Source organism: Streptomyces venezuelae (assembly GCF_008642275.1).
GTDB lineage: Bacteria > Actinomycetota > Actinomycetes > Streptomycetales > Streptomycetaceae > Streptomyces > Streptomyces venezuelae_E.
In genome coordinates, this window is the sequence record NZ_CP029189.1 from 1 (window position 1) to 57671 (window position 57671).

Here is a 57671-nt window from a genome sequence, read left to right on the forward strand (position 1 = left end):
GGCGTGTGCGAGACCGCCCTGACCCGAACCGATCCCGGCCGCCGGCCCCGGTGACGATCCCGGCGCGGGCTGCGGCTCTCGGCCGCGCCCCGCGTTCCGGCCGCCGCTCCGGATGCACGAGCGGCTGCGCGCGCCCGCCCCCTCCGGCCGAGCGCGGGGTCCGCATGCCCACCCCCCGAAGGCGACGCCCCGCCGCCCTGCGAGTTCCCGGACTGTTCACCCCCAGGTGGCCCCCGCCTTCCCGGAGCCGCCAGGCGCGGCCGGTCATATGGCGACCAAGAGGTCTGGACCATTGAAGTCGCGCCAATCCGTGGCGCATTGACTCCGGTGCCACACTCTCGCAACAAGTGGTCTATACCTTTACCACTAAGGTGGGCCACCTGAAACGGGTACATGCACAGCCGTGGGGGGCTTTATGACCTTATCTCATCTTCCGCAGCCACCATCGGACGCGGAGCTCTACTGGTACTTCGGACCGCAGCGCCGCTGGGTCCTTGTCGGTACCTCGCTCGCCTTCGTCTTCACCGCGGCGACCATGTTCACCTTCGCCCTGCGGACGCCGGCCCTTTGGGCGTTCCTCGCCGTCCTCGGGCTCAACCTCGTCGCCCTCGCCCTCTCCTCCGTCAACAGCCTGCGCCAGCGCCGCCTGACCCGGCAGTCGCACGAGGTGCTCGTCCACGCCTGGCGGCCCGCCGCCCTGCCGGGGGTCGATCTGTACCTGCCCACCTGCGGCGAACCCCTCGACGTCCTGGCCAACGCCTACCGTGCCGTCGCCGCCGTCGACTGGCCGGGAGCGCTGACCGTCTGGGTCCTGGACGACGCCGACCGGCCCGAGGTCGCCGCGCTGGCCGCCTCGTACGGCTACGAGTACGTCGTGCGGCCCGACCGGGGGCATCTGAAGAAGGCCGGCAACCTCAACCACGCACTGACCCTGAGCGGCGCCGAGTTCGTCGCGATCCTGGACGCGGACTTCGCTCCACGGCCGGACTTCCTGCGCCATCTCGTGCCGTACCTGGCCGACCCGGCCGTCGGCATCGTGCAGAGCCCCCAGTGCTTCGACACCGACGAGTCCATGGGATGGATCCAGCGGGCCGCCGGATCCGCGCAGGAGTGGTTCTTCCGCTGGATCCAGCCGTCCCGGGACGCGAGCGACGCCGCCATCTGCTGCGGCAGCAACGCCGTGTACCGGCGCAGCGCGATCGACCTGGCGGGCGGCTTCGCCCGGCTCGACCACAGCGAGGACCTGTACACCGGGCTCGCCCTCCACGAGCAGGGGTTCCGCACCCTGTACGTGCCGGTGCTGGTCGCCAAGGGCACCTCGCCCGACCGGGTCACCTCCTTCGTCAACCAGCAGTACCGGTGGGCGATGGGCAACCTCCACCTGCTCGGTACGCCCGTGCTGCGGCGGATGCGCGCGCCCTGGCGGATGCGGCTGTGCTTCTACGAGGGCATCGTCGGCTATCTGACCACCGCCGTGAACACCTTCGCGGCGCCGCTGCCGCCGCTGGTGATGATGTTCTGGTTCCCGGACCAGATCCGGCCCTGGCACGTCCTGCCCCTGCTGGCCCCGCTGTGGCTGTGGCACGTGCTGCTGCCGCGCATCAGCCGCACCCGCTGGCGGGTGGAGGTCATCCGGGTCAACGTCCTGACCAGCGTGGCCGCCGCGACCGCGTTCGTGCACACGCTGCGGGGGCGCAGCGCCGCCTGGGTTCCCACCGGCGCACGCGGCACGGGGACTCCGGGCGGGATGGCCCGCCGGGTGGTGACCGTCTCGCTCGTCTGGCTCGTCGTGTCCAACGGCGCCGCGGCCGCCGGACTCGCCCTGGCCGTGGCCCGCAACGGGTGGGAGCCCAACTGGGGACTGCTCCTCTACCTCCTGGTGCAGTGCCAGATCAACGTTCCGCTGATCCGGGACCTTGTGGCCGAACTGCATCCGGCCGCGGGGCCGGTGCGCGCCCGGGTGCGGGCCGTGCTGCGCCCGCGCGGTGGTGTGCTGCCGCGCCGCTGGCCCGAGACCGTCGCCGCTTCCGCGGTCCTCCTGCTGACCGGCCTGCTGGCGTCGGGGTGGGTAGACCCGATGCTTCCCTGGCTGAGCTGAAAGGCACCGTCCGCATGTCCTTCCTCGTCACACCCGTGCGGCAGCGGCTTCGCAGGGGCTCCGCCCCGGGGGCCGCAGATGTGCCGTCCGGTTCCCGCTCCGGCAACGAGTCCGGGCCGAGCCCGCACCGGTCCGCCTTCCGTCCCGACATCGAGGGCCTGCGCGCGGTCGCCGTCGTCGCCGTGCTCGCCTTCCACGCCGGTGTTCCCGGCGCGAGCGGCGGTTTCGTCGGCGTGGACGTCTTCTTCGTCATCTCCGGCTACCTGATCACCGGCCTGCTGGTCCGTGAGGCGATCACCACCGGCCGGATCCGGCTCGGTGACTTCTTCTCGCGCCGGGCCCGGCGGCTGCTGCCCTCCGCCGCCGTGGTGCTCGCCACGGTGGCCGTCGCCGGGGCCTGGCTGACCGTACCGCTGGCCCGCCGGGACATGGAGTACGACGTCGTCGCTGCCGCCCTGTCCTTCGCCAACTGGCGGTTCGTGTCGCAGCGGACCGACTATCTCGCCGCCGGGCACGACCAGAGCCCGCTGCTGCACTTCTGGTCCCTCGCCGTCGAGGAGCAGTTCTACCTGTTCTGGGCCCCACTGCTGGCGGTCCTGGTGCTGTGCGCGGCACGCGCGGTCCGCCGGGGCCGGGCCGTGCGGCTCGTCGTGGTGCTGGCGGCCGTCCCGCTCGTGTCGGCCTCGTTCGCGCTGGCGGTGTACTGGACCGGGCACTCCGTGTCGCTCGCGTACCTCGCAACCCCCTCGCGGGTCTGGCAGTTCGGCACCGGCGCGCTGCTCGCCCTGCTTCCCTGGCACCTGATGCGCGGTCCGCGGCCCCTGCGGGTGCTGTGCGGCTGGGCCGGGGCGGTGGCGATCGGCTGGTGCGTCGCGTCGTACGACGCCGGGACCCCCTACCCCGGATACGCGGCGCTCGTACCGACGCTGGGCACCGCTGCCGTGATCCTCTCCGCGACACCCGGCCGGGGCGAGCGGCACACCCCGGGCACCTGGGACGTGGGGCGGCTGCTGGCGGGGCGGGGAGCCCGGGCCGTCGGGCGGCTCTCCTACAACCTGTACCTGTGGCACTGGCCGGTGCTCGTCCTCGCCGAGGCGCGGCTCGGCGCGCTCGGCTGGCCCGCGAAGACCGCGCTGACGCTGGCGGCCGCGCTGCCCGCCCTGGCCACCATGCGCTGGGTCGAGCAGCCGCTGCGCCGCAGCCGTACGGTCTCCGAACTCCCCCGCCGCGGCCTGTCGGTGGGTGTGTCGGCGATCGTGCTGCCGGTGGTCCTCGCGCTGGTGGTGGGGACGACGACGCTGCGCGTGCTGGGCCCGGCCGGCCCGGTCGACACGCAGGGGCTGCCCCCGGGCGCCGCCTCGGGCCCCGGCCTCCTCGCCCGTACGACCGGTACGCCGCTCGTCGACGGACCGGTGGTGCCGAGTCCCGCGCAGGCACGGGGCGACTTCCCGCCGGACGGTGCCTGCGAGGTCTCCCCGGCCGAGACCCGCAGCCCGGAGTGCCTGTTCGGCGCGGTGGACAGCCCGGACCGGATCGTGCTGCTCGGGGACTCGCACGCCGGGCAGTGGTTCTCGCCGTTGCTGGCGCTCGCTTCGCAACGGGGCTGGGCCCTGCAGGAGCTGGTGAAGCAGGGCTGCCCGCTGCCCGAACTGGCGGTGGACAGCCCGCAGCTCGGGCGCGCCTACCGGGAGTGCGACGCCTGGCGGGCGGACTCCCTGGAGCGGCTGCGGCAGCAGCCGAAGCCGCGCCTCGTCGTGATCGCCTCGCTCAACCGCTACACCGAGGACACGGGGCTGCTGGCCCGGGCCTGGGAGAAGACGCTGATCCCGCTGCGGGCCCTGGGGGCACCGATCGTCTACGTCGAGGACACGCCCGTTCCCGGGACGGACATCCCGGCCTGCGTGTCCGGCAGCCCCGGAGCTCCGGCCGACTGCGCGTTCAGCCGCGCCGGCTCACTGCTGCCGGATCCGCTGGCGCAGCGGATCGCGTCCGGTGCGCTGCCCGGCGTACGGAGCGTCGGTGTGAACCAGGTCCTGTGCCCGGGCGCCGGGCCGACCTGCCCGGCCGTGCTCGACCGGATCCTGCTCTACCGGGACGACGCGCACCTGACCAACGCGGCGGCCGTGGTCCTGACCGCCCGGCTGGAGCGGCTGCTCACCGAGGCCGGGCTGCTGCCCGCCGTGGGTGGCGCGGCGGCCTCCGAAGCGAGCACACCGGGGGCGGACGGGTGGACGCGGCTGCTGCGTGACGACTTCGACGGTCCGGCGGGGGCTCCACCGTCCTCCGCCACCTGGCTCCACGACATCGGCACCTGCTATCCGGGCTGCCCCGCGCCGCAGTGGGGCACCGGCGAGATCGAGACGATGACCGACTCGGCCGACAACGTCCGCCTCGACGGGAAGGGCGCGCTGGAGATCGTGCCCACCCGCAAGGACGGGCAGTGGAGTTCGGGGCGGATCGAGACGCGGCGCTCCGACTTCGCGCCGCCGCCCGGCGGGGTCCTGCGGATCGAGGCGGCGATCGCCCTGCCGGACGTGACCGGGGATCGGGCGGCCGGATACTGGCCGGCCTTCTGGACCCTGGGGGCACCGCTGCGCGACGGGTACACGGGGTGGCCGGGTGTCGGGGAACTCGACGTCATGGAGTCCGTGAACGGGCGGGACACCGTCTTCGCCACGATGCACTGCGGCGTCCCGGACGGCGGTCCGTGCCGGGAGCCCGCCGGCCTGAGCTCGGGTCCGCAGCCGTGCGCAGGCTGCCGTACGGGGTTCCACGCGTACGCCGTCGAGCTGGACCTCGCGCCCGGGGCGCAGGAGGTGCGCTGGTATCTGGACGGGCGTGTGTACCACCGGGTGACCGCCGACCGGATGGACCCCGGGACGTGGAGGTCGGCCGTGGACCACGGGCTGTTCCTGATCCTCGACGTGGCGGTCGGTGGCGATCTGCCGCTCTCCGACGGCGCGGGAGCGGGTCCGGCCACCGAACCGGGCCATGCGATGCGGGTGGACCACGTCACCGTCTCGGCCCGGGGCCGGAACACGTAGCGGCACGGAAGCGGGGCGCGCTCCACGGGGTCACCCGGAGCACGCCCGGCATCCGTCCGGATCGGGTCCGCCGCGCGATCAGAACGCGAAGACCGCGTTCCCGTCGACGGTCGCGGACATCACGCAGGCGTTGGAGAAGGTGTGCTTCCACTCGACGCGGCTGCCCTTCCACACCCCGTCGGCGGTGACGGTGACCGGGGCGTAGTGCATCGGGCAGGCGCGGTCCGGGTTCGGCGAGGCCAGCAGGCGGTCCAGCGCTCCGTCCGTGGAGTTGAGGGCGGCGCAGGCGCCGCGCGGGTCCGGGTGGGTGCCCAGGGCGGTCGGGGCGCAGCTGAGGGTGGAGGCCCGGACGACGGTGGAGGTGGCGGCGTCGTCGCCCTGCGCGAGGGTGAAGACGAGGGCCGACGGGGCGTACAGGCTGGAGGGCTGGGCGGCTGCCATGCCGGTGGTGCCCGCCAGGCAGAGGAGCGTGGCGGCGGAGGCAGCTGCGATACGGTGACGCACGACGAAACTCTCTTTCGATTCAAAGGTTGAACGCGATATTTGGTTTCGATATCGCGCCGTTGCATGCCCAGACTGTCTGACGCGAAGACAAGTCGCACACTGATGACCCCTTTACGGACAGAGCATCCGCATATCGGCGACCGAATGGTCGTTCGGGCAGCTCAGAGGGGGCGTCAGCGCCCGGCCGCCGCACCCCGGCGCCGGCCGCCCCGTCCGCGACGTGCGACCCGACCCCTCCCTGACCTGCTGCCGGTCGCGGGCGGTTCACCGGACGGTCACTCAGCTTGACCGGATATGCGCACTCGAACCGCGAGCCCGCCGCATCCGGCCCCAACTCCACGACATCTCAGTAAACTTAGGTAAGCCTTGCCTAAACATGACTTACGATGCCGGTATGAAGAAGATCATCCGCGTACTGACGGCGGTGGCGACCGGACTGGTCCTCGCCGCGTCCGGCACGCTCGCCACGCCGGCCGTGGCCGACTCCGCCCCGGCCGGCACGTCCAGACTCGAACTCCCCAGGCCCACGGGTGACTTCGCCGTGGGCCGCGACACCCTCCACCTGGTGGACCGGGAGCGCAAGGACCCGTGGGTGCCCACGGCCGACCGGGAATTACTCCTGTCGCTCTACTACCCGGCGCTGCCGCACACCGGAACTCCCGCTCCCTACATGAGCGCTCCCGAGGCCAGGGCCCTGCTGACCGACCGGGGGCAGCTCGGCGAGTACGTCACCCCCGAACGCGTCGCGGCCACCCGGACGAACGCACGGACGGGCGCACTGCCCCGGCCCGCCGCGAACGGCCGTCCGCTGATCGTGCTCTCCCCCGGCTTCACCCTGCCCCGCTCCTCGCTGACCACCCTGGCGGAGGACCTCGCCAGCCGCGGGTACGTCGTCGCGGCGGTGGACCACGCGTACGAGTCGGACGGCACCGTCTTCCCCGGCGGCCGGCTGCTCCCGTGCAAGGCGTGCGAGCAGGTGTTCCCCGACGGGTCACTGCACCGGGTCTCCGACGGCCGGGCCCGTGACGTCCCGTTCGTCCTGGACCGGCTGACCGGCCCGCACCCGGCGTGGCGCTACTCCTGGCTGATCGACTCCCGGCACATCGGCATGGCCGGGCACTCGATCGGCGGTGCGGCCGCATCGGCCACCATGGCCGTGGACCCCCGCGTGGACGCCGGGGTCAACATGGACGGCACCTTCTTCACCCCCGTACCCCAGGCCGGTCTCGGCGGACGGCCGTTCCTGATGCTCGCCGGCGACCCCGCCCTGCTGCCGCCCGACTTCCCCGACACCTCCTGGGAGGACACCTGGCCCCGGCTGGACGGCTGGAAGCGCTGGCTGACCGTCACGGGGGCCGGGCATCCGGGCTTCACGGACTGGCCCGTGCTGGGCGACCAGGCCGGGTACCCGCACACGGAGACACCGCTGTCCGGCACCCGCTCCCACCAGATCACGCGGGCGTACGTCGGCGACTTCTTCGACCTGCACCTGCGCGGGAAGCCGGCGCCGCGCCTGAACGGTCCGACGGCGGCCGACCCGGAGGTCGTGTTCCACCGCAGCTGACGCCGTGTACGGGGGCCCGCCGGCCCCGGCGGGCCCCCGCGGCCGCCTCCGTCCTGGCCTCGACCGGGTATCGCGCACCCGAGGTGCTGACCGACCGGAGCAACGCGCTCGGCTCGGCCCACCGGGCCGTCGTCTTCGACGCGTTGACGGCCCGGCTGCGCGCCGTGCGGTAGCGAGGGTGCCGCGGGGCACCTCGTCGGCGCCGGCCGACGGCGTGAAGGCAGGTCGGTCCCCGGCCAGACGGTCGGGCCTACGTACCGCTCGGCGCGGCGGCCGGGAACCGCGCTCCGAACCACTGCTCGGCGCCGAACTCCTCGAACCGCTCCACCTCGGCGAACCCCAGCTTCAGCGCGAGGCGCATCGCACGGTCGTTGGCGGCCTGGGTGCACAGGACCACCGGCTCGCCCGGCTGCGCCCCGGCGAACCAGTCGAGTGCCGCCGCGCACGCCTCGGCGGCGTACCCGTGTCCCCATGCCTGCGGGAGGAACATGCAGCCGAGTTCGGTCTCTTGGGCCTCCGGGCGGATGTGCCCCCGGCGCTCGGCGGCGCGCCGGTCGAGCGTGATCATGCCGATCATCGCTCCGTCGAGATCGATCACGAAGAAGCCGGGGCGCCGCCCGGGCACCTCGGGCCCGGTTCGTTCGAGGTCGGCACGCGGTCGGGGGCCACCGACGTAGGTGCCCACCTCCGGCGATGCGAACAGCTCGATGAACGTCGCCCGGTCCCGGGCCTCGGACTGGCGGAGCACGAGCCGTTCGGTCCTGATCGGGGCCGGGGGCCAGGTGACAACACTGTGTTCGATCATGACATCCAACCTACCCGGGAACCGTCCGGGCGGTCCGGGCGCCGACCGGTGCGCGCGTCGGCCGGCGGATGCGGTTCGCCGTTCAACTACCCTGCGGACCGGCCAGGTTGGCCCGGAGGCGGGCACACCCCGGGAATCCCACGACTGCGGCCGCATATCTCCCCCTGCACTCCACAATTAGGTTAGGCTTACCTAAGAGTGGGGGTGCGGGGATGCAGGACAAAGCGCGAGACCAAGCGCAGCAGGACGAATGGGCCGACGAAGTGCTGGCCTGGATGAGCTCCCAGGAGGAGATGGACCGGGCGCTGCGGGACGCACTGCGCCGCACGCCCAGCCAGCGGGAGGAGACGATCGCCCGGATGGCGGACGCCCTTCGCGGCGCGGCCCAGGGACTGACCATCCCCGGGTGCGCGGCGGCGGCCGGAGTTCCCGAGCGCATCCTGAACGAGTGGATGGAGATCGACGCCAGCTTCGCCACGGCGCTGCGTGCGGCGCACGCACTGGCCGAGGCGCACGGACTGAGACCGGGGGCGACACCCAGCCCGGCCGCGTTGCAGCTGATGCTGAACGCGATCCGCAAAGGGGCCGCCTGGCCGGCCGCGGCGACCCTCGTGGGCATCTCCGTGCGTGGGTTCAACCGCCTGCGCGCCGAGGCTCCGCCCGTGGGGGCCCTGATCGCGGCCGCCCAGCGGGCGCGCTCGATCCAGGCGGGTGCGGCGCGGCGGCGCAGACCTCCCAAGCAGGCGAGCCGCCGGGTCGGGTACCGGATCGTCCAGCTCGACGACCCGCTCCTGTCCCCGGACAGCCGGCCGGACGAAGCCGCGGACGGGGCGAACGGCCGTTCCGCGCACAGCGACTGAGCACCCGATCACACCGAGACCGAATCCGAAGGGCGCCGCCTGCCCCACCTAGGTATTACTTAGGTTAGGCTAAGCTAAGTAACGAATGAGGGGCTGGGCATCCTCCGCCCCTCGTCGAGCTCCGCGCGCCCGTTCACCACCGGCGCTCCGCGCAGCGCCGGTGACAAGGAGATCCAGCCGTGGGCCCTGTGACCATAGACCCTTATCCGATGCCCACCCAGGACCTCGTGCCGCGCTCCGTGGCGCCGTGGTCCGTCGACCCCGACCGGGCCGCTCTGCTGATACACAACATGCAGAACCACCTGCTCCGGCCCTTTTCCCGCGACCGCCCACCCCTCGTGGACCTGATCGGCAACATCGCCGGCCTGCGCAGGTGCGCGCGCAGGCTCGGACTCCCGGTCGTCTTCAGCACCGTACCGGCGGGTGAGCGCCCCGAACAGCGGGGCCTCGCCGCCGAGATGGGGACCGAGCCGGCAGCGGACCGCGACGTGTCGGTCACCGAGGAACTGACCCCGCGCCGGGGGGAGCACGTGATCGCCAACGCGCGGCACAACGCCTTCCTCCGCAGCCACCTGGAGCGCATCCTGCGCACCTCGGGCCGGGACCAGCTGATCCTGTGCGGCGTGTTCGCCCACTCCGGCGTACTGCTCACCGCCGCGGACGCGTTCATGAACGACATCCAGCCGTTCGTCGTCGCCGACGCGGTGGCGGACACCTCCGCGGAGGAGCACGCGCTCGCCCTGCGCTGGACGGCCGCACGAGGCGCCGTCGTACACACCACCACGACCCTCATCGACGAACTGGAAGCCTGAATGACGACCGCACACCCCACCCCATGAGCGGACGGACCGCGCCGCGGGCGCGCACGCTCATCGAGGCACTGCCGTGGCTGGAGCGGTTCCAAGGGCGCACGGTCGTGGTCAAGTTCGGCGGCAACGCCATGGTGAACGAGGAGCTGAAGGCGGCCTTCGCCCAGGACGTGGTCTCCCTGCGCTACGCGGGGCTGCGACCGGTCGTCGTGCACGGGGGCGGCCCGCAGATCAGCGCGATGCTCGAACAGCTCGCGCTGGAGGTCCGGTTCGCGGCGGGGCTGCGGGTGACGACCCCCGCGGTGATGAACGTCGTCCGCATGGTGCTGGCCGGCCAGGTCCAGCGGGACATCGTCAACCTGATCAACCGTCACGGCGCCTTCGCCGTGGGGATGACCGGTGAGGACGCCCGCACCCTGTCCGCCGTCCGGCGGCCGGCCCTGGTGGACGGCGCCGAGGTGGACATCGGCCTGGTGGGCGAGATCGTGCACGTCGACCCCGAGACCGTACGGGGGCTGCTGGAGCGCGGCCGCATCCCGGTGATCTCCCCCATCGCCCGGGGGGCCGGGGACGACGACGTCTACAACATCAACGCGGACCTCGCGGCCGCCGCCCTCGCCGAGGCCCTGGACGCCGAGAAGCTCGTGATGCTCACCGACGTCGCGGGCCTCTACGCGGACTGGCCGCACAGCACGGAGATCATCGACCGGCTCACGGCCACCGAACTGGCCCACATGCTCCCGTCGATGGCGGGAGGCATGGTGCCCAAGATGGAGGGCTGCCTGCGTGCGGTGCGCTCCGGTGTGCGGATGGCACACGTCCTGGACGGCAGGGTCCCGCACGCCCTGGTCCTGGAGGTCTTCGCCGACGAGCACACCGGCACCACGGTGGTGCCCGACGGCCCGCCCGACGGGGAGCACCTCCTCCACTGAACCGGGAGGGCCGGCCTGCCACGGCCCTCCCCCCTCCGCACCCCGGCGCCGACAGGCTCCGGGGCCGTCCGTGTGCCCAACTCCGGCCGTCGCAGAACCGGTTGCGGCCGTACGAAACGGTCGCCGGTCCAACTTGACAGCTTCCGGCCTGTCAGAGATGTTAGGCCAGCCTTACCTAACCAAATAGGGTAGGACCGAGGAAGGATGGGCATGTCCGCACCGCACGCGAGCTCCACACCCGGGGACGCTCTCCCGGACATCAGGGACCTGGTGGGCATCGGCTTCGGGCCGGCCAACCTGGCCCTGGCGATAGCGATCCGGGAGCACAACGGCCGACGCGCCGCCGGCGAGACGATCCAGGCCTCGTTCATCGAGCGCCAGGACGACTTCGGATGGCACCAGGGCATGCTCCTCGAAGGGGCCACCATGCAGGTCTCCTTCCTGAAGGACCTGGTGACGATGCGCAATCCCGGGAGCTCCTTCAGCTTCCTGCACTACCTGCAGGACCGGGACCGGCTGGCCGACTTCATCAACCAGAAGTCCTTCTTCCCCACCCGCCTGGAGTTCCACGACTACTTCCGCTGGTGCGCCGCCTCGTTCAGCGGGCTGGTCGACTACGCGACCGAGGCCGTCGAGGTGCGCCCGGCGGGTCCGGCCGGCGCCGCGGACCACCTGGACGTCATCACCCGGCCCGCGTCCGGCGGCGGACCCCTGCGCGCCACCCGCACCCGCAACCTCGTGCTCGGGACCGGGCTGCGCCCCCGCGTCCCGGACGGGATCACCCTCGGCCCGCACATCTGGCACAACCGCGACCTGCTGCACCGCGCAACGGAACTGACGGTCCGTCCGCACCGCCGGTTCGCCGTCGTGGGCGCCGGGCAGTCCGCCGCCGAGACCGCCGACCATCTGCACCGGACCTTCCCGGACGCCGAGGTCTGCGCCGTGTTCACCCGGTACGGGTACAGCCCGGCCGACGACAGCCCGTTCGCCAACCGGATCTTCGACCCGGCTGCCGTCGACGAGTTCTTCGGCGCCCCGGAGGAAGTGAAGCGGCAGCTCATCGGCTACCACGCCAACACCAACTACGCGGTGGTGGACGGCGATCTGATCGAACAGCTCTACCGGACCGTCTACCAGGAGAAGGTCGCCGGCACCGAACGGCTGCGCGTCATGAACGCGACCGCCCTGACCACCGTGGAGGAACTCCCGGACGGCGCGCGGGCCGTGGTGCGCTCCCTGACCACGGGAGAGTCCCTCACCCTCGACTGCGACGCGGTGGTGCTGGCCACCGGGTACCGTCCCACCGAGCCGGCGGAGCTGCTCGGCGACCTGGCCGGGGAGTGCCTCACGGACGGGCAGGGCAGGCTGCGCGTGGGCCGCGACCACCGGGTGGAGACCACCGACCGCGTCCGGGCCGGCATCTACGTCCAGGGCGCCGCCGCCGAGCACACCCACGGCATCACCGCCTCGCTGCTGTCCACGCTGGCCGTGCGTTCCGGCGAGATCTGCGACTCCCTGCTGCTGCGCGTCGCCGAGCGCGAGGTGCGGGCCCGGCTTGCGACCAGGGCGGCGACCGTCGCCGAGGGCGTCCCCGCCCACCGGGGCTGAGCGGCCGTGCCGCGCACCGAACCCCCGGCACCCGCCGGGCCGCCCGGACTCACCGCGGCGCAGGCGCACATCCTGGCGGCGCAGAGCGCGGATCCCTCGTACGCCGGGCACAACGTAGGCCAGTACATCGAGCTCTTCGGCCCGATCGACACGGCCGCGCTCGACGAGGCCGTGCGGCGCACCCTCGACGAGGCGCCCTGGCTGCGCCCGCGGCCGACGACCCGGGACGGCGGCCTGCCGCGCCTGGACACCTCCGCGGCGGCCGACCCGGTGGGCGCCGCCGTCGATCTGGTGCGCGGCCAGCTCGCCTGCCCGCCCCGGCCCGAGCTGCTCACCGCCCCGGGGGGTACCGGCCTCGCACCCGGCCTGGCCGGCGCCCTGCTCGTCACCGCCGGTCCCGAACACCACCTGCTGGTGCAGTACTTCCACCTGCTGGCCGTCGACGGGTACGGGGTGGCGCTGCTCGGCCGGCGGATCGCCGAGGTCTACACGGCCCTGGTGCGCGGCCGCCCGCCCGGCCCCACCCCCTTCGCGCCGGTCTCCGTACTGGCCGACGCGGACCGCGCCTACACCGGCTCGCCGGCGCAGGCCGCGGACCAGGAGTACTGGACCCGGCGGTACGCCGACCGCCCCGCGCCCGTGTCCCCCGCCGGCCGGGCGGCACCGGCCCAGGACACCACGCGGCGGCACACCGTGCACCTCGGCGCGGCGGACGGCGCGGCCCTGCGCGCCACCGCCCGCTCCGCGCACGTCACCTGGGCCGAGGCCGTGCTCGCCGCGACGGCGGTACGGGTGACCGCGCACACCGGCGCGCGCGAGGCGGTCCTCGCCGTGTACGTGACGGCGCGGACCGGCCCGGGGACGCTGCGGGTGCCCGGTACAGCGGTGAACGTCCTGCCGGTGCGGCTGCCGGTCCGGGGGGCGGACACCTTCCGGTCGCGGCTGCGCGCGGCGGCCGGCGAGCTGGCCCTGCTCCGCCGTCACCAGCGGCTGCGCGGCGAGGAACTGGCGCGCGAGGTGTGGCCGGAGTACGGCGGCGGCCGGGTCCCCGGGCCACTGGTCAACCTGCGCCCGTTCGACACGGAGCTGGACTTCGCCGGCATCCGCGGCCGGGTCGTCAGCCTCGCCTCCGGGCCGGTCGACGACCTGTCGGTGTCCGCCGCACCGGGCTCGGACGGGCGGCTGCGCCTGGACTTCGACGTGAACCCGGCGCTCTACGAGGCGGCCGAACCGGCCCGGTTCGCGGGCCTGTTCACGGAGCACCTGGCGGCGCTCTGCCGCGCCCCCGACGTGCCGGTCGCCTCCCTGCCGGCCGCCCCCTCCCACCCCTGACCCCATCCCCGAACCGACCGTCCCGGTCATCACCCCAAGGAGAGACACCATGGCCACCAACCCCTTCGAGGACGACGACGCCCGCTACTTCGTGCTCGTGAACCATGAGAACCAGCACTCGCTCTGGCCCGCCTTCGCGGAGGTGCCCGCGGGCTGGACCGTCGTGCACGGCGAGGACAGCCGGGAGGGCTGCGCCGCGTACACGGAGGCGCACTGGACCGACATGCGGCCCGCCAGCCTGGTCGCCAGGAGCTGATCCAGGGGGCCGTCCGGCCCCCTGCGGTCCCACGCGCGGGGCCGGACCGGAGACGTGCTCCGGTCCGGCCCCGGTCGTGTGGGGACCGTACGGTTCACAGCCTCCGGGAGAGCACCTCGGAGCCGCGTGCGGGGTCCAGCGCCCCCGCCCAGGCCGCCGGCACCCGTCCCGGACCGGCAGGCAGGAAGCCGTGCCGGCGGAAGAACGCCGCGCCACTCGTGGTCGCTGTGAAGACCTCCCGTACGAGGCGGCTTCCGGCGTCGGCGAGCGCCGCGCGCAGCAGGGCCGCGCCCAGCCCCTGGCCCTGGTTCCCCGGAGCCACACAGAAGTTGTAGAGCACGGCGGCGCCCTCCCCCTCGTCGCTCAGGGCGAGAGCGCCCAGGACCGTGCCGCGGCCGCGACCGGTCGCGAGGAGGAACTCCCCGGCGTGCGCCAGGTAGTGGTCGATGCTGCGCGGACGCAGGGCACCGGAGCGGGTGAAGGGCAGTGAGAGGGCGTGCAGGGCGGGGGCGTCGTGCAGACGCGCCCGTCGGACCAGCGGCGGGAGGCCGTCCGTGCCGTGCAGCGGGGGGCGGGGGGTGGCGGCAGTCATCACGAACTTAGGTTAGCCTTCCCTAAGTTGAGCTGCAATTCCGCCTCGCGTCCCAACGCATCACACGCAGAGGCCAGTTCATCCAAGCGGCAGCCACATGTTCACCACACCCGGCTTGACGTGCACCTTCGCATTTAGTTAGGTAAGCCTTACCTAATGGAATGCTGGATGCCGCCGCCTCCCCCGACCCCCCGAGGAGAGAGTCACTCCATGTCCACCGCCCCGTCCTTCACGCTCGACCGGCTGGTCCGCGATGTAGCCGACGTGCTCTACACGGAGCCCTCCGACGTCTCCCTGGAGGAGGACCTGCTGGACCAGGGTCTCGACTCCATCCGGCTGATGTCGCTCGTCGAGAAGTGGCGGGCCGAAGGCGCCCGCGTCAGCTTCGTGGACCTCGCCGAACGGCCCACCCTGCGCCAGTGGGCCGAGCTGCTCACGACCGCCCCCTGATCCCCGCCCCTCCCCACACCTGCCCGCCCCGGAGCCTGCCGTGCCTCTGCGTGACTTCGTCATAGACATCGAACCCCTGCGCACCAGCAGGGACTTCCGCGCCATCTTCATCGCCCGCGTGGTGTCCCTGTTCGGCCTCGGCATGGCGACGGTGGCCCTGTCCGCCCAGGTGTACGGACTGACGCGCTCGACCTTCGACGTCGCCGTCGCCAGCATGATCATGAGCGTCACCGTGCTGCTCGGCTCGCTCTGGGGCGGTGTCATGGCCGACCGGACCGACCGCCGGCGCCTGATCGTGTGTGCCCGCGGCGCCGCCGCCCTCGCGTTCGCCGGCCTCGCCGTGAACGCGATGCTGCCCGACCCCACCCTGTGGGGCATCTACGTGTGCGTCGCCTGGGACGGCCTGGCCACCGGTGTCAGCGTGACGGCCCTGATGGCAGTCGCCCCGACGCTCGTCCGCCCCGACCAGCTCCCGGCCGCGGGCGCACTCATCTCACTGACCGGTGAGATCGGCTCCGTCAGCGCGCCCTTCCTGGGCGGTGTGCTCCTGGCGCTGTGGGGGCCCGGCCCCGTCTTCGCCTTCACCGCCGTCACCACGGCCGTCACCACGCTCCTGATCTCCCGGATCCGGCCCCTGCCGCCGGTCAAGGACGACGAGGACGACGAGGAGTACGGCGCCGACAGCGGGTCCCTGCTGGTCGCCTTCAAGTACGCGGTGCGCAACCGCGTCGTCGGCGGACTGCTCGCACTCGGCGGCGTGATGGCCCTCTTCAACCTCCCGGTCGTCCTCTTCCCGGAGATGGTCGACCGGCAGTTCCACGGCGGCGAGGTCATGCTCGGCCTCCTCTACACCGCCCCCGCGGTCGGCGCCGTCGCCGTCTCCGCCACGAGCGGCTGGCTGACCCGGGCCGCCCGGCCCGGCCGGCTGCTGATCGTCGCGGCGTTCACGGGCGGTCTGTCCGCCATCGGCTTCGGCCTCAGTGGCAGCATCTGGGTCGCCTTCGCGATGCTCGCCGTCGGCGGCGCCGCCGGAACGGTGTACGAGATCCTCGAATACGCCCTCGTCCAGCACAGCACCCCGGACCGGCTGCGCGGCCGCATCGTCAGCGTCATCACCACCCAGGGCACGACCGGAGGCGTCGTCGGCGACGTCGAGATCGCGGCCCTCGCCCGCTGGTTCAGCCCCGGTGGCGCGGCCGTCGTCAACGGCGCGATCTGCGCCGTCGCCGCCCTCGCCGTGGCGATCGCCGTACCGGGCCTGCGCAGGGCCACCCTCCCCCGCGAGGAGCGGGACGAGGAGGGCGGGCCCGACGACGGGCCCGGGCCCGGCCCCGCCGCCGCGGGCCTGCAGCCCGCCGCCCCCTCCGCCTGACGGGTCTGCCGGGTCTCCCCCGCCCGCAGGCCCCCGTATCCCGTCGACCTCCCCCGGCCGGTCCCGCCACCGGCAAGGGACCCGCAGCGAATCTGGAGCACGATGTCCATGACCGAGCGTCCCTCCCAGCGCCTCCCCCTCACCGGGGCCCAGACCGGTGTCTGGTACGGCCAGCGGCTCGATCCCGACTCCCCGGTCTACAACGTGGGCCAGTACGTGGAGATCGACGGCCCGCTCGACGCCGGTCTGTTCGTCACGGCCCTGCGGCGGACGGTCGCCGAGAGCCCGGCGCTCACGGCGCGCTTCGCGGAGGGCCCCGACGGCGAGCCCTACCAGGTCACCTGGAGCGGTCCCGCCGCCGGCCCGCTGGTCGCCGTACTGGACCACACCGAGCAGGACGACCCGTACGGCACCGCGCTGTCCCTCATGCGCGCCGACATGGCGCGCCCCGTGGACCCGGTCCGGGACTCCCTGTACGTGTTCACGCTCCACAAGGTCGGGCCGGACCGCACCCTGTGGTACCAGCGGGCCCATCACATCGTGCTGGACGCCTTCGGGTTCTCCCTGCTCTCGCGGCGCACCGCCGAGCTCTACACCGCTCTCGCCGGGGGCGAGGAACCGGCGTCCGACCCGTTCGGCGACCTTGAGGTGATCCTCGCCGAGGAGCACGCCTACCGCGCGTCGCCGCGGTTCGCCGAGGACCGCGCCTACTGGCTGGAGCGGCTCGCGGACCACCCCGAGCCGGAGCCGCTGAGCGGTGCCCGCTTCCCCGCGGCGCACGCGTTCCTGCGCGACGGCGCCACCCTGACCCGGGAGGAGACGGCGGGTCTCCTCGCCATCGCCCGCGCCGCCAAGGCCAGTTGGGCCGACGTGCTGACGGCCGCGTTCGCCGCCTACCTGCACCGGGCCACCGGGAGCCGGGACGTGCTGCTCTCCGTGCCCGCCATGGCGCGGCTGGGCTCGGCGGCGCTCAAGGTGCCGTCCATGGTCGTCAACGTGCTGCCGCTGCGCGTCGCCGTGCGCCCGCAGACCCCTCTCGCCGAGCTGGTCGCCGCGGTCGCGGCCGACGTCCGCGACCTGCGCCGCCACCAGCGCTACCGCGCCGAGGACATCCGCCGCGACCTCGGACTGTCGGGCCGCGAACAGGGCCTGCTGGGTCCGATGGTCAACATCAAGGCCTTCGACAACTCCCTGGACTTCGCCGGATCGCCCGGGTCCGTGCACAACGTCGCCGCCGGCCCGGTGGACGACCTCACCCTCGGCGTCTACCACGACGCCGCCGAGGGCCGGATCCGATTCGAACTCGACGCCAACCCGCAGGCGTACGACGCCGGGACGCTGGCCGCGCGCCGCGCCGAGTTCGCGCACTTCCTCCGCGAGGCCGCCGCGGCCGGGCCCGAGGCACCCGTCGGGCGCCCGGACCTGCTCGCGCCCGCCGCCCGCGACGCCCTGCTGCTCGCCTGGAACGACACCGACCACCCGGTCCCGGCCGGCACCGTCGTCGACGCCTTCGAACACGCCGCCCGGCTGCACCCGGGGGTGCCCGCCGTGATCGCGGGCGCCGACACCCTCGACTACGCCGCCCTGGAGGAGCGCGCCAACCGGCTCGCCCGGCTGCTCATCGGCCGCGGCGCCGGCCCGGAGAGCGTGGTCGGCCTCGCCCTGCCCCGCAGCGCCGACCTCGTGGTGGCCCTGCTCGGCGTGCTGAAGGCGGGCGCCGCCTATCTGCCGCTCGACCTCGACTACCCCGCCGACCGGCTGGAGTTCATGGTCGAGGACGCCCGCCCGCTGTGCGTCCTGACCACCCTGGACCGCGCGGCCACCGCCCCGGTCGTCGACGGGGTCGAGACCGTCGTCCTCGACGCCCCGGACACCCTCACCGAGCTCGCCGACTCCGCCTCCGACGCGCCCGCGGACGCGGACCGCACCGCGCCGCTGACCGGCGGCCACCCCGCGTACGTGATCTACACCTCCGGGTCCACGGGCCGCCCGAAGGGGGTCGTCGTCCCGCACGCCGCCCTGGCGAACTTCCTGCGCATGCAGGCCCACGAGCTCGAACTGGCCCCCGCCCAGCGGCTCGTCGCGGTCACCACCATCTCCTTCGACATCGCCGCCCTGGAGATCCACACGCCGCTGATCAGCGGCGCCACGGTGGTGCTGGCCGACCGCGACACCGTACGGGACCCGGCCGCACTCGCCACCCTCGTCGACGCGCACCGCCCCTCGGTCATGCAGGCCACGCCGTCGCTGTGGCACGCCCTGCTGGAGGACGGCCGCCCGGCCTCGCTCGGCGGCACCCGGGTGCTCGTCGGCGGGGAGGCGCTGCCCGCCGCCCTCGCGGAGCGGCTCGCGCGCACCGCCCGTACGGTCACCAACGTGTACGGCCCCACCGAGGCCACCGTCTGGGCGACCTCCCGCCGGCTCGACCCCGGGCACACCGGGGTCCCCGACATCGGGGTGCCGTTCTGGAACACCCGCGCGCACGTCCTGGACGGGGCCCTGCGCCCGGTCGGCGTCGGCCGCCCCGGGGAGCTGTACCTCGCCGGCGACCAGCTGGCCCGCGGCTACCTCGGCCGCCACGCGCTCACGGCGGAACGTTTCGTCGCCGACCCGTACGGCCCCGCGGGCAGCCGGATGTACCGCACGGGTGACCTCGTACGCCGCCACGCGGACGGCCGGATCGCCTTCCTCGGCCGCGTCGACGACCAGGTCAAGCTGCGCGGCTTCCGCATCGAACTCGGCGAGATCGAGCACGCGCTGACGGCCGCTGAGGGCGTGGACCGCGCCGTGGCCCTGGTCCGTGAGGACCTGCCCGGCTTCCCGCACCTCGTCGGCTACGTCACCCCGGCCGCCCAGGGCCCGGCCCCCGACGCGGCGGATCTGCGCCGGGCGGTGGCCGAGCGGCTGCCCGAGTACATGGTCCCGTCCGCGGTGGTCGTGCTCGACGCCTTCCCGCTGACCGCCAACGGGAAGATCGACCGCCGTGCCCTGCCCGCGCCGGACCTGGCGGCGCTGGCCGGCACGGGCGCCCGCGCCCCGCGCGGTGCCCGCGAGGAGATCCTCTGCGGGATCTTCGCCGATGTGCTCGGCCTGGAGACCGTCGGCCCCGACGACGACTTCTTCACCCTCGGCGGCCACTCGCTGCTCGCCGCGCGGGTGATCGCCCGCGTGCGGACGGCGCTCGGCACCGAATGCGGGATCCGGGACGTCTTCGGGGCACGCACGGTGGCCGCGCTCGCCGCGCTGCTGGCCGGACGCACGGCCGCCGCCCGTCCGGCGCCCGTCGCGGGTCCGCGTCCCGACCCGCTGCCGCTCTCGTACGCGCAGCAGCGGCTGTGGTTCGTGCACCAGGTGGAGGGGGCGAGCGCCACCTACAACATCCCGTTCGTGGTGCGGTTCGACACGGCGCTCGACGCGGACGCCCTGGACGCGGCCCTGCGGGACGTGGCGGGCCGCCACGAGACGCTGAGGACCGTGTTCGGCGAGCGCGACGGGGAGCCGTACCAGCGGGTCCTGGACGTGGCGGAGGCCGGAGTGCGGCTGTACGTCGACGACGTGACGGCCGACGGCTTCGAGCCCGCGGTCCGGGCGGCGCTGGGGCATCTCTTCGATCTGTCCGGAGACGCTCCGCTGCGGGTGACCCTGGTGCGCGACGGGGCCCGCGGGGAGCACGCGCTGGTGGTCCTGCTGCACCACATCGCGAGCGACGAGTGGTCGATGGGCCCGTTCCTGCGCGACCTGGAGCGGGCGTACGCGGCCCGGTGCGCCGGGGAGGACCCGGAGCTCGGTGTTCCGGCCGTGCAGTACGCCGACTTCGCGCTCTGGCAGCGGGAACTGCTCGGCCCCTCGCGGACCGGTGGTTCGCTCGCCGCCACGCAGGCGGCGTACTGGCGCGGGGCCCTGGCGGAGCTGCCGCCGGAGGCCGGGCTGCCGTCCGACCGGCCGCGGCCGGCCGTGGCCGACCCCGCCGGTGCCATGGTCTTCAAGGCGGTGCCGCGCGAACTGGCGGCCGCGGTGCGCTCACTGGCCCGCGAGAGCGGCACCAGCGTGTTCATGGTGGTGCACGCGGCCGTTGCCGCCGTGCTGCACCGGCTCGGCGCGGGCGAGGACATCGTGCTCGGCAGCCCGGTCGCAGGCCGGAGCGACAGCGCGCTGGACGAGCTCGTCGGCTTCTTCGTCAACACGGTGGTGCTGCGCAGCGACCTGTCCGGCGACCCGTCCTTCACGGAACTGCTGGAGCGGGTGCGCGCCGTGGACCTGGCCGCGCTCGACCACGCCGACCTGCCCTTCGACTCGGTCGTCGAGGAGGTCAACCCGCAGCGCTCGTTCGCCCGCCACCCGCTGTTCCAGACGATGGTCTCGCACAGCACGGTGAGCCAGGACGTGGCGAACCTGTTCGGGCACCCGGCCCGGGTGGACCGGGTGGATCCCGGGGTCACCAAGTTCGACCTCGACATCACCTTCTCGGACGCGGCCCACAGCGAGGACCTGGAACTGGAGGTGTTCTACGCGACCGCGCTCTTCGACCGTCCGACCGTGGAGACCTTCGTGCGGCGGCTGCTGCGCGCGCTCGCCGCGGCGGTGGCCGCCCCGGCGGACCCGGTGTCCTGGTGGGAGCTACGCGACGAGGCCGAGCGGGCCCGGCTGGCCCGCTGGAACGACACGGCGCGGCCGGTGGCGCCGGGTGCGGTCACCGAGGTGTTCGCCGCCCGGGCGGCGGCGACGCCCGACGCGCTGGCCGTGGTCGCCGGGGACGACCGTCTGACCTTCGCCGAACTGGAGGACCGCGCGGGCCGGCTGGCGGCCCTGCTGGCCGAGCGCGGCGTCGGCCCGGACACCGTGGTGGCACTCGCCGTCCCGCGGTCCGCCGACACCGTGGTGGCCACGCTCGCCGTCCTGAAGGCGGGCGGCGCCTACCTGCCGCTGGACCTGGACCACCCGGCCGAGCGGATCGCGTTCATGCTCGGTGACGCGGCGCCGGTGTGCGCGGTGACCACGCGGGCTGCCGCGGACCGGCTTCCCGGTGTGGACCTGCTGGTCCTGGACGACCCCGCGACGGTCGCGGGTCTGGCCGCCGCCGTGCCGGGGGCCGACGTGCCCGTGGACCCCGAGCACGCCGCGTACGTCATCTACACCTCGGGTTCCACCGGCCGCCCCAAGGGGGTCGTGCTCCGGCACGCCGGTCTGACCCGGCTCTTCCGCGACCACGAGCGGGAGCTGTACCTGCCGGTCGCCGAGCGGCTCGGGCGCCGGGTGCGGGCGCTGCACACCGCCTCCTTCTCCTTCGACTCCTCGTGGGAGCAGCTGCTGTGGCTGGTGGCCGGGCACGAGCTGCACGTCCTGGACGAGTACGGGCGCCGGGACGCCGACGCGGTCGTGGCGTACGTCCGCGAGCGGCGGATCGACGCGCTCGACGTCACCCCCTCGTACGGCCGTCAGCTGGTCGACGCCGGGCTGCTGACGGGCGAGTGGCGGCCGCCGCTGTTCCTGCTGGGCGGCGAGGCCGTGCCGCCGGCCCTGTGGGCGGAGCTGCGCGCCGTCCCGGACGTGGAGGTCGTCAACTACTACGGGCCCACCGAGTTCACGGTGGACGCCCTGGTGGCGCGGGTGGGCGACTGCCCCACTCCGGTGGTGGGCCGGCCGCTCGACAACAGCCGGGCGCACGTGCTGGACGGCCGGCTGCGGCCGGTGCCCGTGGGCGTGCCGGGTGAGCTGTACCTGGCGGGCGAACAGAACGCCCGGGGTTACCTGGGCCGGCCCGCCCTGACGGCGGAACGTTTCGTCGCAGATCCGTTCGGTTCCCGGGGCTCCCGGATGTACCGGACCGGCGACCTCGTACGGTGGCGGGCCGACGGCCTGCTGGAGTTCCTCGGCCGGGTCGACGACCAGGTCAAGATCCGCGGTTTCCGGGTGGAACCGGGCGAGGTGGAGGCCGAACTCGCGGCCCTGGACGGGGTGACCTCGGCCGCCGTGGTGGTCCGCGAGGACACCCCGGGCCTGCCGTGTCTGGTCGGCTACGTCACGGGCCCGGCCGATCCGGCCGGGCTGCGCGCCGAACTGGCCGGGCGGCTGCCCGAACACCTGGTCCCGGCAGCCGTGATGGTGCTGCCGGTGCTGCCGACGAACGTGAACGGCAAGCTCGACAAGGCGGCGCTGCCGGTTCCCGTCGCGACGGCCGACGCCACCGGGAGGGCCCCGCGCGGCGCCGCCGAGGAGCGGATCGCCGAGGTGTTCGCCCAGGTGCTGGGCGTGCCCTCGGTCGGCGCCGACGAGGACTTCTTCCGGCTCGGCGGGCACTCCCTGCTGGCCACCCGCGTGGTGGCCCGGATCCGCACCGCGCTCGGCACGGAGTGCTCGGTGCGGGACGTGTTCGAGCTGCGCACGGTCGCCGCGCTCGCCGAGCGGATGGCCGGCCGCCGCGCGGCGGTCCGCCCGGCCCTGGTGGCCGGTCCGCGCCCCGGTCGGCTGCCGCTGTCGTACGCCCAGGCCCGGCTGTGGTTCCTGCACCGGATGGAGGGTCCCAACGCGACGTACAACATCCCGATGGCCCTGCGCCTGCGCGGGGAGCTCGACACGGCCGCGCTGGAGGCGGCCGTGCACGAGGTGACGGCGCGGCACGAGGCGCTGCGCACCGTCTTCGCGGAGGACGCCGACGGCCCGTACCAGCGGGTGCTGGAGCCGTCGGAGAGCGCCGTTCCCTTCACGGTGACCGATGTCGAGCCGGCCGGTCTCGGCCGGAGCCTCGACGCGGCGGCCGGTCACGCCTTCGACCTGGAGACCGAGACGCCGCTGCGGGTGACCGTGCTGCGCACCGCCGCCGACGAGCAGGTGCTGCTCCTGCTGCTGCACCACATCGCCGGTGACGAGTGGTCGGCCGGGCCGCTGCTGGCCGATCTGTCCGCCGCCTACGCGGCCCGGTGCGCGGGCGGCGTCCTGGAGACCGCGCCGCCCGCGGTCCAGTACGCGGACTACGCGCTCTGGCAGCGCGAGCTGCTGGGCGACCCCGCCCTCGCCGGGTCGGTGGCACACGGGCAGGCGGAGTTCTGGCGGGAGGCCCTCGCGGGCCTGCCGCAGGAGCTGACGCTGCCGGCCGACCGCCCGCGCCCGGCCCGGCCCACGCACGAGGGCCGGACCGTGACGGCGGAGCTGGAGCAGGACCTGGTGGCGCGGCTGGAGGCACTGGCCGGGGAACACGGCACGACCATGTACACGGTGGTGACCGCGGCCGTGGCGGCGCTGCTGCACCGGCTCGGCGCCGGCCCGGACATCCCGCTGGGCAGTCCGGTGGCGGGTCGAGGCGAGGAGGCGCTGGACGACCTGGTCGGGTTCTTCGTGAACACCCTGGTCGTCCGGGCCGATCTGGCGGGCGATCCGTCCTTCGCCGAACTGGTGCGCCGTACGGCCGCCTTCGGCGCGGCCGCCCTCGCACACGCGGACCTGCCCTTCGACGCGGTCGTCGAGGCGGTCAACCCGGAGCGCTCGCTGTCGCGCCACCCGCTGTTCCAGACCATGGTGGCCTACGAGGACGGCGGCGCCGAGCCGCTGCGCGCCCTCGGCTCCCTGACGGCCGAGGAGTTCCCGGTCCTGGCGGGCGACGCCAAGTTCGACCTGGAGATCCTCTTCCGCCGTGCGCCGGGCACCGCCGGCTCGCCGGCTTCGATGACCTGCGGCGTGCGGTACGCGACCGACCTGTTCGACGCGCAGACCGTACGGTCGCTGCTGGCCCGGCTGCTGCGGCTGCTCGGGGCGGCCGTGGCCGCCCCGGACGTCCCGCTGGCCGAGCTGGAGCTGCTGGACCTCGCCGAGCGGGCCCAGGTGCTGGACGGGTGGAACGACACCGCCCGGCCGGTGGCTCCGCAGACCCTGGACGCGCTGGCCGCGGCCGGCTCCCGGCGCGATCCGCTGGCGACGGCCCTCGTCTTCGAGGGCGTCGAGCTGTCGCGTGCGGAGTTCGAGGAGCGGGTGAACCGGCTGGCGCGGCTGCTGATCGGCTGCGGCGTGGGTCCGGAGTCGGTGGTGGCCGTGGCCCTGCCGCGCTCCTTCGACCTCGTCGTCGCCCTGCACGCCGTGGTCCGGGCCGGTGGCGCCTACCTGCCGCTCGACCTCGGCCTGCCGGCCGACCGCCTCGCGTACATGGCGGAGACCGCCGCGCCGGTGTGCCTGCTGACGGACCTGCCCTTGCTGGGCGCGCTGCCGGACCTGCCCGACACCGAGGTCCTCGTCCTGGACGCGCCGGAGCGGGCGGCCGAACTGGCCGCGCTCGCGTCCGGCCCGGTCGCGGACGCGGAGCGGCGCACGCCCCTGCTGCCCCGGCACCCCGCCTACGTGATCTTCACCTCCGGCTCCACCGGCAAGCCCAAGGGCGTGATGGTCGAGCACGAGGCGATCGTCAACCGGCTGCGCTGGATGCAGGACGCGTACGCTCTCGACGCCACCGACCGGGTGCTGCAGAAGACCCCGGCGAGCTTCGACGTGTCGGTGTGGGAGTTCTTCTGGCCGCTCGCCGAGGGCGTCCCACTGGTCATCGCCCGTCCCGAGGGCCACAAGGACCCCCTGTACCTCTCCGGGCTGATCCGCGAACAGCGCGTCTCCGTCCTGCACTTCGTCCCGTCCATGCTCGCCGCCTTCCTCGGCGAGACCGACATCGCGCAATGCCCGTCGCTGCGCCTGGTCGTCTGCAGCGGCGAGGCCCTGCCGGGCGAACTCGTCACCCGCTTCCACGCCTCCGCTCCTGGTGGCGCGACCCGGCTGGCGAACCTGTACGGCCCCACCGAGGCGGCCGTCGACGTCACCGCCGCGGACTGCCCGGCGGCCGGATCCGGGCCGGGTACCGGTACCGGTACCGCGTCCGCGTCCATCGGCAGTCCCGTGTGGAACACCCGCGTCTACGTCCTGGACGCCCGGCTGCGGCCGGTGCCCGTCGGGGTCCCCGGCGAGCTGTACCTGGCCGGCGTCCAGCTGGCCCGCGGCTACCTCGGCCGGCCCGCACTGACCGGCGAACGCTTCACCGCCGACCCGTACGGCACCCCGGGCGCCCGCATGTACCGCACCGGCGACCTGGTGCGCCGGAGCCGGGACGGGCGGCTGGAGTACCTCGGCCGCACCGACGACCAGGTCAAGCTGCGCGGCTTCCGCATCGAACTCGGCGAGATCCAGGCCGTTCTGACGAGCGCCCCGGAGGTGGACCAGGCGGCGGTCGTCGTCCGCGAGGACCAGCCCGGCGTCCGCCGCCTGGTCGCCTACGCGGTCCCCGCACCCGGCGCCACCGTCGACGGGGCCGCCCTGCGCACCCTGGCCGCATCCCGCCTGCCCGAGTACATGGTCCCGGCCGTGGTGGTGCCGCTCACGGTGCTCCCGACGACGGCCAACGGCAAGCTGGACCGACGGGCATTGCCGGTGCCCGCCGCGGCCGCGGGTGCTTCCCGGGCACCGCGCGACGCCCGCGAGGAGATCCTCGCGGGCATCCTGGCCGACGTACTGGGCCTGGACACGGTCGGCGTGGAGGACGACTTCTTCGCCCTCGGCGGCCACTCGCTGCTCGCGGCCCGCGCGGTGAGCCGCTTCCGGGCCGCGCTGGACGTGGACTGCGCCATCCGCGACCTGTTCGAAACGCGGACGGTCGCCGCGTTGTCCGCCCTCCTCGCGGAGCGCACGGGCGCGGGGCGCCCGCGCCTCACGGAGGCCGCGCCGCGGCCCGAGCGGCTGCCGCTGTCCTTCGCGCAGCGCAGGCTGTGGCTGCTGGACAGTGTGCGCGGTCCGGGTACCACCTACAACGTGCCGCTCGCGGTGCGGCTGCGGGGTCCGGTGGACACCGGGGCCCTGGCGGCGGCGGTGCGCGATCTGGTCGCCCGCCACGAGAGCCTGCGGACCGTGTTCCGTGAGCACGAGGGCGAGCCGTACCAGGTGGTCCTGCCGGCCGGGCGGGCCGGGGTGGAGCTGACGGTGCGCGAGGTGGCGGCGGACCGGCTGGAGGAGGAGGCGGTCCGCGCCGGCGGACACGTCTTCGACCTGGCCGCCGAGCCGCCGGTGCGGGTCACGCTGTTGCGCGCCGCCGCCGAGGACCACCTGCTGGTGGTGCTGGTGCACCACATCGCGACGGACGAGGGGTCGGCCGGCCCGCTGCTCGCGGACCTGGACCGGGCGTACGCCGCCCGGTCGGCGGGCGCGGAGCCCGGTTTCGCCCCGCTGCCCGTGCAGTACGCCGACTTCGCCCTGTGGCAGCGGGAGCTGCTCGGGGACGCGGACGACCCGGAATCGGTGGCGGGCCGGCAGGCCGCGTACTGGCGGCAGGCGCTGGCCGGCGCCCCCGCGGAGCTGGCCCTGCCCGCCGACCGCCCGCGGCCGGCGGTCCCCTCGTACGAGGGGGACGTGGTGACCTTCGAGGTCCCGGCCCGGGTCGGGGCGGGACTGGCGCGGATCGCCCGGGAGGGTGGCGCGACCCTGTTCATGGTGGCGCACGCGGCCGTGGCGGCGCTGCTGCACCGGCTGGGCGCGGGCGAGGACATCCCGCTGGGCAGCCCGGTCTCGGCGCGGGAGGGCGAGGAACTCGACGGCCTCGTCGGCTTCTTCCTCAACACCCTGGTGCTGCGCGCCGACCTGTCCGGGGATCCGAGCTTCACCGAGCTCGTGGCGCGGGTGCGGGACACCGGGCTGGCGGCCTTCGCCCACGCCGACCTGCCGCTGGAGGCGGTGGTCGAAGCGGTGGATCCGGAGCGCTCCCCTTCCCGCAATCCGCTGTTCCAGACGATGGTGACCTACCACTCCACGGACAGCGCGGTGCCGGAGCTGTTCGGGCTGCCCGCGCGGGAGTTCACCGTGGAGACCGGTGGCGCCAAGTTCGATCTGGAGATCGCCTTCGGGGCCTCCGAGGAGCACGGGGCGATCGCGGGCGGTATCCGCTTCGCGTCCGACCTCTTCGACCGCACGACCGTCGAACTGCTGGCCAGGCGGCTGCTGTTGCTGCTGGACGCCGTCGTGGAGGCGCCCGAGCGGCCGGTCTCGGCGATCGAGGTGATGGACCCGGCGGAGCGCGAGCTCGCGCTGCACGGCTGGAACGACACCGGCCACCCGGTGGGTGGGGCGCGGACGCTGGCCGCCCTCGTGGCGGGGGGCGCGAAGGTGGAGACCGGCCCCGCGCTGGTCTTCGAGGGTGACGAGCTCTCGCGGGCCGACTTCGAAGAGCGGGTCAACCGGCTGGCGCGGCTGCTGATCGACCGTGGGGTCGGCCCGGAGTCGGTGGTGGCCGTGGCCCTGCCGCGCTCCTTCGACCTCGTCGTCGCCCTGCACGCCGTGGTCCGGGCCGGCGGCGCGTACCTCCCGCTCGACCTCGGCCTGCCGACCGAGCGCCTCGCGTACATGACCCGGACCGCCGAGCCGGTCCTGATACTTACCGACACCATGTCGGTAACCTTGCTCGCGCCCGAGGTGGGCGGGGAACGGGTCCTGTTGGACTCCCCCACGGTCCGGACCCGGCTGGCCGCACTGGCCGGCTCGGACCTGGCCGAGGCGGAACGGCGCGCGCCGCTGCTCCCCCACCACCCCGCCTACGTGATCTTCACCTCCGGCTCCACCGGCATGCCCAAGGGCGTACTGGTCGAGCACGAGGCCATCGTCAACCGACTGCGCTGGATGCAGGACGCCTACACCCTGCGCCCGGGAGACCGGGTGCTGCAGAAGACCCCGGCGAGCTTCGACGTCTCCGTATGGGAGTTCTTCTGGCCGCTCGCCGAAGGTGTGCCGCTGGTCGTCGCCCGCCCCGACGGACACAAGGACCCGCTGTACCTCGCCGAGCTGATCCGCGAACAGCGCGTCTCGGTCATGCACTTCGTCCCGTCCATGCTCGCCGCCTTCCTGGGCGAGACCACGATCGCCGACTGCCCGAGCCTGCGGCTGGTCGTGTGCAGCGGCGAGGCCCTGCCGAGCGAGCTCGTCGGCCGGTTCCACGGCTCGGCCGCCGGCGCCCCGGTGGCGTTGGAGAACCTCTACGGCCCCACCGAGGCGGCCGTCGACGTCACCTCGGGCGCCTGCACCGCGCTCACCGCCACCGAGGGACGGGCCTCGGCCTCGATCGGCCTGCCGGTCTGGAACACCCGGCTGTACGTGCTCGACGACCGGCTGCGGCCGGTGCCCGTCGGGGTACCCGGCGAGTTGTACCTGGCCGGCGTCCAGCTGGCCCGCGGCTACCTCGGCCGCCCCGCCCTGACCGGCGAGCGCTTCACCGCCGACCCGTACGGGGTTCCCGGTACCCGGATGTACCGCACGGGTGACCTGGTACGGCGCCTGCCCGACGGTCGCGTCGACTACCTGGGTCGCACCGACGACCAGGTCAAGCTGCGCGGCTTCCGCATCGAACTCGGTGAGATCGAGGCCGTCCTGACGAGCGCCCCCGAGGTGGCGCAGGCCGCGGTCGTCGTCCGCGAGGACCAGCCGGGGCTCCGGCGCCTGGTGGCCTACGCGGTGCCCGCGCCCGGCGCCACGCTCGACCGGGGCGCCCTGCGCGCCCTGGCCGCCGCCCGCCTGCCCGAGTACATGGTCCCGGCCGTGTTCACGGAGCTGGAGCGGCTCCCGCTGTCCGCCAACGGCAAGCTCGACCGGCGGGCGCTGCCCGCGCCGGTGATCCCCGCGCCGGCCGCGTCCGCCGCCCCGGCCGCCCAGGTGCCCGCCGGAACCCCCGAGCAGATCCTGTGCGCCCTGATGGGCGAGGTGCTGGGCCTGCCCGGGGTCGGCCCCGACGCCAACTTCTTCGAGCTCGGCGGCGACAGCATCGTCTCCATCCGGCTGGTGGGACTGGCCCGCAAGGCCGGTCTGACCGTCTCCGCACGGCAGGTCTTCACGCACCCGACACCGGCCGCGCTGGCCTCGGTCGCCACGGTTCCCGAGGGCCCGGCCGCGCCCGCCGCCCGCACGGCCGACGCGGGTCCCGGCCCGCTGCCGCTGCCCCCGGTGGCCGCCTGGCTGGCCGAACGGGGCGGCCCGTTCGCCTCGTTCGCGCAGGCCCGGCTGGTCCGGCTGCCCGCCGGGGCCCGGCGCCCGCACCTCACCGCCGCGCTGCAGGCCGTACTGGACCACCACGACGGGCTGCGCCAGCTGCTGACCGTGCCCCGCCCCGGGGTGTGGAGCGCGGAGATCCGCCCGGCCGGTTCCGTCGACGCCGCCGCCGTCCTGGAGGGCGTGGACGCGGCGGGCCTGTCCGACGCCGCCCTGCGGGAACGGGTCGCCGCAGAGTCGGAGCGGGTCTGGCGCCTGCTGGACCCCGAGTCGGGTGACCTCGTACGCGCCGTGCACCTCGACCGGGGGCCGGACGAGCCGGGCCGGCTGCTGCTCATCGTGCACCACCTCGCGGTGGACGAGGTGTCCTGGCAGATCCTGCTGCCCGACCTGCAGGCGGCCCACGAGGCCGCCGCCGCGGGCCGGACACCGGCCCTGGAGCCGGTCGGGACCCCGCTGCGGGCCTGGACCACGCACCTGCTGGCCGAGGCGCAGAGTCCGCGCCGCACCGCCGAACTGGACCGCTGGCTGGCCGCGGCCCCCGGCGGGCCACTGCTCGCGGGACGTCCGCTGGACCCGTCCGTGGACACGGCCGCCACCGCGCGCAGGCTGTCCGTGCGCGTCTCCGCGGAGCGCACGGCTCCGCTGCTCCAGGCCGTCCCGGCCGCCTTCCACGGCACGGTCGGGGACACCCTGCTGAGCGCGCTGGTACTGGCGGTCGGCGACTGGGCGGCCCGCTCGGGCCGGCCCCGGCCGGACGGGTTCACGGTGGACCTCGAGGGACACGGCCGGGAGCAGGAACTGCTGCCGGGCGCCGACCTCACCCGCACGGTGGGCTGGCTGACCAGCATCCACCCGCTGCGGCTGCCGGTCGGCCCGTACGAGCCGACGGCGGTGACCGCCGGCCGCACGGACGCCGGGGCGCTGCTCAAGGAGGTCAAGGAGCTGCTGCGGGCGGTGCCCGACGGAGGGCTCGGCGCCGGCCTGCTCCGGTACAACAACCCGGCCACGGCACGGCTGTTCGACCCGGCGGCGCGGGCCGAGATCCTGTGGAACTACCTGGGCCGGCAGACCGGCCGGGCCGGCTCGGCCTGGGGCCCGGCCCCGGAGGCGGACGCCCTGTCCGCCCGCCCGGACCCGGCGATGCCGCTCTCCCACGTACTGGAGATCACCGCGGAGATCACCGACGGGGACGGCGGGCCGGAACTCACCGCCCACTTCATCTGGGCGGGCGAGGCGCTCTCCCAGGACACCGTGGGGCAGCTCGCGGACGGCTGGACGGCCGCCGTGGACGCCCTCGCCGCCTGGGCCGACGGCGGCACGTCCGCGGGGTACACCCCCTCGGACCTCGACCTGGTCGATCTCGACCAGGACCAGATCACCATGCTCGAAGAAATGTGGAGGGCCCAGCAGTGACGCAGGCTCGAATAGAGGACATGCTTCCGCTGTCCCCCTTGCAGCAGGGCATGCTGTTCCATTCCGTCTACGACGCGGGCGCGCCGGACGTGTACACGGTGCAGGTCTCCGTGTCGCTGGCCGGCCCCGTGGACGCGGACCGGATGGAGCGGGCGGGTGCGGCACTGCTGCGCCGCCACCCCAACCTGCGGGCCGGTTTCTGGCACGAGGGGGTGCCGCAGCCGGTGCAGTTCGTGCCGGCCGAGGTGGCCTTCGCGCTCGGCCGGGCGGACCTGTCCGCCGATCCTTCGCAGGCCGCGGTGCGCCGGGTGGAACGGGCCGAGCTGGACCGCCGGTTCGAGCTGCACCGGCCGCCGCTGCTGCGGCTGCTGCTGGTGCGCCGGGGTCCGGACGACCACCTCCTCGTGGTCACCGTGCACCACATCCTGGTCGACGGCTGGTCGATGCCGCTGCTCGTCGGTGACCTGCTCGCGCTGTACGAGAGCGACGGCGGCGCCTCGGCCCAGCAGCCCGTGCGCCCCTACCGTGACTACCTCAAGTGGCTGAAGGCGCAGGACGTCCCGGCCGCCGAGGGCGCCTGGCGTTGCGCGCTGGCCGGGCTGGACGAGGCCGTGCGGGTGGCCCCGGCCGACCCGTCCCGTACCCCGGTGCGGCCCGGTGTGCACCGCGTGGAGCTGTCGGAGGCGGCGACCGCCCGGCTGACGGCCGCCGCGCGGTCGCTGGGCACCACGCCCAGCACGGTGATCCAGGCGGCCTGGGGGCTGCTGCTCGGCAGTCTGACGGGCCGCCGGGACGTGGTCTTCGGGCTGACGGTGGCCGGGCGGCCCGAGGAGATCCCCGGTGTCGAGTCGATGGTCGGTCTGTTCATCACCACGGTGCCGGTACGGCTGACCGCGCGGCCGTGGGAGAGCGTCGCGGACCTGCTGAGACGGTTCCGGGACGAGCAGAACGCCCTGCTCGCCCACCACCACCTGGGCCTGCGCCTGATCCAGAAGCAGGCGGGCGGCGGCGAGCTGTTCGACACCCTCGTGGTCATCGAGAACTATCCGGTGGACCCGTCGGCCCGGGCGCCGCTGGCCGACGGGGTGCGGGTGACGGGCGTGGAGGCCCGGGACGGCACGCACTACCCGCTCACGCTGTCGGTGTCCCTGGACGAACGGGCCGAACTGGCCCTGGAATACCGGCCGGACCTCTTCGACCCCCGTACCGTCGGCCGGGTGGCCGAGCGGTTCGCCGCCCTGCTGGACCAGGTCGCGGCCGGTCCCGGCCGCCCGGTGGGGACCCTGGAGCCGCTGACGGCCGCCGACCGTGCGGAGCTGCGTACCGCGGAAGCGGGCACCGCGCGCGACGTGGCCGACGGTACGGTCGCCGACCGGTTCGCCGCGCAGGCCGCCGCGACCCCGGACGCCTGCGCCGTGGTCTCGGGACCCGACCGGCTGACCTTCGCGGAACTCGAAGACCGGGCGGACCGGCTGGCCGCGCTGCTGGCCGCGCGCGGCGCCGGACCCGAGTCGGTCGTGGCGCTGGCCGTGCCGCGCTCCGCCGCGTCCGTGGTGGCGATCCTGGCCGTCCTGAAGTCGGGGGCCGCCTATCTGCCGCTGGACCTGGACTACCCGGCCGAGCGGATCGCCCTGATGCTGGAGGACGCGGCCCCGGTCTGCGTGCTGACGACGGAGGCGGCGCTCGCGCTGCTGCCCGCCGGGGCGGTGGGCGGACCGGAGCGGATCGCCCTGGACTCGGCGGAGACGACCGCCGGACTCGCCGCGCTCGAAGACGGTTTCCGTCCGCCGCGCACGGAGTCCGGCCACCCGGCCTACGTGATCTACACCTCCGGTTCCACGGGCCGTCCCAAGGGCGTCGTGCTGACCCACGGCGGTCTGTCGAACCTGTACGCCAACCACATCGCGGACGTCTTCGCCCCGGCCGTGGCGGCGGGGGGCGGGCGCCGGCTGCGCGCCCTGCACACCGCCTCGTTCAGCTTCGACACCTCGTGGGAGCAGCTGTTCTGGCTGGTCTCGGGGCACGAGCTGCACGTCCTGGACGAGATCGGCCGCCGGGACGCCGAGTTCACGGTCGGCTATGTCCGCGAGCACCGGATCGACGCCATGGACGTGACCCCGACCTACGCCGGCGCCCTGCTGGAGTGGGGGCTGCTGAGCGGTTCGCACCACCGGCCGGGGCTGCTGCTGCTCGGCGGCGAGGCCGTTCCCGAAGCGCTGTGGACCGAGGTCCGCGAGGCTCCCGGGGTCATGTCGGTGAACCTGTACGGGCCCACCGAGTACACGGTGGACGCCCTCGGCGCCGACCTGGCCGACTCGGCCACCCCGATCGTGGGCCGGCCCATCGGCAACACCAGCGCCCGCGTCCTGGACTCCGCGCTGCGGCCCGCGCCCGCCGGCACCGCCGGTGAACTGTACCTGGCGGGCCACGGCCTGGCCCGTGGGTATCTGGGCCGGTTCGCACTGACCGCCGAGCGGTTCGTGGCCGACCCGTACGGCCCGGCCGGCTCGCGGATGTACCGTACGGGCGACCTCGTACGGCTGCGCCCCGACGGGCAGCTGGAGTTCCTGGGGCGGGCCGACGACCAGGTGAAGATCCGCGGCTACCGGATCGAGCTCGGCGAGGTGGAGTCGGCCCTGGCCGCGCTGCCCGGTGTGGGCTCGGCCGCCGTGGTGGTCCGTGAGGACACCCCCGGCGTCAAGCGCCTCGTCGGCTACGTGACCGGCGCCGCGGTCGAGGGGGCGGCGCTGCGCGGGGCGCTGGCCGCCGTCCTGCCCGACTACACGGTTCCGGCGGCCGTGGTGGTACTGGACTCGCTCCCGACCAACGTCAGCGGCAAGCTGGACCGGGGGGCGCTGCCGGAACCCGAGCTGGGCGGGGCCGAGCTGTCGCGGCCGCCGCGCGACGCCCGCGAGGAGGCGCTGTGCGCCGTCTTCGCGCAGGTGCTGGGGCTGGCCTCGGCCGGGATCGACGACGACTTCTTCGCCCTGGGCGGGGACAGCATCGTCTCCATCCAGCTGGTGACCCGGGCCCGCAAGGCGGGCCTGGTCCTCACGCCGCGCGACGTCTTCGAGCAGCGGACGGTGGAGCGGATGGCCGCGGCGGCCCGCGACACCGCGGATCAGGACGGCGGCCGCCTGGCGCCGGCCGGGCCGCTCGTCACCCTCGGCGCCGGGCAGGAGGCCGCGCTGGCCGCGGTGTTCCCGCACGTGGCGGAGGTGCTGCCGCTCGCGCCGCTGCAGGAGGGCCTGTACTTCCACGCCGTCTACGACGACCAGGCCCTCGACGTCTATCTGATGCAGAACTTCGTCGAGCTGCTGCACGCCGTCGACGGGCCGGCCCTGCGCGCCGCCTTCGACACCCTGCTGCGCCGCCATCCCAACCTGCGGTCCGGTTTCTGGCACGAGGGCCTGGACGGCCCGGTGCAGGTGGTGCCGGGCGAATGGGAGCTGCCCTGGCGGGAGATCGACCTCAGCCATCTCGACCGGGCGGGGCAGGACGAGGCGCTGCGGGAGTTCTCGCTCGCCGACGCGGCGACGCGGTTCGATCTCGCGGCCCCGCCGCTGCTGCGGGTGGCCCTGATCCGCTTCTCGGCGGAGCGCTGGATGCTGTGCGTGACGCAGCACCACATCCTGACCGACGGCTGGTCGGAGTCGCTGTTCTTCGAGGAGCTGTTCGCCCTGTACGGGCACGGCGGCTCCGCGGACGTGCTGGCGCCCGTCACCCCCTACCGGGACTACCTGCGCTGGCTGGCGGCAGTGGACCGGGAGGGCGCCGAGCGGGCCTGGCGCACCCATCTGTCGGGGCTGGACCAGGCCACGCTGGTGGCCCGGGCCGATCCGAACCGGCAGCCGGTGACCGCCGAGGTGGTGGACCTGTCCCTGGACGAGGCCACCAGCGACCGGCTGCGGTCCTTCGCGCGGGGCTGCGGGGTCACCCTCAACACCGTGCTCAGCACGGCCTGGGCGATGGCCCTGGCCGGGATGACGGGCCGCGACGACGTGGTGTTCGGCGCCACCGTCTCCGGCCGTCCCGCGGATCTCCCGGGCGTCGACCAGATGATCGGCATGTTCATGAACACGCTGCCGTTCCGGGTGGCCCTGCGCCCCAACGAGCCGCTGCGCGAGCTGATGGTGCGGGTACAGGGCGAGCACGCGGCGCTGCTGCCCCACCACTACGTGGGGCTCGGCCCGATCCAGCAGCTGACCGGCCTCGGGCAGCTCTTCGACACGCTCTACGTGTTCCGCAACACGCCGCTCGACGACGCCGCCCGCCAGGCGGCGGTGGCCGCCCACTCGATCGGCTGGACGCACAGCGTCGACGGCACCCACTACCCGCTGACCCTCGCCGTCACCCCCGGTCCCGCACTGGAGCTGAGCCTCGGCTACCGGCCCGACCTGTACGACGAGGCCACGGCCCGGAACCTGGCGGGCCGGCTCGCACTGCTGGTGGAGCAGCTCGCGGACGGCGGGGCGGTCCCGGTGGGCCGCCTGGTCACCCTGGACGCGGTGGAGCGGGCCGAGCTGCTGGCGACCGGCGACGACATGGGGCACGCGGTCCCGGACACGACGGTGATCGACCTGTTCGCCGAGCAGGCCGCCCGGACCCCCGGGGAGACCGCTCTGGTCTTCGAGGACCAGCGGCTCAGCTACGCGGAGCTCGACGCCCGGGCGAACCGGGTGGCCCGGGCCCTGGTGGCGCGGGGTGCGGGGCCGGAGGCCGTCGTGGCCCTGGGCCTGCCCCGGTCGGCGGACTTCGTGGTCGCGCTGTTCGCCGTACTGAAGACCGGGGCGGCCTATCTGCCGCTGGACCTGGACCACCCCGTGGACCGGCTCGGCATGATGGTGGCGGACGCCGCTCCGCTGTGCCTGGTCACGACGGCGCCGGTGACGGACCGGGTGCCGGTGGTGGAGGGCGTACCGGCACTGCTGCTGGACGACCCTGCCGTGCTGGCGGAGCTGGCGGAGCTGCCGCGGGCCCCGCTGGCGGAGTCGGAACTGACGGGCGTACGCGATGGCCGGCACCCCGCCTACATCATCTACACCTCCGGATCCACCGGGCGGCCCAAGGGCGTCGTGGTGCCCTACTCGGGTCTGACCAACATGCTGCTCAACCACCGCGAGCGGATCTTCGCTCCGGCGGTGGAGCTGGCGGGCGGGCGCCGGATGAAGGTGGCGCACACCGTGTCCTTCGCCTTCGACATGTCGTGGGAGGAGTTCTTCTGGCTGGTCGACGGGCACGAGGTGCACGTCATCGGTGAGGAGCTGCGCCTGGACCCGGCGGCCCTGACGGCGCACTACGACCGGGTGGGCATCGACGTGGTCAACGTGACGCCCTCGTACGGCCTGCAGCTGGTCGAGGCGGGTCTGCTGGACGCGGACCGGCACCGGCCCACGCTGTTCCTGCTGGGCGGCGAGGCGGTGCCGGACGGCCTGTGGGAGCTGCTGAAGCGCACCGGGGGCACCATGGGCTACAACCTGTACGGCCCGACCGAGTACACGATCAACGCGCTGGGCGCCGACGTGGACGACAGCGTCAGCTCCTGCGTGGGCCGGCCGATCTTCAACACCCGGGCGTACGTGCTGGACAGTGCGCTGCGGCCGGTCCCGACGGGCGTGGCCGGTGAGCTGTACCTGGCCGGGGCGGGCCTGGCCCGCGGCTACTTCGGGCGGCCGTCCCTGACCGCGGAGCGTTTCGTGGCCGACCCGTTCGGCGAGCCGGGGACCCTGATGTACCGGACGGGCGACCTGGTGCGCTGGCGCGCCGACGCCCAGATCGACTACCTCGGGCGTGCCGACGACCAGGTCAAGATCCGCGGCTTCCGCATCGAGCTCGGCGAGGTCGAGTCGGCGGTCGCGGCCGAGTCGGGCGTCGCGGCGGCGGCCGTGGTCGTCCACACCGGACCGACCGGCGTCAAGCGGCTGGTGGCCTACACGGTGGCGTCTGCCGCGGACGCGCCCGAACCCGCCGCCCTGCGGGCCCGGCTGTCGGCCTCGCTGCCCGAGTACATGGTTCCGTCGGCCTTCGTGGAGCTGTCGGCGCTGCCGCTGACGGTGAACGGCAAGGTGGACCGGTCGGCGCTGCCCGCGCCCGACTTCGGGGACGGGGGCGGCGGCCGGGCGCCGAAGGACGCGCGCGAGGAGCTGCTCTGCGCGATCTTCGCGGACGTGCTGGGGCTGGAGCGCGTCGGGGCCGAGGACAACTTCTTCGAGCTCGGCGGCCATTCGCTGCTGGCGATGCGCCTCGTCGGCCGGATCCGTGCCGAACTGGGCACCCCGGTCCAGGTCGGCGCGGTGATGGCCGCGCCGACGGTGGCCGACCTGGCCGCCCGGATCGGCTCGGACGCCCGCCGGGACGCGCTGCGGGTGCTGATGCCGCTGCGGGAACTGGGCACGGCGGCGCCGCTGTTCTGCTTCCACCCGGCGTCCGGCTTCGCCTGGCAGTACACGGGCCTGCTGCGGTTCCTGGACGCGGACCGGCCGGTGTACGGGCTCCAGTCGCCGGGGCTCTCGGGCGAGCAGCCGGACGTGGCCGACGTGGCCGCGCTCGCGGAGCTGTACCTGGCGGAGATCCGTACGGTGCAGCCCGAGGGCCCGTACCACTTCCTCGGTTACTCCTTCGGCGGGACGGTCGCGCAGACGCTGGCCGCGCTGCTCCAGGAGCGCGGGGAGGAGGTCGCCTTCCTGGGACTGCTGGACGCGTACCCGCCGGAGATCGAGGACTGGTCGTACATCGACGCCCCGGACTGGCGCGAGCGCCTGGAGCGCGAGGAGAGCGGCTTCCTGCTCTCGGTGGCCGGGCTGAATCCGCCGGAGGGCGATGCTCCGGTGGACCGGGCGGAGGCGGTCGGCGCGATCCGCGACAGCCAGGGCCTGCTGGCCGGCTTCGACGAGGCGCTGCTGGGGGCGATCGTCGACACGAACGTGCACTGCGTACGGCTGCTGTCGCGCAGCCGCACCCTCCGCTACCGGGGTGACGTGCTGTTCTTCACCGCGTCCCGGTCCACGCCGGCGGACGAGGCTCCGGGGCTGGTCTGGCCCGCGTACCTGGACGGCCGGATCGAGGAGCACGTCCTGGACTGCTCGCACGACGACCTGATGTCTCCCGGGGTCCTGGCGGAGATCGGCCCGGTGCTGGCCCGCGCCCTCGCGTCGGCCCTCCCGGCCGGCCGGGGCTGACCTCCCGGGGCACGGGTGGGGGCGCTCCGAAGCCCCCACCCGTGCCCCGGGGCACGAGGAAGCGGCAGGCCCGTGGACAACGCGCCTGCCGCGTAGTGACGTTCAGCATTTAATTAGGTTAGGCTTACCTAAGATTCAAGAAGGGGGCGGCATGTCCGACCACCGTGAACCCGGCGTTCCCGGGACCAGCGGATTCACCGGCAAGGTCGCGCTCGTCACCGGTGCGGGCCAGGGCATCGGCGAGGCCGTCGTCCGCACGCTGTTCCGCCTCGGCGCCACCGTCGCGGCTACCGACGTCTCGGCGAAGGCCGTCGCCGCGCTGGCGGCGGAACTCGACCCGGAGCCCGGGCGGGTGCCGGCGGCCGGCCACGGGGCCGTCCACGCCTACACGCTCGACGTCACCGACCCGGCGGCCGTCGACCGGACCGTCGGGCAGATCGGGCGGGAACTCGGCCCGGTCGACATCCTGGTGAACGTGGCCGGGATCCTGCGTACCGCACCGGTCGCGGAACTGACCGACGAGGACTGGGCGGCCACCTTCGCCGTCAACGTCCAGGGCGTCTTCTTCACCTCCCGCGCCGTCGTCCCCGGCATGGCGGCCCGCGGCTCCGGCAGCGTGGTCACCGTCGCCTCCAACGCCGCCGGGATCCCGCGCACCGGCATGGCCGCCTACGCCGCGTCGAAGGCGGCGGCCGTCATGTTCACCAAGTGCCTGGGACTGGAGTACGCGCGCAGCGGCGTGCGCTGCAACATCGTCGCCCCCGGCTCCACCGACACCCCGATGCAGTGGGGGCTCTGGACCGACCCGCAGGCGCCCGCCCGGGTGCTGGACGGGGACCTCCCCAGCTACCGGACGGGAATCCCGCTGGGCCGGATCGCCGATCCGCAGGACATCGCGGACGCCGTGGTGTTCCTCGCCTCGGACCAGGCACGCCACATCACCATGCAGGACCTCTACGTGGACGGCGGAGCCACGCTCCGCTGACCCCGAGGCGGCCCCGGTCGTCCCTCACCCGCACCACGCACATCACGCACCACGCACACCGTGCAAGATCCCCGCGCCACGCGTACGACCCGCGCCACGCGCACCGCCCCGCACCGCCCGCAGCCGGCGACCGCCCGGCCGCACCCACCTGCCCCCACCCTGAAGAGGAGTCACCGTGCCGACGGTCCACCAAGTCGCCACGCCCCCCGCACCGGCCGATCCGGTCCACCCCTCCGTCGGCGCCGCCACCTCGCTGCTCGACGCGTACCGCGCCGGGGCCAGGTTCCTCGCGACCCCCACACGGACGCTGCTGGCCCAGGGCATCCGCCAGGAGGTCGCCCACTCCGCCGAACCCCTGCCGCACCGGGTCGCCCAGGCCCTGGCCGAGGCCCGGCGGGCCGGGCACCCGTACCCCGTGGTGATCGGCGCGATCCCCTTCGCCCCGGACGCCCGCGCCGCCCTCGTCGTCCCGGAGTCCCTGCGCAGCGGCCCGCCGCTGGCCTCGGACCCGCTGATCGCCCTGCCCGCCGCCGGTCCGGCGCCCGCCGACTGGGCCATCGCCTCCGTTCCCGAGCCCGATGTCTACGCCAAGGGCGTGGCCTCGGCCGTGGACCGGATGTGGCAGGGCGAGTTCAGCAAGGTCGTCCTGTCCCGGACCCTGGAACTCGCCTCCGACAGACCGCTCGACATACCCGCCATGGTGCAGCGGCTCGCCCGCCGCGACCCCTCCGGCTACACCTTCGCGCTCCCCACCGGCCCCGGTCGCAACCTGCTCGGCGCCAGCCCCGAACTGCTGCTCTCCCGCCGCGGCGACCGGCTCATCTCCAACCCGCTGGCCGGTTCGACCCCGCGCAGCGCCGACCTCGCCGAGGACGTCCGCCGGGCCGCCGCCCTGCTCCAGTCCGCCAAGGACCTGCACGAGCACGCCGTCGTCGTCGACGCCGTGCACCAGGCCATGGCCCCGTACTGCACCTCCCTCGACGTCCCGGAACGCCCCACCCTGCTCCGTACGGCCACCATGTGGCACCTGTCCACCACCGTGACCGGGGTGCTCGCGCGGCCCGACGTCTCCGCCCTGGAGATCGCCTCCAGCCTGCACCCGACCCCGGCCGTCTGCGGCAGTCCGACCGACGTGGCCCGCAAGGTGATCGAGGAGACCGAGCCCTTCGACCGCGGCTTCTTCACCGGCATGATCGGCTGGGAGGACGGCACCGGCGACGGCGAGTGGGTCGTCACCATCCGCTGCGCCGAGGCCGAGGACAACCGGCTGCGCCTGTACGCCGGGGCGGGCATCGTCTCGGCGTCCGAGCCCGAGGCCGAGACCGCGGAGACCGCCGCGAAGTTCCGTACCTTCCTGCAGGCCGTCGGAGCCCGGCTGTGAGCGACTTCCCCGACGACGGCCGGGCATCCGCCTGGCTTCCCTGGCCCGCCGAGTTCGCCGAGCGCTACCGGGCGGCCGGCTGGTGGCGGGGCGAGACCTTCGGGTCCGTGCTGCGCGAGCGGGCGGCGGCGCACCCCGACCGGATCGCCCTCGTGGACCCGGCCGGCGGACCGGACGGCGGCCGGCGCACCTGGAGCTACGGCGAACTCGACGCGCGGGCCGACCAGATGGCCGCCGGCCTCATGGCGCGCGGCATCCGTCCCGGCGACAAGGTCGTCGTGCAGCTGCCGAACACGGCCGAATTCTTCGAGGTCGTCTTCGCGCTCTTCCGGATCGGCGCCCTTCCCGTCTTCGCGCTGCCGGCGCACCGCCGCACCGAGATCTCCTACTTCTGCTCCTTCACCGGGGCGGTGGCGTACGTGGTCCCCGCCGTGCACGGCGGCTACGACCACCGCGGGCTCGCCGCCGCCGTCCGCGCCGAAGTCCCCTCGCTGCGCGAGGTGTTCGTCGCCGACGCCGACCCGGGTGAGTTCACCGCGCTGGCCGACGTCCCCCTGGACGTACCCTTGGGCGGGCTCGGCCCCGGTCCCGCCCCGCACGACCTCGCCTTCCTCCAGCTCTCGGGCGGCAGCACGGGCGTGCCCAAGCTGATCCCGCGTACCCACGACGACTACATCTACTCGCTGTGGGCCTCGAACGAGATCTGCGGGGTGGACGCGGACTCCGTCTACCTGGTGGCGCTGCCCGCGGCCCACAACTTCCCGCTCTCCTCCCCCGGTTCGCTGGGCGCGCTGTACGCGGGGGGCCGGGTGGTGCTCTGCCCGCAGCCGGTGCCCGACGTCGCCTTCCCGCTGATCGAGTCCGAGGGCGTGACGATCACCGGCCTGGTGCCCCCGCTGGCCCTGCTCTGGACGGAGGCCGCCGCACGCACCGACCGCGACCTCGGCAGCCTGGACGTCCTGCTGGTGGGCGGCGCCAAGTTCAGCGAGGAGGCCGCCCGCAGGGTCCGGCCGGGCCTGGGCTGCACGCTCCAGCAGGTGTTCGGGATGGCGGAGGGGCTGGTCAACTACACCCGCCTCGACGACCCCGAGGAGACGATCGTCACCACCCAGGGCCGGCCGATCTCCCCTGACGACGAGATCCGGATCGTCGACGACGAGGACCGGGAGGTGGGCCCCGGCGAGTCCGGCCACCTCCTGACCCGCGGCCCGTACACCATCCGCGGCTACTGGAACGCGCCCGGGCACAACGCCCGGTCGTTCACCGCGGACGGCTTCTACCGGACCGGGGACATCGTCCGGATGACGCCCACCGGACACCTGGTCGTCGAGGGGCGCGCCAAGGACCAGATCAACCGGGGTGGGGAGAAGATCGCGGCGGAGGAGGTGGAGAACCACATCCTGGCGCATCCGGCCGTCCACGACGCCAACGTGGTCGGCGAGCCGGACCCCTACCTCGGCGAACGCACCTGTGCCTACGTGATCCTGCGCGAGGGCGCCGGAGAGCTGCGGCCCGCCGCCGTGAAGAGGTTCGTGCGGGAGCGCGGCCTCGCGGCGTACAAGGTGCCGGACCGGGTGGAGTTCGTCGCCTCCTTCCCCAAGACCGGCGTGGGCAAGGTCTCCAAACGGGACCTGCGCACCGCCGAAGCCACCGAAGCCGCTGCGCCGCCGGTGCCCGTCGCGCCCGTCGCGCCCGTCGCGCCCGTCGCCGTTCCCGTACCGCCCCATCAGCCCTGAAACGGATGAACCCATGGCCCTGCCCGCCATCGCCCCCTACCCGCTGCCGACCGCCGGGGAGCTGCCGGCCAACCGCGTCGACTGGACGGTGGATCCCGACCGCGCGGTCCTGCTGGTCCACGACCTGCAGAACTACTTCCTGTCGGCCTTCGACACGGAAGCGCAACCCGTCACCGGCATGCTCCAGCAGGTCGCGCGGCTGAAGAAGGAGGCGGGCCGGGCCGGGGTGCCCGTGTTCTACACCGCGCAGCCCGGCGGCCAGAGCCCGGCCGAGCGCGGGCTGCAGCAGGACTTCTGGGGGCCGGGTCTGCCCGCCGACCCCACGGCCGCCGCGATCCCCGCCACCGTGGCGCCGGGCCCGGACGACACGGTGCTGACGAAGTGGAAGTACAGCGCCTTCGTACGGACCGACTTCCTGGAGCGGCTGCGCGCGATGGGCCGGGACCAGCTGGTGATCACCGGTGTGTACGCCCACATCGGTGTTCTGATGACGGCCTGCGACGCCTGGATGCAGGACGTCCAGGCCTTCGTGGTCGCCGACGCCGTCGCCGACTTCTCCGAGCGCGAGCACCGGATGGCGCTGGAGTGGGCGGCGGGCCGCTGCGCCGTGGTCACCACGGCCGACCGGGTCTGCGCACAGCTGTGAGACCGGCCCCGGTCCGGACCCGGCCGCGGGCGTGGCCGGCCCCGGCGCACGTACCGCCCGTGCATCCCGTGCCGCTGCCGGTGGTCCTGCCCGGGCAGACCCGCGTATGGGCGGCTTCGGTGGCGGAGAACGCGGCGGCCGCCACGGCCCGGCGGGGCGAGCTCGACCGTGAGGAGTCCCTGCGGGCGGACCGTTTCCGGCGGTTCGCGGACGTCGACCGCTTCCTGGTCGCGCACGTCTGTCTGCGGGACGTCCTGGGCACGCTGCTCGGAACACCGCCGGCCCGCCTCGTCATCGACCGGGAGCCGTGCACCGCGTGCGGCGGCCCGCACGGGCGCCCCTTCCTGCCGGGCCGACCCGTCCACTTCTCCCTCGCGCACGCGGGCGACCTGGTGCTGGTCGCCGTCGCTCCCGTACCGGTGGGCGTCGACGTGGCGGACCTCCTGCCGGACGCCCGGGTGCACACGGCCGTGGCAGGCCTGCACGAGGACGAACGCGCCGAACTGCTGGCTCTGCCCCGGCCCGCCCGGGCGGCCGCCTTCGCCCGCTGCTGGACGCGCAAGGAGGCCGTGCTGAAGTCCACCGGGCAGGGGCTGTCGCACGGCACGCGCCAGCCCTACGTGGGCACGGCCGCCGAGCCGGCGCGGACCGCCGAACACCAGGTGTACGACCTGCCGGTACCCGCCGGCGGGGTCGCCGCCCTGGCCCTGTGGACCGGCTGACGGTCCACCCCCGCTCCCCCACGTCCCCGAACCGAACGAAGGATCTCCCCATGACGGAACGTCTGAACGCCGCCCGGCCCTACGCCCTGGGCCTCTTCCGCATCGTCACCGGCCTCCTGTTCGCCTGCCACGGCGCCGCCTCCCTGTTCGGCGTCCTCGGCGGCGCCCACGGCGGCGGGACGGTGCCCACCGGGGCCTGGCCGGGCTGGTACGCGGCGGTGATCCAGCTGGTCGCCGGCGCCCTGGTGCTGCTCGGCGCGGGGACCCGCAGCGCGGCCTTCCTCGCCTCCGGCTCGATGGCGTACGCCTACTTCACGGCCCACCAGCCGGACGCCCTCTTCCCGATCCAGAACAGTGGCGAGTCCTCCGCGATGTACTGCTGGGCCTTCCTGCTGCTCGTCTTCACCGGCCCGGGCGCCTTCGCCCTGGACCGGCTGCTGCCCGCCCGTGGCGAGCGGGCCGCGGAGACCGAGCAGACGCCCCGGACGGCCACCGCCTGAGGCCGTGCCCCGATCTCCCTGAGCCCCGCCCCGTTTCCCCGGGGGCGGGGCTCAGGGCTGCTCCAGGTAGCAGGCCAGGGCGGCACGGCTGTTCCGCAGGTCCTCGATGCGCGCGTCCATGGCTGCCAGTTCCCCGTCGAGGACGGACCGGATCTCCTCGCACCAGGCGAAGCGCACGCCCTCGCCCCGCACGCACGGCAGCACCGAGCGGATCACCTCGGTCGACAGACCGGCCGCGAGCAGCGCGCGCACCTTGCGTACGGCGGCCACGGAGTCCGCCGTGTAGTCGCGGTACCCGTTCGATCCGCGCTCCGCGTCGAGCAGGCCCTGCGCCTCGTAGTAGCGCAGCAGCCGGGAGCTGACGCCGGTGCGCCGGGACAGTTCGCCGATCAGCATGTGCCGTTCCTCTGCGTCCGGTTGACCTTCACATTGATGTCAACCTCTAACGTCGCCCCTACCGGCGGGCATTCCGCCCGTCCGACCGTGCACCGCTGGAGTGATGTTCATGACCGACCGCTCGTTCCTCTTCCTCCTCGGCAGCTCCCGTTCCGACGGGAACACCGAGATACTCGCGAGGGCGGCCGCCGAGCAGCTGCCCGCAGGTGTCCGGCAGCGGTGGATCGACCTGGCCGGGTCGGGGTTGCCCGACTTCCGGGACGGGCGGCACGAGGCCGAGGGCTGGAAGGCCTCGGAGAGCGAGGAGACACTGCGGCAGGCCACGCTGGAGGCGACCGACGTCGTCATCGCCTCGCCGCTGTACTGGTACTCGCTCTCCGCGCAGACCAAGCGCTACCTCGACTACTGGTCGGGCTGGCTGACGGTGCCCGGTTCGGACTTCAAGCAGCGGATGGCGGGCCGGACCCTGTGGGGTGTGACGGCCATGGCCGACCGTGACGAGGTGCGCGCCGAAGGGCTGGTGACCAGCCTTCACCACACCGCGGCCTACATGGGGATGCGGTTCGGCGGGGTGCTCCTCGGCAACGGCTCACGGCCGGGCCACGTGCGGGACGACGAGCGGGCGACGATCCGCGCCAAGACCTTCTTCGCCCAGGAGGCACCCCTGGCCCGGTTCCCGTAGGGGGACCCGGCCACGCCGGGGTGTCACCCCGTGGCGGCCCGCGGGACGAGACGGGTGCCGCACCAGCTGCAGTACCGGGCGTCGGCCTCGATGGCGTGCCGGTGGCACTGCTCGCAGACGAGGTGGAGCGCGCACTGCGGTGTCCGTGGTTCGGTGCGGGGCGGCCGGCCGATGGCCATGCCGGCCCGCCTGCGGTGCACGGTCAGGAACACCAGCCCCTCGGGGCCGGCCCGGAGCGAGCGGGCGGAGCCGCGCGGCAGCAGGGTGAGGGAGCCGGGCACGACGTCCAGCCCGGCGCCGTCCAGGGTCAGGGATCCGCCGCCTTGCACGACGGCGAGCAGGACGTCCACCTCGGGCTCCCGGTGCACGGCGATCTCACCCCCGGGCAGCAGGCGCACCACGTTCGCGTCGAGTTGCCGGCCCTTGCGCCGGAGCCGCCACAGGGCGCCGCTCTGGTCGTCCGTGGCGGCCTCGACCAATCCCGTGACCGTGACTCCCACGGCTTCCCGCTCAACCACCACATGTCCTTCCCGCGCGTCCGGCCGCTCCGCCGGTCCCTCGTGACCGCCCATGAGATCACTTCGGCCGGTGTCCGCACCAACCGCCGGGTGCGGAGCGGTCGCCCGAGCGCCGGGACACGAGCTGCCCGGAGCTGCGCGACGGCCGTTCCTTGCGCACAGGCTGACACCCTTCGGGCCCGGGCGAAGGCGGGTTGGGGAGGCATGCACCCGTCGGGGTCGAGATCTGCCGGGTCACGGGTCCGTCCCGTCGTGCGACGACCTCGTACGGGTGTACGCGGACGAGGGGGAACCGCCGTCCCGGCCAGTCGCTACGCGGACCGGTCCAGCGAGCTCCGCACGTACGCGCCCGGGGTCTGCCCGAAGTGGCGGCGGAAGGCCAGGATGTAGCCGTTGGTGCTGACGAACCCCACGCGGGCGGCCACGGAGCTCACCAACTGGCCCTGTTCCAGCAGTCCCAGCGAGTGGTTGAGCCGGAGCCGGGTGCGCCATTCCGAGAAGGCCATGCCGGTCTCCGCGCGGAAGGCCCGGCGCAGGCTGGTCGAGCTCGTGTAGAGGTTCTCCGCCCACTCCGTCGCGGTGCGCGGGTCGCTCGGGGTCCGGGCCAGCTCCCGCGCCACGGCGCCCGCGGTGTGGCTGGTGGGCTGGGGCAGCGGCAGGCAGTTGCGGTGTCCGGCGGACAGCGCGGCGAAGACGTCCGGGTCCTCCTCCTGGGCGCAGGTGCTGCGCATCCGCCCGAGGACCAGCCTGCGCTGGGCGTCGGTGATGTTGATGGTGGTGACGTCCTGGTAGGGCAGTTCGAACCGTTGCGCGTCGAAGGACTCGGCCGCGATGACGGAGTCCGCTCCGAACCGTGCGCTGTGCGCGATGCCCGCCGGAATCCACAGGGCCACCGATGCGGACAGTTCGTAGTCCCGGCCGAGCGCCGTGACCACGATCCGGCCGACCGGAACGTGCAGGAACTTGTGGAACTCGTGGACGTGCAGCGGGTGTCCGCCCTCGGCGATGAAATCGTCATCGGCCATGATCACGTCCTCCGCACGGGTCCCCTCGTCCCGCACGCTGTGCAGTCCCGTCTCGGCCACAACATCCTCCCCTGCCGCAGGGGCCGTGTTCTTGACCCCTGATTGTGAGCGGTTCGCCTCCGGCATTGGACCGGACCCCGCTTTGGTAAGGCTAGCCTAACTTCGAGCTTGAGCAGGTGAGGAGTACCCGAAGACCCATGAAGCAATCGGCTTCGCCGGCCGCACCACCGGCCCCGGTCCCCGCGAGGCCCCGTGCCTCGCGCGGAACGGTGGTCGTGGTGCTCGCCGGCCTGATGCTGGCCGCCGTGACCATCGCGAGCATCGGCCTCGGTGCACGTGACATATCCCCGCTGGAAATCGTGCGGATCCTGCTGCACCCGGGCGCGGAGGGATACAACGGCGACGTCCTGTGGACGGAGCGGATACCCCGCACGCTGCTCGGCCTGACCGTCGGGGCCGCCCTCGGCGCCTCCGGGCTCATCATGCAGGCGCTGACGATGAACCCGCTGGCGGAACCGGGCGTCCTCGGCGTACAGCAGGGCGCGGCGGTGTTCGTCGTCCTCGGCATCCTCTTCCTCGACACCTCCGGTGTGCAGGGCTACTTCTGGATGGCGCTGACCGGCTCGGCGGTGACCGCGGTCCTCGTCTTCCTGATCGGGACCCGCACCAACGCGGGCAGCAGCACGATCGGCCTGGTCCTCGCGGGCGTCGCCGTCGCCGCGGTGATGTCCTCGCTCATCACCCTGCTCGTGGTGCGCGACGAGGCCGTCTACGCCCACCTGCGGTTCTGGTCGGTGGGCCAGCTCACCGGCCGGGGCCAGTTCCTGGGCCAGGCAATCCCGTTCGCGCTCACCGGCCTGCTGCTGGCGCTGCCGCTCGGGCGCACCCTGAACCTGCTGAGCCTCGGTGACGAGACCGCCCGCGGGCTCGGCGTCCGGGTGGAGCGGGCCCGGCTGGCCGGTGCGGCCGTCGCGGTGCTGCTGTGCGCGGCCGCCACTGCGGCCGTGGGGCCGGTGGCCTTCGTGGGACTGGTCGCCGGGCACGCCGCCCGGATGCTGGTGGGCACGGACCACCGGTGGTCGCTGCCGCTGTCCATGGTCTGCGGAGCCGTGCTGCTCGTCGGCGCCGACACCGCGGGGCGACTGGTGATCGACCACGGCGAGGTCCAGGTGTCGGTGATGACCGCCTTCGTCGGCACCCCCTTCTTCGTGTGGCTCGCGCGCCGCCGCGACCTGGTCCGGATGTGAGTGACGTGCCACAGACACACGTGCAACGGGCGGACCGGGCCCGGAGCCTCGGACAGGCCTCCCAGGACACGGCGGCGGAGCTCAAGGCCGCCACCGCGGCCCGGCTGCGCGCCGCCCACCGGGCGGGACGGCGCCGGGCCCGCCTCGTCACCTGCGTCCTCGTCCTGGTGCTGCTCGCCCTGCTGGTCGCCTCGGTCCTGCTCGGCGGGGTCAGGCGGATCCCGGCGGGCGACATCCTGCCCGCGGCCTTCGGGATGCGCACCGGCCTGGCCGACTACGTGATCTTCCGCATCCGGATGCCGCGCGCACTGGCGGCGCTGCTCGCAGGGGCGCTCTTCGGCCTCTCCGGCGCCCTGTACCAGCGGCTGGTCAGGAACCCGCTGGCCACCCCGGACATGATCGGCATCTCGGCGGGTGCCGGAGCCGGCGCCACCACCGTGCTGCTGTTCGCCCCGGCGGTTCCCTTCGGGACCTCCCTGGCCGGGATCGGCGGAGCCTTCGTCCTCGTGGCGGCGGTGCTCGCGCTGAGCCGGCGCGGCGGGGGCGTGGACACGTACCGCCTGGTCCTCGTGGGCATCGGTCTGAGCGCAGTGTGCACCGCCTACGTGAACTACCTGTTCACGGTGGCCGGGCAGCACGGGATCGCGCAGGTGATGCGCTGGCTGGTCGGCAGTGTCAACGACGCCACCTGGGAGGGGGTGTCCACCCTGGCCGGCGCGCTCGCGGTGTGCGGGCTCTGCACCGCGCTGCTGGGCCGCTCCCTGGGCAGCATGGCCCTCGGCGACCAGCTGGCCCTCGGGCTCGGCACGCGGGTCGGCGCCGCCCGGATCGCGACCCTGCTGGTCGGGGCCGCGGCCGCCGCGCTCGCCACCAGCGTCACGGGTCCGATCGGATTCGTCTCGCTGATCAGCGGTCCCATCGCGGTCCGGCTGGTCGGCACCGACCGGTCCGTCGCCCTGGCCGTCCCGATCGGTGCCGTCATCGTCCTCGGCGCCGATGTCCTCGCCCAGCACGGCCCCGTGATCAGCCCCGTACCGACGGGTGTCCTCACGGCACTGCTCGGCGCCCCCTACTTCGTCTGGCTGATCCTCCGGCGCAGGCAAGGAGCCACCCCATGAGCGCACGACCCGCACCCGCCTCCCCCGACACCGGCTTCCGGCTCGAAGCCCGCGGCATCAGCGCCGGGTACGAGCGCAAGCCGATCATCGAGGAGCTGTCGCTCGGGATCGAACCCGGCAGGATCACCGCACTGGTCGGCCCGAACGCCTGTGGGAAGTCGACCCTGCTGAAGTCGGTCGCCCGGCTGCTGCCCGTGGCCGCCGGCGCGGTCCTCCTGGAGGGCCAGGACATCCACGCCCTGTCGACCCGCGCGGTGGCCCGGCGCCTGGGCATCCTGCCTCAGTCGCCGATCGCCCCGGAGTCCATCACCGTCGGCGACCTGGTCTGGCGCGGCCGCCACCCGCACCGCCGGTTCGGGCAGCGTCGCACCGCGGCCGACGACGAGGTCATCGCGGACGCCCTGCTGGCGACCGGCACCGCCGAGCTGATCGACCGCCCGGTCGACCAGCTCTCCGGCGGCCAGCGCCAGCGCGTCTGGATCGCCCTCGCGCTCGCCCAGGACACGCCGACGCTGCTCCTGGACGAGCCCACCACCTACTTGGACATCGCCCACCAGATCGAGGTCATGGACCTCCTCGCCGACCTCAACGAGCAGGCCGGCAAGACGATCGTGCTGGTGTCCCACGACCTCAACCAGGCAGCCCTGTACGCCTCGACGATCGTCGCCATGCGCGACGGCCGGATCGTGCGCCAGGGCACCCCCGAAGAGGTGCTCACCGAGGAGACCGTGGCCGAGGTGTTCGGCCTGGACTGTCTCGTCGTCCCCCATCCCCGCTCAGAGCGGCCCCAGATCTTCCCCCTGGGCCGTCGTATCCCCGCATAGGAGACCCACCACCATGTCCGTCCTGCACAGAACGCGCCGCCGCCCGGCCCGTACCCTCGCCGCCCTCACCGCGGCCGCCGCCTGCCTCGGCCTGCTCACCGCGTGCGGCGGTGAGGACTCGACCGCCGCCAAGGACAAGCCGGCCGCCGCCGGAGCCGACGCGTCCGCCGCCTTCCCCGTCTCCCTCACCAACGCGTGGGGCAAGACCGAGGTCAAGAAGAAGCCGGTGAAGGTCGCCACGGTCTCCGACGGCGACACCGCCATCGCGCTGGCCCTCGGCATCGTCCCGGTCATCACCCCGGACGTCGAGGACGGCGCCAAGGTGCCCGAGTACAAGCAGCGCGCCATCGACAAGCTCGGCGCCGGCAAGCTGAAGACCTACGACGACACCGACGGCACCGCCTACGAGGCCATCGCGGCCGAGGCCCCCGACATCATCCTCGGCATGAACACCTGGGAGATGGAAGCGGACTACGCCAAGCTGCAGCCGATCGCGCCGGTGGTCACCTTCACCGACAAGGCGCACGCCGACACCCTCACCTGGCAGGACCGCCTCAAGACGGCCGCGAAGGCCCTCGGACTGAGCGCCAAGGCGGACGAGGTCATCGCGGCGAACGAGAAGGCCACGACGGAAGCCGCCGCCGCGCACCCCGAGTTCAAGGGCAAGACGTACACCTACACGGTCGTCCACCCCGAGCAGGTCAGCTTCATGTCCTACGCCGACCAGGACCCGGGCGTCTTCGAGAAGCTCGGCTTCACCAAGACCGACAAGGCGAAGAACTACGCGCCGAACAAGAACGCCGTGAGCCTGGAGAACCTCGACCAGCTCGACGCCGACGTCCTCCTCGTCACCTACCCCTTCGGTGACCGCGGTGTGATCAGCGCGACCGAGCTGGAGTCCAACAAGCTGTTCCAGTCGCTGAACGCGGTGAAGAGCAAGCACTTCACGGTCATCCCCTCGGACAACTCGCTGTCCTCGGCCATCGCCTACCCGGACGCCCTGAGCGCCCCGTGGGTGGTCGAGCAGCTCACCCCGCTCCTCGCGAAGGCCGTCGCCGGCCAGTAGGACCGCGGTCGCCCCGCGGATCGCCGCCGAGGCCCGTCTCCTGTGGGAGGCGGGCCTCGACGCGTGCTGCGTCGTCCGCGCAACACCGCAGGATCCCGGCCGCACTTGAGGTCCAGTCCCGCAGGCGCCGGATTGCGCGCGGGGTGCCAGTGCCGTGGTCCGCGGGTTGGATACGGGGAGCGCGGGGCGCCGTAGCGTGGCCGCATGCCGGATCTGCCGGACGGATGTGAGGGAGCAAGTCGGATGTCCACCCGTAGTCCCCGCTCGGTCGTCACCTTCCCCATCGTGCTCAGGGAGCTGACGGTGCTGCGCGTCTCGGACGTCACGCCCGGGATGCGGCGGGTGACCCTCGGCGGGCCTCAGCTGCACGCCTTCGAGCACGCGGGCCTGTCCCTCCCGGCGCTGCGCACGGAGGGCTTCGACGACCACGTGAAGTTCTTCTTCGCGGAGGAGGGCCGGGAGCCGGTGCTGCCCCGGCAGAACGTGAGCAGCCTGGACTGGCCCTCCGAGGGACGGCCGATCTCCAAGGACTACACGCCGGTACGGTTCGACCCGGTGGCCGGGGAGATCGACTTCGACTTCGTCCGGCACGACGGCGGAATCGCCTCGTCGTGGGCGCAGCAGACCGCTCCCGGCCAGGTGACCTGGATCGCCGGGCCGAAGATGTCGCACAGCCACCCCGAGGGCGCGGACTGGCTGCTGGTGATCGGTGACGAGACGGCGCTGCCCGCGATCGGCCGCTGGCTCGACGAGATGCCCGAAGGGACCCGGGCCCGGGTGTTCATCGAGGTCGGCGAGGAGAGCCACCGTCAGGAACTGCCGACGCGTGCGCAGGCCGAGATCACCTGGCTGGTGCGGGCCGGCAGGCCGGCCGGGCGCAGCGATCTGCTGGAGCGTGCGGTGCGGGACATGGAGTGGCTGCCGGGCACGGTCTTCGTCTGGGCGGCCGGCGAGGCCGTCACGCTCAAGGGCATCCGGCGGCACCTGTCCGTGGACCGGGGCGTTCCGCGCGAGCAGACGCACATCACGGGCTACTGGCGGCGGGCCGAGGTCGCACCGGGTCTCGCCGAGCCCGCCGACCCCGACGTCCTGGAGGGCGAGGACGCGCACGGCCGGCTCCACGAGCTGACGGACCTGGCCCCGGGGCTCGCGATCCGCGTGGCCGTCACCCTGGGCCTGGTCGACCTCGTCTACCAGGGCGTCCGGGAGCCCGCGGAGCTGGCCCGGCGCAGCGGGACCGAGCCGCGCTCGCTCGGCGCGCTGCTGAAGTACCTCGTGGAGATCGAGGTGTTCGCGGTGGCGGACGACGGGTTCCGGCTGACGCCGGTGGGCGAGGAACTGGTCGAGGACGACCACTCGTTGGAGGAGTACGACCTGCGCGGCGCCCAGGCCGCCTTCGACCTGTCGCTGGCCGGGCTCGCCGAGCGGCTGCGGTCGGGCGCGAACGGCTGCCGGACGGCGTCCGGTGAGCCCCTGGCGGAGGCGCTGCGCACCGATCTGCGCCTCGGCGGCTCGGCCCGTACCGCCATCGAGGACGAGGCCCGCTGGGTGTCGACCGGGGTGGCCGGCGCCTACGACTGGTCGGCGGTGGACGTCCTCGGTGCGTCGGGCAACGGTGCCGGTACGGTCGTAAACGCGCTGGTCAAGGAGTTTCCCGGACTGCGCGTGCGGCTGGCCGCCCTGCCGTCGGTGCTGGGTGTCCTCGGCGGGCAGATCCTCGATCCGGAGGTGCTGCCCCGGGTGGAACTCGTACCGCAGACCCACCCGGTGCCGTCGGGTGCGGGGACGCTGCTGCTGTGCCGGCTGCTGGAGTGGCTGCCGGACGAGGACGCGGTACTGACCCTGGCCGAAGCAGCGGCCGCGCTGCCGGCCGGTGGCGCCCTGGTGCTGGTCGAGCAGGTCGAGGCGGCGGACCCGGACGACATCGACGCCGTCCTGCACCACCTTCGGCTCACCGCGGCGTTCGGTTCCGGGCTGCGCTCGGTGAAGGACGTGACCGCGCTGGCGGAGCGGGCCGGGCTGGCGGTCCGCGACTGCCGTGACGTCGGCTGGGACCACCGTCTGTGGGTGCTCGCGCCGGCCGCCTGACCCCGTACGCGGCGTGCCGCCCGGCCGGGCACGGCGTCGGTCCGGCCGTCCTGTGCGACTCTGTGGTCATGATGTCCGAGGTCACGGCCGCGGTCTGGGCCGGTCGGCAGGTCGCCGCGGTCCGCGACGACCCCGCCGGGCGGATGGCCCTGATGGAGCGCTGCTACCACGGGCCGTTCGGCAGGGCGCCCCGGCACCTGCCGTTCCGCCGGGCGGCGATGGCGTTCATGCGCTGGCAGCTTCGGCGGGGCGTACTGCAGCCGGTGTTCGCCGAACGGCCGGGCAGCCCGTGGTGGCGGGCGGTGAACGAGCGGATCCTGCGTGACGGCTGCGAGGCCGTGGGCCTGAGCGGCGGGCTGGCCGGGCCCGCCTCCTCGCTCACCGCCGACCGCTGGCTGTCCTTCGCCGACCGCCCCACGGCCCGGGCCTGGTACCGGGCTCACAACGGGAGCGTGGTCGCCGCATACCTGGGGCACCGCGATCTCGCGGAGGCGGAGAACGAGACCGAGCGGTTCTTCATGAACGTCGTCCTGTGCCGTGTCCTCTACGCCCACGCCCTCGTCGCCGCGCCGCGGATCGCCCTCGGCCGGCTGCGTGTGCTCGCCCCGCTCCTCGGCGACCCGCGGGTGGAGATGACCGGGATCTTCCTGCAGCTGTCCCGTGTGCTCCCCGACGAGTACCCGCTCCACGACACGGTGCGGTCCCACCTCGACCGGGAGATCGGGTTCGGCCGCCTCCTCGACTTCGGTGTGATCGCGCCGCGACTGCAGCAGCTCTACGCGTGGTCGGCCCGGGAACTCGAAGCGCCCGGCCTGCTGGACTGCGTCCGCGAGGGGTCCCCGGTCTACGCGTGGCCGTTCGCCGACCGGCACGTCTGGCGGCCGCCGGATTCGTTCGCCGTCCGCCTGATCCACCGGGTGCTCCCGCCCGAGCGGGGCACCTCGTACCGCTGACGGACGTCCGGGCGGAGCGCCGGGGGCACCTGAAAGGGCGCTCCTGCCCGGACCGGCCTGCCGCGGCCGTCAGCCGTAGAGGGCGACGCGGTACAGGGCCGCGAGCGCCTCGTCGATGGGATGGGGCTGCGGCCTGCCGGAGGGATCGAGCCTGTTCCACCTCTGCAGGTTCACCGCGACGGACATCTGCCGCTTGCCGTCGGCTCGGGTCATGGCCAGTGTTCCACCGCCCCAGACCGTGCCGCCGTGGCCCCAGAAGGTCTCCTGGCCGGGAGCGTCGAGCGGGTGCAGGCCGAGGCCGTAGTCGATCGTCGTGCCCTCCTGGGAGACGACCGGGACGGTGCGCTGCATCTGCGCCAGCGACGACGGAGCGACGATCTTCCCGGCCAGCAGCATGCCGAAGAAGCGGTTGAGGTCCGTGACGGTCGATATCAGCGCGGCCGCCGGCCCGACCCATGACATGTCGTGGACGCTGTGGTCGCGCGGCGGGTCGATCATGCCGAACCAGGCCTCGTAGAGCCGGGAGTGCGGCCCGTCGACGTACGGTCCGGCGGGGAATCCGGTGTTCCGGAGCCCGGCGCGCTCGATGACGTTCCGGGTGATGTACCGCTCGGCCGTACTGCCGGTCACACGGGCCAGGAGCTCGCCGAGGAGCAGGTAGTTGGTGTTGGAGTACACGCCCGGGGTCCCGCCCGGGGCGCCGACGGCAGGTGCCGTGACGCCCATGCCGATCAGTGCGACGGGGTCGAACCGCGTGAGCCGGGTGTCTTCCAGGCTCTCGGGCCCGGTGTCCGCGAGGACCGGGTACGCCTTGAGGGAGGGGTAGGCGTACGGGAGGTACTCGGCGAGGCCGCTGGTGTGGTTGACCAGCATCCGGACCGTGATCGCGTCACCGCGCTCCCCCGGGACCAGCTCCGGCAGGTACCGGCCGATCGGCGTGTCGAGACCGATCCGCCCGCACTCGACCTGCTGCAGGACCGCGGCGGCGGTGAAGGTCTTGGTGACGCTGCCGACACGGTGGCGCATGTCGGCGGTGACGGGACGGCCGGTGACGACGTCCGCGACGCCGGCGGCGCCGCGCCAGACGTGGTCGCCGTCTCGTACTTCGGCGAACAGTCCCGGCATTCCGGCGCGGTGGACCTCGTCGAGGGCCGCGTCCAGTGCCGGGCGATCCAGTGGGTTCTTCACGTCATGCGTCCTTTCGTGTTTCCCCGGGGTCGGCTCCGTGTCGGTCGCCGGCCTCGGGCAACAGGGCACGAGTGGCAGGCCGGCCCGCCCGGCATGCTCATGAACCCATTATGCACGCAGTGCGTGCAACACCAAGTGCATGGGTTAGGGTGTGATCCGGTGAGAGGAGCACGATGACGGGCCGAAAGCGCTGGTCAACCGAGGAGATCCTGGACGCGGCGGCGGAACTGCTGCGTACGGGCGACGCGGATTCGTTCAGTGTGCGCAAGCTGGCTGCGGCCCTCGGGACCGATTCCTCCAGCCTCTACCGGCACTTCCGCAGCAAGACCGAACTGCTGCGCGCGGTCGCCGACCGGATCCTTCTCGCAGCGATGCACGACCACCGCCCCGAGGGCGACTGGAAGCAGCGCATCACCTCCCTCGCGCTGCACGTGCGGGATGCCTTCGGACGCCAGCCTCAGCTCGCCACGGTCTGGGGACGCTACGCGTCGAGCGGCACCGGCTCCCGGCTGGTCATGGAGGAGATGCTGCAGGCCCTGCGCGCATCGGGGCTGCCGGACGAGGAGATCCCCGCGCGCTACCACCGGATCGCGGTCCTGATCGCCGCGTTGATCGCCTCCGAGGCCGGCGTCAGCACCGTCACCCCCGAGGAGCACGAACAGGGCCTGGAACTGTTCCGCGTGGCGGTTCTGGGAGCCGACCCCGAACGCTTCCCGGCGCTGGCCCACTTCGCGCGCGACGTCCGCCCCCTCGGGGCGGACCGCCGCGCCGCGTTCGAGGAGATCCTCGCCGCTCAGCTCAGCGCCATCGAGGCCGCGGCCCCACGGGGCTGACCGGCCGGCTCGGGGCTGTTCCGGGGGGTGGCCGGGTCCGGTGCGCCGGCCCGGCGGGCGTGCAGCACGTGCGCGTCCAGCGGCAGGGGCCGGTGGCCGACGAGCCGGAGCCCCGCGTCGGCGAGCAGGCGTGCGTAGTGGTCGGCGCGGCGTTCGCGGCCTCCGACGTTGCACAGCATGTGCAGGTCCCAGGCGGTGGCCAGCGAGGGAGAACCGTCGGCGGGCAGAAGACGTTCCACGACGAGCAGGTCCGCGTGGGCGGGCATCGCACGGACGCAGTGGCGCAGGATCTCGCGGCAGCGGTCGTCGTCCCAGTCGTGCAGGACACGGGAGAGGACGTAGACGTCACCGCCGGCCGGCACGTCGGCGAAGTCGCCCGCGCGGTAGTCGCAGCGCGCTCCGCAGCCCGCGGCGTCGAGCCGTCGGCGCGCGGCCTCGACGGCGTGCGGCCGTTCGAGGAGGACACCGCGCAGACGGGGGTGCGCGGTGAGGATCCGGCCGAGGAGCTCGCCGTTCCCGCCGGCGACGTCGACGACGGTCGCGGCAGCGGGGGCCTGGGCCGCGGCGGTGAGGACCGGGTGGGCGGGCAGCGGCTGGAACATCCGTGAACTGGCGGCCATGGACCGGTCGAAGAGGGCCGCGAGTTCGGGGTCACGGGCGAAGTGGTCGAAGTGGTTCTCGCCGAAGAGGTGGTCGAAGGCCGGCTGCCCGGTCCGCACGGCGTGGTCGAGTCCCCCGAAGGACCGGTAGAACGGGCCTCCGTACATCAGGGCCAGCGACCGCATCGACCCGGGCGTGTCCGCGCGGAGCAGGGCGCCGAGTTCGGTCAGACGGAAGCCCCCCTCCTCCTGCCCCTCCTCCCTCTCCTCCTGCCTCTCCTTCGCCTTCTCCTGGCCGGGGTCCTGGGTGACGGCGCCGAGCATCGTGAGGTAGCGCAGGAGTACGGCGAGACTGCGGGGGTGGCTGCCGGTCGGCCGGGCGAGGTCTTCGGCGCGGCGGGCGGTGCGGGTGTCCATGACGTCGGGCAGGCCGAGCCGGGCGAACGTGGCGAGCGCCTGTGTCGTCCACGCGCCGGTGAGGAGATGGAGGAGGGTTTCGGCGGGCTGCCCCGCGTCCTGGCCGGGCCGGTCCAGGTGGGCGGCGAGCGTGCCCCGGTGGTCGCCCCGTGCGTAGAGCTCCAGGCGCTGGTACGCGCAGGCCGAGTCGGGGAGGGTGAAGTAGAGGACCGTGCCGTCCTCGTGCGGGTTGTAGCCACCGCCGTCGGGCCGTGCGCCGTGGCGGGCGAGGATCGAGCACAGGCCGCGCAGGGCCAGTGGATCGGGGTGCTCGGCCTCGAAGGCGAGGTGCGCCTCGTGTTGGCGGGTGCGTTCGTGGGCGGCGATGGGTTCCAGGTCGGACTGCGGGGGCACCATCAGGGCGAACACCTCGACCGCACGCCGTTCGCCGGTGGAGGCGAGCACCTGCGGGCGCAGGATCCGCACGTCGAGCTCGGCCGGGTCGCGCCGGTGGCGCCGGGCGAGGCGTTCGCGGACCACCACGCTGGGGTGGGAGGGGGTGTCCACCGCCAGTCCGCAGTCGGCGAGTTGGGTCCGCAGCCCGTCCGCGTCCGGCGGGAAGAGCAGCAGCCCGGCGTGCGCGAACCGGCAGTGCCCGGCCAGCGCCTGCAGGTCCGGGCCACCCAGGCCGGGCAGGAGGAGGGGCAGGAGGGCGGCGCTGTCGTGCTCGCGGACGAACCGGGCCGCCGCGCTCAGGCAGGCGGTGTCGTCCAGGAGCAACGTTTCGTCGGGGAGGGTGGTCGTCATCGTGGAGGTGTCCTCGGGCCGGTACGGGGCTGGTCAGGGCAGGGCGAAGCGGTCGCGGCGGGGGCGGGGCGCGGTACGGGAAGGGCGTACGGCGTGAGCGGGTACAGGGGTGGTGCGGGAGGTGGTGCAGGGGGCGGTACGCGCGCGGGCTGCC

35 protein-coding genes are annotated in these 57671 nt (G+C 73.9%); 27 read left to right on the top strand and 8 right to left on the bottom strand.

Features of this window, described 5'->3' with window-relative positions; genetic code table 11:
- Positions 1-415: 415 nt before the first annotated feature.
- Together DEJ51_RS00005 and DEJ51_RS00010 are read left to right on the top strand one after the other, a co-directional pair.
- On the top strand, positions 416-2098 hold the full coding sequence (locus DEJ51_RS00005) for a glycosyltransferase family 2 protein (RefSeq protein ID WP_150255125.1): 1683 nt from the start codon (positions 416-418) through the stop codon (positions 2096-2098).
- A gap of 14 nt (positions 2099-2112) precedes the next feature.
- The gene (locus DEJ51_RS00010; protein ID WP_150255127.1) at positions 2113-5142 is read left to right on the top strand and encodes an acyltransferase family protein; all 3030 of its coding nucleotides are present in this window, start codon (positions 2113-2115) and stop codon (positions 5140-5142) included.
- A gap of 78 nt (positions 5143-5220) precedes the next feature.
- On the opposite strand, the gene DEJ51_RS00015 is transcribed toward DEJ51_RS00010, so the two are convergent.
- Complete coding sequence (locus DEJ51_RS00015; protein WP_223835576.1) at positions 5221-5646, bottom strand: subtilase-type protease inhibitor; 426 nt, start codon at positions 5644-5646, stop codon at positions 5221-5223.
- A gap of 394 nt (positions 5647-6040) precedes the next feature.
- Here DEJ51_RS00015 and DEJ51_RS00020 point away from each other — a divergent pair, with 394 nt between their 5' ends.
- Positions 6041-7210: an alpha/beta hydrolase family protein gene (locus DEJ51_RS00020; protein WP_150255129.1), complete on the top strand. Its 1170-nt coding sequence runs from the start codon at positions 6041-6043 to the stop codon at positions 7208-7210.
- A 250-nt stretch (positions 7211-7460) separates the two neighbouring features.
- Here DEJ51_RS00020 and DEJ51_RS00025 read toward each other — a convergent pair whose 3' ends face one another.
- The gene (locus DEJ51_RS00025; protein ID WP_150255130.1) at positions 7461-8015 is read right to left on the bottom strand and encodes a GNAT family N-acetyltransferase; all 555 of its coding nucleotides are present in this window, start codon (positions 8013-8015) and stop codon (positions 7461-7463) included.
- A 212-nt stretch (positions 8016-8227) separates the two neighbouring features.
- On the opposite strand from DEJ51_RS00025, the gene DEJ51_RS00030 reads away from it, so the two are divergent.
- The 6 genes from DEJ51_RS00030 (at position 8228) to DEJ51_RS00055 (ending at position 13812) form a co-directional block, all read left to right on the top strand.
- Positions 8228-8875: a hypothetical protein gene (locus DEJ51_RS00030; protein ID WP_150255132.1), complete on the top strand. Its 648-nt coding sequence runs from the start codon at positions 8228-8230 to the stop codon at positions 8873-8875.
- Positions 8876-9084: 209 nt separating this feature from the next.
- On the top strand, positions 9085-9687 hold the full coding sequence (locus DEJ51_RS00035; RefSeq protein ID WP_150255134.1) for an isochorismatase family protein: 603 nt from the start codon (positions 9085-9087) through the stop codon (positions 9685-9687).
- A 23-nt stretch (positions 9688-9710) separates the two neighbouring features.
- Positions 9711-10616, top strand: coding sequence for an acetylglutamate kinase (argB, locus tag DEJ51_RS00040; RefSeq protein WP_150255135.1), 906 nt, complete (start codon positions 9711-9713; stop codon positions 10614-10616).
- A gap of 210 nt (positions 10617-10826) precedes the next feature.
- Entirely contained in the window at positions 10827-12224 is a 1398-nt protein-coding gene (locus DEJ51_RS00045; protein WP_150255137.1) for a lysine N(6)-hydroxylase/L-ornithine N(5)-oxygenase family protein, read from the top strand.
- 6 nt (positions 12225-12230) lie between these two features.
- Positions 12231-13556 carry a condensation domain-containing protein gene (locus DEJ51_RS00050; RefSeq protein ID WP_150255139.1) on the top strand — a complete coding sequence of 442 codons (1326 nt, stop codon included), beginning with the start codon at positions 12231-12233 and terminating at the stop codon, positions 13554-13556.
- 49 nt (positions 13557-13605) lie between these two features.
- Positions 13606-13812 carry an MbtH family protein gene (locus DEJ51_RS00055; protein WP_150255140.1) on the top strand — a complete coding sequence of 69 codons (207 nt, stop codon included), beginning with the start codon at positions 13606-13608 and terminating at the stop codon, positions 13810-13812.
- Between the two features lie 94 nt (positions 13813-13906).
- On the opposite strand, the gene DEJ51_RS00060 is transcribed toward DEJ51_RS00055, so the two are convergent.
- Positions 13907-14404, bottom strand: a complete 498-nt coding sequence (locus tag DEJ51_RS00060; protein WP_150261586.1) for a GNAT family N-acetyltransferase — start codon at positions 14402-14404, stop codon at positions 13907-13909.
- A 210-nt stretch (positions 14405-14614) separates the two neighbouring features.
- Here DEJ51_RS00060 and DEJ51_RS00065 point away from each other — a divergent pair, with 210 nt between their 5' ends.
- The 10 genes from DEJ51_RS00065 (at position 14615) to DEJ51_RS00110 (ending at position 43777) form a co-directional block, all read left to right on the top strand.
- Positions 14615-14854 (top strand): phosphopantetheine-binding protein, encoded by a 240-nt coding sequence (locus DEJ51_RS00065; protein WP_150255142.1) that lies wholly within the window; start codon positions 14615-14617, stop codon positions 14852-14854.
- A gap of 40 nt (positions 14855-14894) precedes the next feature.
- The gene (gene entS, locus DEJ51_RS00070) at positions 14895-16226 is read left to right on the top strand and encodes an enterobactin transporter EntS (RefSeq protein WP_150255144.1); all 1332 of its coding nucleotides are present in this window, start codon (positions 14895-14897) and stop codon (positions 16224-16226) included.
- Positions 16227-16334: 108 nt separating this feature from the next.
- Positions 16335-30629 (top strand): non-ribosomal peptide synthetase, encoded by a 14295-nt coding sequence (locus DEJ51_RS00075; protein WP_190620080.1) that lies wholly within the window; start codon positions 16335-16337, stop codon positions 30627-30629.
- A 20-nt stretch (positions 30630-30649) separates the two neighbouring features.
- Positions 30650-37807, top strand: coding sequence for an amino acid adenylation domain-containing protein (locus tag DEJ51_RS00080; protein ID WP_150255148.1), 7158 nt, complete (start codon positions 30650-30652; stop codon positions 37805-37807).
- A 151-nt stretch (positions 37808-37958) separates the two neighbouring features.
- Positions 37959-38792, top strand: a complete 834-nt coding sequence (locus DEJ51_RS00085; protein WP_150255150.1) for a 2,3-dihydro-2,3-dihydroxybenzoate dehydrogenase — start codon at positions 37959-37961, stop codon at positions 38790-38792.
- Between the two features lie 175 nt (positions 38793-38967).
- Positions 38968-40173, top strand: a complete 1206-nt coding sequence (dhbC, locus tag DEJ51_RS00090) for an isochorismate synthase DhbC (RefSeq protein WP_150255152.1) — start codon at positions 38968-38970, stop codon at positions 40171-40173.
- Positions 40170-41909 (top strand): (2,3-dihydroxybenzoyl)adenylate synthase, encoded by a 1740-nt coding sequence (locus DEJ51_RS00095; protein ID WP_150255154.1) that lies wholly within the window; start codon positions 40170-40172, stop codon positions 41907-41909. The genes dhbC and DEJ51_RS00095 overlap by 4 nt, the downstream gene beginning before the upstream one ends.
- A 13-nt stretch (positions 41910-41922) precedes the next feature.
- Positions 41923-42555 (top strand): isochorismatase family protein, encoded by a 633-nt coding sequence (locus tag DEJ51_RS00100; protein WP_150255156.1) that lies wholly within the window; start codon positions 41923-41925, stop codon positions 42553-42555.
- Positions 42556-42614: 59 nt separating this feature from the next.
- On the top strand, positions 42615-43277 hold the full coding sequence (locus tag DEJ51_RS00105) for a 4'-phosphopantetheinyl transferase family protein (protein WP_190620082.1): 663 nt from the start codon (positions 42615-42617) through the stop codon (positions 43275-43277).
- A gap of 50 nt (positions 43278-43327) precedes the next feature.
- Entirely contained in the window at positions 43328-43777 is a 450-nt protein-coding gene (locus DEJ51_RS00110; protein ID WP_150255159.1) for a DoxX family protein, read from the top strand.
- Between the two features lie 51 nt (positions 43778-43828).
- Here the strand turns inward: DEJ51_RS00110 and DEJ51_RS00115 are convergent, their stop codons facing one another.
- Positions 43829-44173, bottom strand: a complete 345-nt coding sequence (locus tag DEJ51_RS00115) for a MerR family transcriptional regulator (protein ID WP_150255161.1) — start codon at positions 44171-44173, stop codon at positions 43829-43831.
- Positions 44174-44276: 103 nt separating this feature from the next.
- Between DEJ51_RS00115 and DEJ51_RS00120 the strand changes: the two genes are divergently transcribed.
- On the top strand, positions 44277-44855 hold the full coding sequence (locus DEJ51_RS00120; RefSeq protein ID WP_411757271.1) for a flavodoxin family protein: 579 nt from the start codon (positions 44277-44279) through the stop codon (positions 44853-44855).
- A gap of 23 nt (positions 44856-44878) precedes the next feature.
- On the opposite strand, the gene DEJ51_RS00125 is transcribed toward DEJ51_RS00120, so the two are convergent.
- Together DEJ51_RS00125 and DEJ51_RS00130 are read right to left on the bottom strand one after the other, a co-directional pair.
- Positions 44879-45373, bottom strand: coding sequence for a hypothetical protein (locus DEJ51_RS00125; RefSeq protein WP_150255165.1), 495 nt, complete (start codon positions 45371-45373; stop codon positions 44879-44881).
- Positions 45374-45684: 311 nt separating this feature from the next.
- The gene (locus DEJ51_RS00130; RefSeq protein WP_223835577.1) at positions 45685-46458 is read right to left on the bottom strand and encodes a helix-turn-helix transcriptional regulator; all 774 of its coding nucleotides are present in this window, start codon (positions 46456-46458) and stop codon (positions 45685-45687) included.
- A 137-nt stretch (positions 46459-46595) separates the two neighbouring features.
- Here DEJ51_RS00130 and DEJ51_RS00135 point away from each other — a divergent pair, with 137 nt between their 5' ends.
- From DEJ51_RS00135 to DEJ51_RS00160, 6 genes are all read left to right on the top strand, one after another.
- Positions 46596-47645, top strand: a complete 1050-nt coding sequence (locus DEJ51_RS00135) for a FecCD family ABC transporter permease (protein ID WP_150255168.1) — start codon at positions 46596-46598, stop codon at positions 47643-47645.
- A 5-nt stretch (positions 47646-47650) separates the two neighbouring features.
- Complete coding sequence (locus tag DEJ51_RS00140) at positions 47651-48763, top strand: FecCD family ABC transporter permease (protein ID WP_223835578.1); 1113 nt, start codon at positions 47651-47653, stop codon at positions 48761-48763.
- The gene (locus tag DEJ51_RS00145; protein ID WP_150255170.1) at positions 48760-49587 is read left to right on the top strand and encodes an ABC transporter ATP-binding protein; all 828 of its coding nucleotides are present in this window, start codon (positions 48760-48762) and stop codon (positions 49585-49587) included. Before DEJ51_RS00140 ends, DEJ51_RS00145 begins: the two co-directional genes overlap by 4 nt.
- A gap of 13 nt (positions 49588-49600) precedes the next feature.
- Positions 49601-50653, top strand: coding sequence for an ABC transporter substrate-binding protein (locus DEJ51_RS00150; protein ID WP_150255171.1), 1053 nt, complete (start codon positions 49601-49603; stop codon positions 50651-50653).
- 243 nt (positions 50654-50896) lie between these two features.
- Positions 50897-52741, top strand: coding sequence for a siderophore-interacting protein (locus DEJ51_RS00155; protein ID WP_150255173.1), 1845 nt, complete (start codon positions 50897-50899; stop codon positions 52739-52741).
- A 68-nt stretch (positions 52742-52809) separates the two neighbouring features.
- Positions 52810-53694 (top strand): hypothetical protein, encoded by an 885-nt coding sequence (locus tag DEJ51_RS00160; RefSeq protein WP_150255175.1) that lies wholly within the window; start codon positions 52810-52812, stop codon positions 53692-53694.
- A 69-nt stretch (positions 53695-53763) separates the two neighbouring features.
- Here the strand turns inward: DEJ51_RS00160 and DEJ51_RS00165 are convergent, their stop codons facing one another.
- Positions 53764-54882: a serine hydrolase domain-containing protein gene (locus DEJ51_RS00165; RefSeq protein ID WP_190620084.1), complete on the bottom strand. Its 1119-nt coding sequence runs from the start codon at positions 54880-54882 to the stop codon at positions 53764-53766.
- A gap of 173 nt (positions 54883-55055) precedes the next feature.
- Here DEJ51_RS00165 and DEJ51_RS00170 point away from each other — a divergent pair, with 173 nt between their 5' ends.
- Positions 55056-55715, top strand: coding sequence for a TetR/AcrR family transcriptional regulator (locus DEJ51_RS00170; protein ID WP_150255177.1), 660 nt, complete (start codon positions 55056-55058; stop codon positions 55713-55715).
- Here DEJ51_RS00170 and DEJ51_RS00175 read toward each other — a convergent pair.
- Positions 55676-57517, bottom strand: coding sequence for a methyltransferase (locus tag DEJ51_RS00175; RefSeq protein WP_150255178.1), 1842 nt, complete (start codon positions 57515-57517; stop codon positions 55676-55678). The genes DEJ51_RS00170 and DEJ51_RS00175 overlap by 40 nt on opposite strands.
- Positions 57518-57671 lie beyond the last annotated feature (154 nt).

Excerpts from the sequence above, each read along its gene's own strand:
- DEJ51_RS00005 (WP_150255125.1), top strand. The coding sequence starts at position 416 with ATGACCTTATCTCATCTTCCGCAGCCACCATCGGACGCGGAGCTCTAC.
- DEJ51_RS00010 (WP_150255127.1), top strand. The coding sequence starts at position 2,113 with ATGTCCTTCCTCGTCACACCCGTGCGGCAGCGGCTTCGCAGGGGCTCC.
- DEJ51_RS00020 (WP_150255129.1), top strand. The coding sequence starts at position 6,041 with ATGAAGAAGATCATCCGCGTACTGACGGCGGTGGCGACCGGACTGGTC.
- DEJ51_RS00025 (WP_150255130.1), bottom strand. The coding sequence starts at position 8,015 with ATGATCGAACACAGTGTTGTCACCTGGCCCCCGGCCCCGATCAGGACC.
- DEJ51_RS00030 (WP_150255132.1), top strand. The coding sequence starts at position 8,228 with ATGCAGGACAAAGCGCGAGACCAAGCGCAGCAGGACGAATGGGCCGAC.
- DEJ51_RS00035 (WP_150255134.1), top strand. The coding sequence starts at position 9,085 with ATGCCCACCCAGGACCTCGTGCCGCGCTCCGTGGCGCCGTGGTCCGTC.
- argB (WP_150255135.1), top strand. The coding sequence starts at position 9,711 with ATGAGCGGACGGACCGCGCCGCGGGCGCGCACGCTCATCGAGGCACTG.
- DEJ51_RS00045 (WP_150255137.1), top strand. The coding sequence starts at position 10,827 with ATGTCCGCACCGCACGCGAGCTCCACACCCGGGGACGCTCTCCCGGAC.
- DEJ51_RS00055 (WP_150255140.1), top strand. The coding sequence starts at position 13,606 with ATGGCCACCAACCCCTTCGAGGACGACGACGCCCGCTACTTCGTGCTC.
- DEJ51_RS00060 (WP_150261586.1), bottom strand. The coding sequence starts at position 14,404 with ATGACTGCCGCCACCCCCCGCCCCCCGCTGCACGGCACGGACGGCCTC.
- DEJ51_RS00065 (WP_150255142.1), top strand. The coding sequence starts at position 14,615 with ATGTCCACCGCCCCGTCCTTCACGCTCGACCGGCTGGTCCGCGATGTA.
- DEJ51_RS00075 (WP_190620080.1), top strand. The coding sequence starts at position 16,335 with ATGACCGAGCGTCCCTCCCAGCGCCTCCCCCTCACCGGGGCCCAGACC.
- DEJ51_RS00080 (WP_150255148.1), top strand. The coding sequence starts at position 30,650 with ATGCTTCCGCTGTCCCCCTTGCAGCAGGGCATGCTGTTCCATTCCGTC.
- DEJ51_RS00085 (WP_150255150.1), top strand. The coding sequence starts at position 37,959 with ATGTCCGACCACCGTGAACCCGGCGTTCCCGGGACCAGCGGATTCACC.
- DEJ51_RS00100 (WP_150255156.1), top strand. The coding sequence starts at position 41,923 with ATGGCCCTGCCCGCCATCGCCCCCTACCCGCTGCCGACCGCCGGGGAG.
- DEJ51_RS00110 (WP_150255159.1), top strand. The coding sequence starts at position 43,328 with ATGACGGAACGTCTGAACGCCGCCCGGCCCTACGCCCTGGGCCTCTTC.
- DEJ51_RS00115 (WP_150255161.1), bottom strand. The coding sequence starts at position 44,173 with ATGCTGATCGGCGAACTGTCCCGGCGCACCGGCGTCAGCTCCCGGCTG.
- DEJ51_RS00120 (WP_411757271.1), top strand. The coding sequence starts at position 44,277 with ATGTTCATGACCGACCGCTCGTTCCTCTTCCTCCTCGGCAGCTCCCGT.
- DEJ51_RS00135 (WP_150255168.1), top strand. The coding sequence starts at position 46,596 with ATGAAGCAATCGGCTTCGCCGGCCGCACCACCGGCCCCGGTCCCCGCG.
- DEJ51_RS00145 (WP_150255170.1), top strand. The coding sequence starts at position 48,760 with ATGAGCGCACGACCCGCACCCGCCTCCCCCGACACCGGCTTCCGGCTC.
- DEJ51_RS00150 (WP_150255171.1), top strand. The coding sequence starts at position 49,601 with ATGTCCGTCCTGCACAGAACGCGCCGCCGCCCGGCCCGTACCCTCGCC.
- DEJ51_RS00155 (WP_150255173.1), top strand. The coding sequence starts at position 50,897 with ATGTCCACCCGTAGTCCCCGCTCGGTCGTCACCTTCCCCATCGTGCTC.
- DEJ51_RS00160 (WP_150255175.1), top strand. The coding sequence starts at position 52,810 with ATGATGTCCGAGGTCACGGCCGCGGTCTGGGCCGGTCGGCAGGTCGCC.
- DEJ51_RS00170 (WP_150255177.1), top strand. The coding sequence starts at position 55,056 with ATGACGGGCCGAAAGCGCTGGTCAACCGAGGAGATCCTGGACGCGGCG.
- DEJ51_RS00175 (WP_150255178.1), bottom strand. The coding sequence starts at position 57,517 with ATGACGACCACCCTCCCCGACGAAACGTTGCTCCTGGACGACACCGCC.